We start from the raw sequence: 51,680 nt of genomic DNA, 5'->3' as shown, positions 1-51,680 counted from the left end.
GGTCGAGCGGCGTGAGCATTCGACTGACGGGCGCACGCGGTCCCTCCATCTTACAGAGGCTGGCAAGGTCGCGAGCGATGCGGTCTTGGCCTCGCGCGACAAGGTGATCGCTGAGGGACTATCGATCCTCACCCCTACCGAGTTGGACGCCCTTTACAGCATTGCTGAACGCGTGCTGCGCGACCGCTTGGAAAACCTCGAGCATTCCTACCGCATCTGCCGTTTGTGCTGTTACGAGGGCTGCACGAATTGCCCGATCGATGCCGAATTGCACGAGCGCGGGGTAGATCGCGAGAACGGCGGCGAGGCTTAGGGCGTCGGAATTCGCAGGTTTCAGTGTTGAGCGATGAGATACGCCGCCAGGAACCCCACGACCGTGATCAGACCTATGAACGGCGGCGCCTTCTCGAAAGCCTCGGGGATCATGGCCTCCGCCAGCATCGCTATGACCGCGCCAGCTGCGAACGACAGAATGGCAGGGGCTTGAGTGGACGCAGAGCCGAGCAGAAGGTTTCCCGTACCGGCGGCGATGCAAACAAGTAGCGGAATACCGATCCAGACCGCGTAGATATAGCTTCGCGATCGGCCCGCGACCTTCATTCCGGAAGTGCTCGATAGACCCTGTGGCACATTAGCCAAAAAGAAGCCTGCCACTACTGCAAGGCTGATCTTGCCTCCGCCAGCCACGGACATCCCAATCACGAGGGCCTCTGGAATGCCGTCGAGAACGCTGCCGAGCGCAATCGCAGCACCGCTGCCGCGGTGCTCCTGTTCAGTGGCCTGCTCGGTGCATTCACCGCATCGCTTTCGATGCTTTGCGCCCCTGCGAGAGAGAAACCAGTTTGTGCCGCTGAGGATTGCGGCCCCTGCGAGCAGCGCAAAGATCGCCAAGGGTCCCAGGCCAGCCGACACGCGATCACCGATGAGTTCGGTAGCGACCACGGCAATCAACACACCACCACCGAAGCCCATCACCGCTGAGATCATGCGGTGAGTGAGTCGCCCGTACAGCACGTCCGCAAGAACCGCCCCCACCAGAAGTCCGCTTCCTGACAAAAGCCCCCACAAGCCGGCGATTACGTATTCGGGTATCATCGCAAGAACCCGGCTGACCTAGCGACGCGGGGCGAGCGCCTTAGCGTACGTATCGTTGATGACCGTCCCTGCGTGCTCATCGTTTCGCTCGGTCCAATCGCCAGGCCGGTCGCTCGAAGTGGCAGCTATAGCCGCCGGGTCGACGCTGGAGGTACTTCTGATGCTCTGGCTCGGCCTCCCAGAACGGCTCTTCCGGGTTGATCTCGGATACGACAGATCCCGGCCAGCGCCCCGACGCTTCGATCTCGGCGATTGTCTCCAGAGCAACGTCCATCTGCTTCTCAGACGTGTAGAAAATCGCGGACCGATAGCTTGGTCCGACGTCGTTACCTTGTTGCTCGTATGTCGTCGGATCGTGGATTTGGAAGAAGAGTTCCAGGAGAGCACGATATGTCAGTATCGAAGGATCAAACGTGACCTCCACCGCTTCCGCATGACCATGGTGTCTCGTGTAAGTCGGGTCCGGCATTTCGCCGCCGATGTAGCCGACACGCGTCGTCACGACGCCCTTCGCGCGGCGAAGTAAATCTTCGAGGCCCCAGAAACACCCACCCGCAAGTATCGCTCGCTCGGTTCGCGTCGGCGTCTGGTCAGTAGTGGGCAGACTCTGCATCCGATCAACCTCCGCTCTGTGCACCACATCAGTTTGCCGGCGCCGCACCTGCAGGCCGCGCATCGCTCGAAAGTTCGGTCTGCACATCCGAGCCTCGGACGAGTGTCAGGTCGACCGGACACCGATCCGCGATTTCCAGAATGCGCGCCCGCTGTTCATCGCTGAGCGGCCCATCGAGAGAGACGGTGCGCGTGAAGCGGTCGGGAGGCATCATGTCCGCCACTTTCTCGTGTCGCACGGTCGTCGTCGCTCGCTCCAGCGGGAAGCCTTTGCGGTTCGCGTAAAGACGCATTGTCATCACCGTGCAGGCGGCCAGTCCGGCCGACACCAGTTCGTAAGGAGACAGGCCGCTGCCGAGACCTCCGACCGATTCTGGTTCATCGGCGAACAGCGTGTGCTCGCCACTACGGACCGTGAGTTGGAACTTCCCCGCCAACGTTTCCGACGCCACGACTCCATTCGCTAACTCGACTTGTGGAAGGTCCGCCGCGAGCGGCGGCAGGAAGCGGCTTGCCCACGCTGCGACCATAGCTGAGGCGTAATTCGCATCTTCGACATCGGTGAGAAGGTGATCGGCCGTGTCGAGCGAAACAAAGCTCTTGGGATGGCGCGACGCGACGAAGATGCGCGAGGCGTGCTCGATACCCACGACTTGATCCACCGGTGAATGCATCACAAGCACCGGACGTCGAAGGGCAGCGATAGACCTCTCGATGTCCACTTCGTCGACCGTTTCAAGGAAACTGCGGCGGATCAGGAAGGGCCTGCCAGCAATCTCCACCGATGCCTCGCCCTCGCTCGCTATCGCGTCTAGGTCGGCAGGTTGAAAGACGCGCAATATATGCTGAAGATCAGCCGGGGCGCCGATCGTCACTACCGCTGCGATATCCGGCAAGTCGGCGGCGGCTACGATCGCAGCCGTGCCGCCCAGGCTGTGTCCGACAAGGAGGGAGGGGGCCTTACCGGCGACAGCCATGGCCTCCGCGGCCGCCTTAAGATCATCGACGTCGGAAGCGAAGCTTATCGCTTCATCCGCAGAACTCTCGATCCCTGTGCCGGCGAAGTCGAACCGCAAGACGCCGATGCCAGCCCGCGAGAGGGCGCGTGCGATGTACACGGCAGCGCGGCTGTCTTTCCCGCAAGTGAAGCAATGGGCGAAAATAGCCCAGCCGCGAGGCGTACCTTCGGGCGCCTCCAAATACCCGGTTAGATCAGAGCCTCCACCACCGGGAAACGTGAACGGTCTTCCTGTCATAAGCGTCGAGCCTCCCACGGCGACTTAGTGGGTGCACCGGAACCCTTGGGCCCTGGCGGAAGCGCCATCAGGCCCGGACTAGCCGTCCAAGACATTCTTTTTATATGCGTGGCGCATATAGACAAGCCCCTAAAGCGTGATTATATGCGTCGCGCATACTTCTGGTGGCGGTCGAAAAGACCGGTCCTGGAAGCGGCATCATTCACGGCGTGCAGGCCGAAGGGCTATGGAACTCAATCAGGTCAGCTATTTCATCAACTTGGCCGAGACGCTGAATTTTACAGCAGCGGCGCGGTTGAGCGGTGTGTCCCAGCCAAGCCTGACACGCGCGATCCGCCGCTTGGAGGAAGAGCTCGGCGGTCCGCTCATTTATCGCGATGGGAAGAACAGCCGTCTCACCGGCCTTGGCCAGGACGTGGAGGCTGAGTTTCGGCGCATGTTAGTCGCGATGAAAAGTGTTCGGCATCATTCTGAAAACTGGGCCATGGGGAGGCACCGGGTGCTGGACGTAGCCGTCGCCCCGACCGTCGGGCCGAAGCTTTTCACGGCCTTCTTCGAAAGCGCGTTGGCAGAAGTGCCATCGATCGAGATCAAGATGCATTCGCTCGGGGCGAGTGAAGACACATCGGAGGTGCTGTCGGGCAAGTATCACGCATGCATCCTGCCGCGCGAGACGCGGCCGGACCGCAAGCTTGATGTGCGACCTCTGTTCCGTGAGCGCTTCGTACTCGGCTGTTCCGCGAAACACCCGCTCGCGGCGAGCGATATCGTGCGAGGCGAGGACTTGTTGGAGTTCCCGTTCGTTGATCGTCTGAAGTGTGAGTTTCGCGAGCAGATCCTAGACCATTTCGCACGACGGGAGGTGCTGATGCGGCCGCGCTTCCGGTCCGATCGTGACGATTGGGTGCAACGGGTCGTCGCAGACGGCGAGGCCATATGCATCCTTCCGGAGCGGTCGGCTACAGCCCAAGGTCTGGTTACGCGTCCGATCGATGGGTTTGTCCTCGAGCGAGAGGTCGTGATCGCGACGGTCTCTGGCGCCACGGCGCCTGTTGAGATCAGGAAGATCGCGCAGATGGCGGCCAGATACGCGTGGAACTGAACGCCGCTGATCACAGCGGAGCTATCGAAACTATACGCACAGCGTATTGGATAAATATAATTGGCACTGCGATAGTCGAGGTGACCGTCAAGCAAGATAAGATGTCCGTAATGTGCCTTGGCCCTGAAACCAAGTATTGGAGACGATCATGAAGTTTGAAAAGTCTCAGGCAGCGATCGACCGCCTGACCCCCGAGCAACGCCGGATCACTCAGGAAGACGGCACGGAGCGGGCCTTCACCGGTGAATACAACGATAACAAGGAACCGGGCATCTACGTCGATGTCGTGTCCGGAGAGCCGCTTTTCGCATCGACGGACAAGTTCGAGTCGAAATCCGGCTGGCCCAGCTTCACCAAGCCTATCGTCCCCGCGCACGTGAACGAGGTGCGGGACAGTTCTCACGGCATGGTCCGGACGGAAGTTCGATCGGTCCATGGCGACAGCCATCTCGGCCACGTGTTCCCCGACGGTCCGGCCGACCGTGGCGGACTGCGGTATTGCATCAACTCGGCCGCCCTTCGCTTCATCCCGCGCGATGAGATGGAAGCCGAGGGCTACGGCGAATATCTCGATCAGGTGGAGGAGGCGTAACATGCATCAGCGCGCTGTTCTCGCAGGCGGATGTTTTTGGGGCATGCAGGATCTGATCCGCAAGCAGCCCGGCATCGTGTCGACCCGCGTCGGATACACCGGTGGCGACGTCCCGAACGCCACCTATCGCAATCACGGCACTCACGCTGAAGGGATCGAGATCATTTTCGACCCGGCAGCGACAAGCTACCGCAACATCCTGGAATACTTCTTCCAGATCCACGACCCGACGACGAAAGATCGGCAAGGCAACGATCGCGGCCTCTCCTATCGATCAGGCATCTACTATGTCGATGAGGAGCAGAAACGGGTCGCCGAGGAGACGATCGCCGACGTCGACGCCTCCGGACTGTGGGACGGAAAAGTCGTCACCGAAGTCGAGCCCGTCGGCGATTTCTGGGAAGCGGAGCCGGAGCACCAAGACTATCTCGAGAAGCGTCCGGGCGGTTACACGTGCCATTTCCCGCGCGCGAATTGGGTGCTCCCCAAGCGTGACGACGCTGGTGCTACCCAGCCTACCACCGGAGCGGCAGCTGAATAGCTGCAGCGCCTATCGCGACATAGCGCTCTGCATCGCAAGCAATGGGACCGCATCGGCGAACGATGCGGTCCTCGAAAGGCCCCTCAAGCGGTCATGCCGCTTGCCGGCCATCGATTTGGTAGGATTGCCCCAGCATGCCAGACCTTTCGTCATATCCGATCACCGAGCGCTGGCCTGCCTCCAATCCTGATCTCCTGCAACTCTATGCGGCGCCCACGCCCAACGGCGTCAAGGTGTCCATCATGCTTGAGGAGACCGGCCTGCCATACGAGCCGCACTTTATCGACATCAGCACAAACGAGACCAAAGACCCCGCATTCGTGTCGCTGAACCCAAACGGGCGGATCCCTGCGATCATCGATCCGTCAGGCCCCGATGGTGAGCCGCTCGGGGTTTGGGAGTCCGGTGCGATCCTCGTTTACCTCGCCGAGAAGACGGGCCGGCTGATCCCACCGGGACAAGCCAGGCGCTATGAGGTGCTGAGCTGGGTATTCTTCCAGATGTCTGCGATCGGCCCGATGTTTGGTCAGCTGGGCTTCTTCCTGCGCTGGGGCGGAAAGGACGCCTCCAGCACGGCGCGAGCGTGCGGCAGCGAGCGGAACAGCGTCTCGTTCAGCAGCTCGTCACGCAGCCGCCCGTTGAAGCTTTCGTTGAAGCCGTTCTGCTGGGGCTTGCCCGGCGCGATGTAGTGCCAGCCGACGCCGGTGTCGTCGGCCCAGGCCAGGACCGCGTTCGAGGTGTACTCCGTGCCGTTGTCGCTGACGATGGTGTCGGGCCGCCCTCGCTGCCGGATGACGGCGTCCAACTCCCGCACGACCCGCGCGCCCGACAGCGAGGTGTCGGCCACCAGCGCCAGGCACTCGCGCGTGCAGTTATCGATCACCGTCAGGATGCGGAAGCGCCGCCCGTCCGTCATCTGGTCTGCGACGAAGTCCAGCGACCAGCGCTGGTTGGGCGCCAGCGGCAGGTCCAGCGGTCGCCGCGGGCCCATCGCTCGCTTCCGGCCGCCGCGCCGGCGCACCGTCAGTTGCTCCTCGCGATAGATCCGCTGGACCCGCTTCCTGTTGACCGCATGGCCCTCGCGCCGCAGCAGCACGTGCAGGCGACGATAGCCGAACCGTCGACGGTCCTGGGCCAGGGCCTTCAGCCGGTCGCGCAGAGCGCCGTCGTCCGGGCGCGTCGCCTGATAGCGCACGCTCGTCCGATCGACGCCCAGCACACGGCACGCCCGCCTTTCGCTCATCTCGTAGGCGGCCTGCAGATGGCCAGCCGCCTCGCGATAGCCGGCGGGCGTCACCACTTTTTTCCCAGCAGGTCCTTCAGGGCCACGTTGTCCAGCATCGCGTCCGCCAGCATCCGCTTCAGCCGGGCGTTCTCATCCTCGAGCGCCTTGAGCCGCCGAGCCTCCGACACGTTGAGCCCGCCAAACTTGGCCTTCCATTTGTAAAAGGTCGCCGAGCTGACCCCGTGGCGTCGGCACACCTCCGCCGTCGCTACACCGGCCTCCTGCTCCCACAGGATCCCGATGATCTGCTCTTCCGTGAACCTCGATCGCTTCATTCTGTCCGTCCTTCGTTGGGCGGACTCTAGCTATTCCTGGAGGAGTTTCAGGGGGTCACGTCAGCCGCGTTCAGATGCTCGAACGGCAGCTTGGCGTTTCCCTGTTCAAGCGCACGCGATCGGGCGCTGGATTGACGCCGGAAGGAGAGCGATTTCTTCAGCAAGCTGCGGTCGGGGCGAGGTATCTTCGCGAGGCCGCCACTGAGATGCGATCGGTCCGTAAACTTACGACTGGACTAGTCAGGTTCGGGATGCTCGAGGCGTTTCCGGCATGTCCCATAATCGACCTCTTGGCGACCTTTAGACAGCGAAACCCGACGATCGAGGTGAAGCTCGAAGAAGGCACGTCAGAGCAGAACGCCCTCGGCGTGGAGCGCGGGCTGCTAGATGCGGCGATCAGCCTGGGCGCAACGAAGGGCCCTCCGTTTCAGATTCGACGGTTGTGCGAACCCGACCTCTTCGTTGCCCTATCACCCATACACCAACTCGCGTCGCGACCGCGGCTCGCCTGGGAGGACATTTGCGACGAAGTCTTTCTTGTCCGCTCCGATGGTGCCGGGCGCGAACTCGCAGCTATTCTCCGGCGGATGCTGGGCGCTGCCGAAGAGGCGATCCAACTGTCTATCCAGCAGGTCAGCAGGGAAACACTTCTGACCATGGTCGAGCAAGGCTTCGGGCTGACGATAACGAGCGTCGTGCATCGGCCCGATATTGCATTGGTTCCGCTCACACCCGCGCGGGCGCCGACGGCGGCTATGATTTCGTCGAGCGATAACGACAATCCGGCTCTGCCGCTGCTGCTGAAGTGTTTCGATGTCCTGCCAGCCTTCAAGCAGAGCAGCACCAGCTAATCGGAGGCGTTCTGGGTCTTCGTACGCCTAGCCTTCGAGAAACCTCGATCGGTTGCGATGAACCGCTGCAACATCGGTACGATCAATCGCGCGGGCTCGACAGCAGGCAGGCCTTGTTCGCGTCCCAACAAATCCGCGTAATCGGAAAGGTCTTGGTGGAGAGCCGCCGGCAGCTCTACCTGAACCTTGATCGGCTTCTCGTCGGCGATCGGCCCCAGCTTTAGCTTCGACATCATCAGCCCCCATAAGGTTCGAGTACGAGATCACGGGTCACGACGACACGGACAGGAAATCCCGGTCGGATCGTCAATGTCGGAGCCACGTTGAGTTGCCGTCTGACGATCTGCTGACCGGCATCGTTGATCGTGTCTTGACCGCCATTTCGGATCGCCTGGATGAGACGGTCGTCATTGTCGGCGGAGAGCTCGGCGCCGATTCCGAGAAGAGTCGAGAGGCCGGCGGCCTTGGCAAGATCCCACCAGTGGTAATCGACGCCATCCTGCAGGCCGGCATAGCCTTCGACGTCTGCGCCGGGCTGGCGCTCGAGCACTATTGAACGGCCATTTGGGAAGATCAGTCGATTCCAGACTAGCAGGACGCGGCTTTGACCAAATTGCACATTGTTAACCGGCACGCTCTCTCGGGAAAGGATCGCGATCAGCCAGTCGGAGGCCCAGGCGCGCTCGGCGACGTCGTCGATGCGGGCGAGCGGCTGGAGCGACACACTCTCCTCGGAGCCCTCGGTCAAACCGCCGCCGAGATCATGCCAGTCGCCCTGCATGGCGAGCGCCGCGGCGCGGATCGATCCGCCGAAGTCGAAGGCGAAGACCTGAGATTGTGGATAGCGGCGGAACTGAAGCGCCATTAGTGCGAGAAGCACCGATTTACCGGCGCCGGTCGGCCCGACGATCAGCGTATGACCGACATCGCCGACGTGGATGGAAAGCCGGAACGGGGTCGAGCCCTCCGTTCTGCCGTAAAGCAGTGGGGGTGCATCGAAGTGCTCGTCCCGTTCCGGTCCCGCCCACACCGCTGATAGCGGGATCATGTGAGCGAGATTCAATGTGCTGATGGGCGGCTGGCGGACGTTGGCGTAGACATGCCCGGGGAGTGAGCCCAGCCAGGCGTCGACAGCATTGATGGTCTCAGTCATCGCCGTGAAGTCGCGGCCCTGAATGACCTTTTCCACCAGCCGGAGCTTCTCGGCCGCGACGCGGGGATCATCATCCCAGACGGTGATGGTCGCGGTCACGTAGGCTTGGCCGGCATAGTCGGCGCCCAGCTCCTGCAGCGCCATATCAGCGTCAGCAGCCTTGTTCGCCGCGTCGGTGTCAACGAGCGCCGATGCCTCGTTGGTCATCACCTCCTTGAGAATGGCGGCGATCGACTTGCGCTTTGCGAACCACTGCCGCCTGATCTTTGTCAGCAGCTTGGTCGCGTCGGTCTTGTCGAGCAGGATCGCTCGGGTCGACCAGCGATAGGGAAAGGCGAGCCGGTTCAGCTCGTCGAGGATGCCGGGCGTCGTCGCGGTCGGGAAGCCGACGATAGTGAGGATGCGTACGTGCGCATCTCCAAGCCGGGGCTCCAGCCCGCCGGTAAGCGGCTGATCGGCGAGCAAAGCGTCGAGGTACATCGGCGTTTCGGGCACGCGGACGCGATGGCGCTTCGTCGAGATCGTCGAATGCAGGTAGGTGAGCGTTTCGGCGTCATCGAGCCATACGCACTCCGGCATGAAGGCGTCTATCAGGTTGAGGATACGGTCGGTGCGATCGACAAAACTTCGGAGCACTTCGCGCGCATCGACGCCGGCATGGTCCCGACCCTCGTAAAGCCAGGTCTCGGCACGGGCGGCATCCTCGGCCGGCGGTAGATAAAGGAATGTGAGGAAGTAGCTGGATTCGAAATGGGCGCCGGCTTCTTCAAAGTCTGCCTTGCGCTCGGCATCGACAAGCGCCGAAGCGCTGTCGGCAAATGTGCTTGCCGGATATGACACGGCGCCATGGCGCTGCGCTTCGACGAATATGGCCCATCCGGAACCGAGGCGACGGAAGGCGTTGTTCAGCCGGCCAGCGACGGCGACGAGCTCGGCTGGCACTGCGCTGTCGAGGTCAGGACCGCGAAAGCGGGCCGAGCGCTGCAGGCTGCCGTCTTTGTTGAGGACGACGCCTTCGCCGGCGAGCGCCGCCCAGGGTAGGAAGTCGGCGAGCCGGGTATTCCGATTGCGGTATTCGGATAGGTTCATCATTGCCCGGCTCCTCAAGTCGCCAAGTGGCCGGGGATGCGCAGATGCTTGCGCACGACGTCGACAAATTGCGGATCACGTTTGGCCGCCCAGACGGCGGCGAAGTGGCCGACCGCCCATAGCGCCAGCCCGACCAGCCAAAGGCGAAGGCCCAAGCCAAGCGCCGCGGCCAGGGTGCCATTGAGGATCGCGAGCGAGCGCGGCGCACCGCCGAGCAGGATGTGCTCGGTCAGCGCACGATGAACCGGCACGGAAAAGCCCGGCACGTCCGCGCTATGATCCGCTCCAACGGCCATCAGACAAGCGCCCCGCCGCCGAACGAGAAGAACGAAAGGAAGAAGCTCGACGCGGCGAAGGCGATCGACAGGCCGAACACGATCTGGATCAGGCGGCGCGCTCCGCCCGACGTGTCGCCGAAGGCGAGAGTCAGGCCGGTGATGATGATGATCATCACCGCGATGATCTTTGCGACCGGGCCCTCGATCGATTCGAGGATCGACTGCAGAGGAGCTTCCCATGGCATCGACGAACCGGACGCATGAGCGGCAGGTGCGAGGGCTATGGAAATGAAAGTGACGGAAGCTGCCGTGGCTATGTGACGGCGGATGCGCAGGGCATGCTTGATCATTACCTGTCTCCTGAGATGGACGGAATTGTTGGAGTGACGCAGTAGTCACCGTCGGGGCCCAGGCCTTCGACGCGGGCAAGCTCGGCAAGGCGGCGCGAGGAGCCGCGGCCGGAGAGCACCGCAACCAGATCAATGGTCTCGGCGATCAGCGCGCGCGGAACCGTGACGACGGCTTCCTGGATGAGTTGCTCCATCCGGCGAAGAGCGCCAATGGCGGTGCCGGCGTGGATCGTGCCGACGCCGCCGGGATGGCCGGTGCCCCAGGCCTTCAGCAGATCGAGCGCCTCTGCACCGCGCACTTCGCCGATCGGGATGCGGTCGGGACGAAGACGCAGCGAGGAACGGACAAGATCGGAGAGAGAAGCTACGCCGTCCTTCGTGCGCATTGCGACCAGGTTTGGCGCGTCGCATTGCAGTTCACGGGTGTCCTCGATCAACACGACGCGATCGGATGTCTTCGATACCTCCGCTAACAGGGCGTTCGTGAGCGTGGTCTTACCGGTGGAGGTGCCGCCGGCGACGAGGATGTTCCGCCTATGAAGAACGGCCTGACGCAGCGTTTCGGCTTGGTCGGACAGCATGATGCCAGCCGCGACATAGTCATCGAGCGTGAACACGGCGACGGCTGGCTTCCGGATCGCGAAAGCCGGCGCGGACACCACTGGCGGCAGAAGGCCCTCAAACCGCTCCCCTGTTTCAGGCAGTTCGGCGGAGACGCGGGGCGCCCCGGCATGAACCTCGGCCCCGACGTGATGTGCGACAAGTCGAACTATGCGTTCGCCGTCGGCTGGAGATAGGCGTTCACCGGTGTCGGAGAGACCTTCCGACAACCGGTCGACCCAGAGCCGCCCGTCGGGGTTGAGCATCACCTCGACGATCGCGGGGTCTTCCAGAAACGTGGCGATCGCCGGGCCGAGCGCAGTGCGCAGCATCCGAGCACCGCGAAGGATCGCCTCCGATTTCTGGTGAGCTGCCGTCACGTCGTCCCCGTTCTTTTGCGGGACCGCCGCGGGCGGCCCTGGATCGGGGATGAGTAGAAGAGGCAGAAATCATGGCGTGACAACAACCATCATGTGGCCGTCGTACTGTGGCGTACAAAGACAGGGAAACGGCGGAACGGTCGAATACTTGTGATACGTCAAACAGTGATTATTCCGCGTCGCGCGCGGGGATGTCTTCCGCGATTTCCTGCCTGAGCTTCGGACCTTGCGCGAGTCGTCTGCCGAGCGCGGTCACGAAGGCTTCGTAGCGCTCCGACGCTTTGGCGCGAGCCGCGACCTGCGCCGGCTCCGGCAACGGCGGGTTGGAGGTCAGCCAGAAGCGGATGAACACGGCTAGCGTCTCGACCGATATTCCCAGATCGCGCTCCATGCGCGCCATGCGTCGGTCGAGCTGGTCAAGCCGCTTCGTCGTCGCGGCCTCCTGACGCTCGGCAGCGTCCGGCGAGAGGAATGAAGCGATACCGGCCTCGGCTACCAGTGACAGGGACAGATCGCGCCGGGCAGCATGGGCTGCGAGCGCCTTCATGACGTCCGGGTCGAGATAGACCGACAGCCGCTGCTTCTTCAAAGGTTTGGTCACCCCCGCCTCCTACAGATCGATGCCATCGCCGGGATCGAGCGATGCCTGCCGAGCGACCTGGCGCATGGCCTGCGTCATGCGGCTGAGGCGCGCAGCATCCTCATCGACGTCGTCGCGAGGATCGATCTCGAATTCGTTGTCGGCGATCGCCTTGCGTTCGACGGTTTTCATGCGGCTCAGTTCAGGCTGATGCCGTTGCTCGGAGTCCGTCGGGTCGTCGTCGGCTAGGTTATCTGCCGTAGCTGGCGCACTCACCACGGGAGGTTCCGGTATGGCGAGCGCGCTCCAATCGTCGGCTCGAGCGCTTGCGGGCTTCGTGAGTGCGGGAGGCGTAAGGATGCGCTCCTGGAGCCGACGATCCTCGTAATAGCGTGCCTTCTTTGCGCGGATAGGCGGGATGCCGGCGACCATGACGATCTCGTCTGACGGCGGGAGCTGCATGATCTCGCCCGGCGTGAGCAATTGCCGTGCAGTCTCCGAGCGCGACACCATCAGGTGGCCGAGCCAGGGCGATAGCCGGTGGCCGGCATAGTTCTTCATGGCCTTCATTTCGGTCGCGGTGCCAAGCGCGTCCGAAACGCGCTTGGCGGTTCGCTCGTCGTTGGTGGCGAAGCTGACGCGCACATGGCAGTTATCGAGGATCGAGTTGTTCGGGCCGTAGGCTTTCTCGATTTGGTTCAGCGATTGCGCGATGAGGAAAGCTTTCAACCCGTAACCCGCCATGAAGGCGAGCGCGCTCTCGAAGAAGTCTAAGCGTCCAAGTGCGGGAAATTCGTCGAGCATGAGCAGCAGCCGGTGTCGATTGCTCTTCGCCTGCAGATCTTCCGTCAACCGACGTCCGACCTGATTGAGGATCAGGCGGATCAGCGGCTTGGTCCGGTTTATGTCAGATGGCGGCACCACGAGGTAGAGCGTGGTCGGATACTTGCCGCCAACCATGTCGGCGATACGCCAGTCGCAGCGACGGGTGACCTCGGCCACGACGGGATCGCGATACAGACCGAGGAACGACATCGCTGTCGACAGCACCCCGGAGCGCTCGTTATCGGACTTGTTGAGCAGTTCGCGGGCGGCGCTGGCGATCACCGGATGTGGACCGGCCTCGCCGAGATGGGCGGTCTTCATCATCGCCGCGAGGGTCGACTCGATCGGGCGCTTCGGATCGGAGAGAAAGGCGGCGACGCCGGCCAATGTCTTGTCGGCCTCTGCGTACAGGACATGCAGGATCGCGCCGACCAGAAGGGCGTGCGATGTCTTCTCCCAGTGGTTTCGCTTTTCGAGCGAGCCTTCCGGGTCGACGAGAATGTCGGCGATGTTCTGCACGTCGCGGACTTCCCATTCGCCGCGGCGCACTTCGAGCAGCGGGTTGTAGGCCGCCGACTTCGCGTTCGTCGGATCGAAGAGCAGCACGCGGCCATGCCGTGCGCGATAGCCGGCGGTGAGCGTCCAGTTCTCGCCCTTGATGTCGTGGACGATCGCCGACCCCGGCCAGGTCAAGAGCGAAGGCACCACTAGGCCCACGCCCTTGCCTGAACGGGTCGGCGCGAAGCACAGCACATGCTCCGGACCGTCATGGCGGAGATACTCGCGCTCATGCCTGCCGAGTACGACTCCGTCGGGGCCGAGCAGTCCTGCAGCCTTCACCTCTTCCGGTCGCGCCCAGCGGGCCGAGCCATAGGTCTCGACGTTCTTGGCTTCACGCGCCCGCCATACCGACATGCCGATCGCGACGGCGATGGAGATGAAGCCACCCGACGCGGCCATGTAGGCGCCCTCGACGAAGATAGGCGGCGCATAGGCGTCGTAGAAATACCACCACCAGAAGAAGGCCGGGGGATAATAGATCGGCCATCCGGCCAGTTCGAACCAAGGCTGACCGAGCTGGGGCTGGAAGCCGAGACGGTAGGCTGCCCGACCGTCGAGGACGCGCAGCATTTCGCGCGCCCGCTTTTGTCGGGATCGGGTGATACGCGGATCCGGCGGGACGGTTTTTCCAGCGAGAGCCGCCCAAAAACGAGCCAGCGCGCTCAGGCGGTCGGGCGTAAGCTCATCGAGAAGGACCATGGCCGCGAGACTTCCGGCACCGTCGCGGAAAGAAGCGTCGAACTTTTCGCCCCGGATCTGAAGGCGCAGCATCTCGCCATCGATGCCATTTATGGCCTGCGCCCTGATGAAATCGTCAAGTGAGGGAGGCGTGTGAGCCGTCGGGATTTTGCCGAGGACGACGATCGATGGATCGAAGTGGGCGTCCCAATAGACTGGAGAGACGATTGCAGATGCAGAAGGGTCTGCCGGGAAATCGCAACCCCCATCGGGATGTAAACTCCCGGGTTAGTTCTTCGGTGTTGTCGCCTGCCTGGAGGAATTCGTCGTATGATCGCCGGTACTCGGTGTTTCTCCGCAAAAACTCCCAGGCGAGATCTCCGGGAGACAGAGCATCGACATAGTCGTAAGCGGCCTCTGACCGCCATGAATCTTCTTCAGACATCCTCCACAGCCTCCGCAGTTTTAGCGCGCGAATTGAGCTGCGGACACGATTCCAAGTTGTGTGAGGGCTGGGAATAACGAAGGCGGAGCAACGTGATGCGAAACCTGCATCACGTTCAGTTCACGCGGCCGGCCAGTAAACCGCTATAGCCGTTCTTCGTCATCCACTTTGCGCGCGCGAGATGCGAGCGGTAAACGCGCTCGGCACGCTCGGGCTCGGCGTTCACCGAAATCCCGAAAATCGTCTCGACGACGTCTGCCCAGGAAGCGCCTTGCGCTTCGGCATCCAGCAAACGCAGGTAAAGCTTCACATTGGCCGCGTCATACGCGGTCGGCGTCGCGCTGCTTGGCGGTTCATCAAGAAATAAGCTTGTAGTCACGGCGTTCCCCGGCGCGGATATCCATCCATACTGGAGCATTTTGTTAACGATGTTACGAGCGAGCTTCTAGCGCAACCCGATGAGAGGGGCGTTTGCGAGTTCGCTCCTCGCGTGGCGTCAGGCTTGCCCTTTGCGATCAACCACCATCACTCCCACACCACGGTCGGAGCTCAGGAACACGACGCCATTCTGTTCGAAAGCGCGCCTGACCTCATCCCGCGTGCTCTCGTACACCTCGAGGCCACTGGCGGACTCGAGGCGCTTGAGGGCGGTCAGAGATACGCGAGCCTTGTCAGCGAGCGTCTCCTGTGTCCAACCCAGCAACGCGCGCGCGGCCCGTGATTGTCGGGCGGTGATCATGCATGATCACCTCCCACTCGGACCTACGCGCACGCCAGAACTACGACTATAATAGTCGCCCTATGCCAGTTTGGCCACCGCAAAGCCGACCGGGCAAACGTCAGCTGATTCGGTTGCCAGAAAGCTGAAAGGCCCCGACCTTCCGGCCGGGGCCTTGCGCGGAGGCCTCAGTCGCCGCGCCGCCCGCTCGGGCGGGACCAGATCAGCGAGAAGGTATCGCCGTCCTCGTCGTCGAAGAGGTTGGCGTAGATCGGGGCGTTGAAGCTCGGATCGTCGAGCTTGAGGCCGAGATATTCGCGGCCCTCGTTGGAGCGCTTCGACCAGGCGGCGCCGATCTCGGCGCGGCCCACCAGGACGCGGTGGCTGGGAGCGTTCTCGCCGGTGGCGCGGGTGCCGAAGCGGACCGCGTTGCCGAGAAGATCGCCCATGGCTCGCCTCGGCGTGTCGATTGGCGCCTTGTCGCGGCGGCGCGGATCGAGCCAGGTGCGATGCGCCCCGGTGATCTTGCCGTCGAGGTCGGTGACGGCCGCGATCATCGCCGGCCAGGTCTCGGTCGGCGAATGCTCTTCGGGGCGATAATAGCAGCGCGGGTGGAAATGCAGGCTTCCGGTTCCGCGTAAATCCGTAATGCCGCGTTCCCGTAAATACGTTTGTACGAGCGTGCCGTGGATCGGCTGCGACATGCGGACCAGTCGGCGGGCCGCTTCGGGGGAGCCATGCGGCGCTGGGTTCTGCCGTTCGTGCTGACGGGCCTCCGGTGGCGGCGGCATCGAGAGAAAGGTCCGCGCCTCGTCGGCGACATCCTTGAAGTCGATGAGGCCGCAGCTTTCTCGGATGACGTCGAGGAGATCGCCATGCTCGCCGGTGGCCGCGTCGGTCCATTTGCCGGCGGGACCTTTCGGCGTGTCCTTGAGCCGGACATACATCGAGCGGCCGGGTGTGTTGCGCGCATCGCCCACGAGCCAGTAGTTGCCCTCGCGGCGACCGCTGGAAAGATAATGCCGGCACACCGCCTCGGCCTGCCGGCCGAGACTGTGCGCGAGATCGGAAGCGTCCTGACGTGCCATCACGCGGCCTCCCGCTCAGAGATGCGCGCCACGGGATATGTATCGAGCACCTTGGCGAGGACGCTCGGTCCGGCGGCGTCGGCCGGCACGAAAAAGCGGAGCTTCCACGAGATGATCTCGCTGAACAGGCCGTAGGTGCGCAGCCGGTCCCGCATCGCCTCGGTGAAGCCGGTCAGTTCTAGGCGCTGGGCATTCATGACGCGGGCGCGCCGAAGCTGAAGGCCGTCAGCGAGATCGAGGATCGTCGTGCCGTCCATTAGAGCGGTGAAGGCCTGCTCAGGGGTCAGCGATGTTGCGCCCGTGGTGACGGCGTTTGCCGCCCAGGCGGGCGAGACGCGGCGGCCGATGATGCGCTCGCCGCCATCGGTCTGGAGCCGGTAGACCCGCGTCGACTCGTTTGGCAGCCGCTTCCAGATCGGCAACAACAGGCCGGCGACAATGTGGATCGTGCTGTCGGAAAATTCCGGCACGTCATTCAACTCAGCCCACCACGCGGCGGCGAAGGCGGCGCGATCGGCTTCCTCCCAATGGCTCTCACCCATCATGCGCAGCGGCGTATAGTGCTGCTCCATCGGCCGGACCAGGCAGACGCGGCGCTCGATCTCGCCATCGTCGAGCATCATCGATGGTGCGGAAATCTGCACGGCGGCGCGGCCGGAGCGACCATTGACCAGGAGCCGTGCGCGCGGATCGGAGAGATGATCGAGCGCGTCGGCGAGGCTCGTCGGTCGATTGCGCTCCCGGCGGATGATGGTGAGAAGCCGCGTTTCCGCACCGGTGCCCGGGTGCGTATGGATGACCTCGCTGCCGGTGACGATGAAGCTCTCGGCCTGCAGCGTTTCGAGTCCGACGTCATAGACTCCACTACGAACCGCCCCGTCGACCTTCGCCGTCAGGAGTTGCTCAAACGCCGTAAAAAGCACGCCCTGCAGGTCGATGGTCAGCGCGAGAAGACGGTTGAGGAAGGTCGTGATCGGCGGCAGCTCGTCCTTGATGCCGTTGTCATCCGTGAGCTTGAGTCCGGTGGCGGACTCAAAGCGGTCGAGCGAGCAGTTCTCGACCTTGCCACGCACGAGCAGCAGATAGAGCTGGCGTAGCGCATCGCGCGCATAGGGGCTTTCGAGATTGTCCTCTGGCCGGAAGAGACCCTGGCCGCCGGTCTGGCGCTGCCCACGCGTGATCGCGCCGAGTGTATCGAGCCTACGCGCGATCGTGGAGAGGAAGCGCTTCTCAGCCTTCACGTCAGTGGCGATCGGGCGGAAGAGCGGCGGTTGCGCTTGATTGGTCCTGTTAGTCCGACCGAGACCCTGGATCGCCGCATCGGCCTTCCAGCCCGGCTCCAGCAGATAGTGGATACGCAGGCGCTGGTTCTTCGCGCCAAGATCGGCGTGATAGCTGCGCCCCGTACCGCCCGCATCCGAGAAGACCAGGATGCGCTTCTGGTCGTCCATGAAGGCGGCGGCCTCGGCGAGATTGGCCGAGCCCGCTCGATTCTCGACGGCAAGGCGATCGCCTTTGCGCACAACGCGCCGTGAACGGCCGGTGACCTCGGCGACGACATCGGAGCCAAAGCGCTGGACGATCTGGTCGAGGGCGCCGGGAACGGGTTCTAGCGATGCGAGTCGTTCGATCAGCTCGTCACGGCGGGCAACGGCCTCCCTGCTCTCGACGGGGTGACCGTCCCGGAAGACTGGCCGCGACGACAGATTGCCTTCACTGTCGGAGAACGGCTCGTAGAGCTGCACCGGGAAGGAATGGGCGAGATAGTCGAGGACATATTCCCGCGGCGTGATGTCGACATGCACGTCGTTCCATTCCTCGGTCGGGATCTCGGCCAGTCGGCGCTCCATCAGTGCCTCGCCGGTTGAGACGATCTGAATGACGGCGCTGTGCCCGTCGGCCAGGTCCCCCTCGATCGAGCGGATCAGCGTTGGGGTCTTCATGCTGGTCAGCAGATGACCGAAGAACCGCTGCTTGGCGCTTTCGAATGCAGAACGCGCGGCCGACTTCGCCTGACGGTTCAGGGTGCCGCTATCGCCGGTGATGTTGGCGGCCTGCATCGCGGCGTCGAGATGGTTATGGATGATGGCGAAGGCGCCGGCGTACGCATCGTAGATGCGGGTTTGCTCGGGCGTAAGCTGGTGCTCGACCAGTTCGTATTCAACGCCGTCATAGGAGAGCGACCGGGCCGTGTAGAGGCCGAGGGCGCGCAGGTCGCGGGCAAGCACCTCCATGGCCGCGACACCGCCATTCTCTACGGCCTCCACGAACTCGGCGCGATTGGAGAAGGGAAAATCGTCACCGCCCCACAGGCCGAGCCGCTGGGCATAGGCGAGATTGTGGACGGTTGTCGCGCCCGTTGCAGAGATGTAGACAACGCGCGCGTTAGGCAGCGCGTGCTGGAGCCGGAGCCCGGCACGGCCCTGCTGTGAGGGCGCAACATCGCCCCGTTCTCCCTTGCCGCCGCCGGCGTTCTGCATTGCGTGCGACTCGTCGAAAATAATGACTCCATCGAAGTCGGAGCCCAACCATTCGACGATCTGTTTGACCCGCGAAAGCTTCTCGCCACGGTCGTCGGACCGTAGCGTGGAATAGGTGGTGAAAAGGACGCCTTCGTTGAGCCGGATCCGCGTGCCCTGAGGGAAACGCGCTAGCGGCGTGACCAGCAAGCGCTCCATACCGAGCGCCGACCAGTCGCGTTGCGCGTCTTCCAGCAGCTTGTCGGACTTCGAGATCCATACTGCCTTGCGGCGACCCTGCAGCCAGTTGTCGAGGATGATGCCAGCGGACTGACGGCCCTTGCCGGCGCCGGTCCCGTCGCCGAGCATAAAGCCCCGCCGGAAGCGGACGGCGTTTGGCGCGTCGTGCGGCGCGGCGGTGACGAGATCGCCGGTCTCGTCCACGGTCCAGGCGCCTGCAAGGTGTTCGCCATGAGCTTCGCCGGCATAGATCACCGTCTCGAGCTGGGCGTCGGACAGAACGCCCTCGGTGACGATCGCGGCTGGAAGCGTCGGGCGATAGCTCGGCTTCGGCGGCGCGACCGACGCCATGGCGGCCGACTGTACCAATTTCGTGGGATGGGGCAGCGCCTTCGGGATGCGGATCGACTGGAGCGCATAGGCCTCATAGATCGAGTCCGACAGTCGGCATGCTTCTGGAGGCATCCGCTCCACGTTCTCATATTCAAGCGGCATGCCTTTGATCTCAGCCGTCGGCCGGGCGGGCATGGATGCTGCGCCCTTGGCGAGATAGCCGCGAACGGTGCGCAGCGCCGTGTCCGGGGAGATCTTGGGCAGCGCGACCGCCATGCGCGGGGGCAAGTCGCGTTCGATCCAAGCGAGGAGCGTCGCCACGTCGTGCGCGATGCCGGGGGATGCCGGGAAGTGTGCAGCATCCTCGGCCGGCGCCTTGTCGATGACAGTCAGGCGGGTTTCGATGGTCGTGCCGTGCTTGGCATAGACAGAGCCCGCGATCGCCGCACTGAACACGACGCGGCCGCGCTCCTGCAGCCGGGCGAAGTGGTCCCGCCAGGCCGGCAGCTCGGGCGAGAAATTTGCGCCGGTGATCGCGACCAACCGGCCGCCTAGCGCGAGCCGCGCCAGAGCTGAAGCGATATGGCGATAGGCGGCGTCGGCGACGCGTCCTGAGACGGCCGCCATGACCGAGAACGGCGGGTTCATGATGATGACACTGGGAATGGCGGCGCGGTCGAGATGATCATCGATCTGCGCGGCGTCGAAACGCGTGACCGAATGAGCTGGAAAGAGACAGGCAAGAAGATCGGCGCGGGTCTCGGCCAGCTCATTGAGGATGAGATCGCAGCCTTCGATCTCGGCAAGGATCGCAAGCAGGCCCGTGCCGGCCGAGGGCTCCAGCACCCGGTCGGCGGACGTGAGCGCTGCGGCGGTCAAGGCCGCGAGACCGAGCGGAGACGGCGTCGAGAACTGCTGACGCGCCTGGGCCTCCTCAGACCGGCGCGTGTGTGTCGGCAGCAGCTGGGAGATCTTGCCGAGCGCGGCGAGCCGTGCGGCCGGAGACGCGGCTTTGCGGAAAAGCGGCTTTCCGTATTTGCGCATGAAGAGGACGGTTGCCGCTTCGCAGGCGTCATAGGCCGTTTTCCAGTCCCAGGCGCCACTAGCGTCGGACGCGCCGAAGGCCTGTTCCATGGCTGAGCGCATGATCGCGGCATCGATCGCGCGGCCCTGTTCGAGATGAGGAAGGAGATGGCCGGCGGCGGCGAGAATGGCGGCGGCCGGCGGCGCGTTGGGCGCGAGCAGAAGCGAGGCCGCCGGAGTGGCTCTGGAGACGGGAGCGGAAAGCATGGAGGGAACCTCGAGAGAGCAGGAACGGACGAGCCGGCCCGGCGCTCTCTCTCGACCGGACGGGCTCAACCCCGTCCCGGCCGACCTCTCACTCTGACGTGGTCAGCGGCCATCGCTCCGGCTTGCGGGAAGCACGTCTTCGGCAGTTGCGCGTGCCGGCGGGCGATGCGCCGTTCCCGGCGAAGGATCGCACTATTGTCGCGGATCCGTCCGAGCGCCCGCCTCAGGGCGAGGCATCGGGTGGACGGTAGAGCTCGAAGGGGTTGCCGTCGGCCAGATGGCCGAAGGGCGTAAAAACGTAGTCGCCGTCGTCACGTCCAACGGCGCAGATGACGTAGCGAACCTCGCCCGTCGCGATCTCGGTGCATTCAATTAGCGCCAGGTCGCCGCTGGTCGCGGCGTACACCAGCGTCTCGAAATTGGCACGGGCATGGTCGGGAATGCTCATCGCGCGGCTCCCTGAGGAAGTCGATCGGCGAGCCAGCGTCCGGTGCTGATCCATTCGAGCGTCCGGCCGGTCGAAAGATCGAGTAGATGGGCGCCGCCAGAGAAGCCGTCGATTACGGGGGCCGAGGCAATATTCGCCCACTGGAAGCCCCAATGTCCGGTCAGGCCGAAGGCCGCGGCGCAGCGGGTAACGAAGGTGATCACCAGTTGCTGGTCAGCGCTGCCAGGATCGCGCAGCCACAGGCGAGCCGATCCGAATTCGGGCGAAAGGGTGAGCAGGAACGGCTCGGCCGGGGGATCCTCGCGGGAGTTCTCGGCCATCAGCGTGGTGTAGATGTCGAAGGCGCGCGTCGCGTTGGCGGGAGTGCCGACGTCGAGCAGGCAGGAAAAGCGGGTGAGAAAATCGGTCATGGCGGACTCCTGAAACGAAAAAAGCCCGGCGCTGGGCCGGGCTTGGAAGGGATCGAAAGACTGTCCGGCTAGTAGCCGAACCGCCAGGACGGCCAGTCTTGACCGTCGTCGGCGGCCTGCACTGCCTCGCCGAGATAGGCGGGATCGCCTTCGACGATGGTGGGATCGCGGACTGGTGTCTCATCGATAACGGTGACGCAGGCAACGAGCCCGTCCTCGACCTCGACATGCACGGGAACGAGATACTGGAAGACGACGCGCCGGGGCGCCGGGCTGGATTGCGACATGGCGTAGCTCCTCGATTGGGGGAATAGACGGAGCGGCCGAAGCCGCCCCGCCAAAGCGATCACTCGGCCGCGACGAGGTGGCGTTCATCGTCTTCGCCGGCGGCCTCCTCGTCATCGCTCGAGAGAAAGTCGGGCAGCGCCGCGCCATCATCCTCGCCTCCGGTCTGAGTTTCCGCCGTCGACGCCTCACCCTCGGCGACCACGCGCAGCGGCTCCGGCAGCCAGCCGGTGTCCGCCAGCAGGCGCTCGGCCTCCTTCGCCATGTCGCCCTTCTTCAGATGGTCGATAAGTTGTGCGGCCTGCTCGCCGGCGCCCTCGCGGACCGCCTGCAGGATGCGAGGCTTGGTCACCCGGTTGAGGTAATTGCCGAAGGTCGGTCGCCAGCCGGCCTCGACCAGATCGAGGCCTGTCGCCTTCGTCAGGCGGTCGGCCTGCGAAAGCCTCATGTCGAGGGTAGACCAGCACGGATGTCCCGTCAGCGAGGTCGAGCCGGCAACCGACAATCAGGCGAACGCCGGTCGTCTTGGCCGCTTCATGAGCACGGACGACGCCGGCGAGCGAATTCCGATCGACGATGGCGACGGCCTCGATCCCAGCCAAGGCCGCTTGCGCAAACAGTTCCTCGCAGGAGGACGCGCCGCGCAGGAAGCTGAAGTGTGAGGTGACCTGCAGTTCGACGTAGCGAGGTGAGCTCATCCGAAGACCCCGTGGATGAACCAGCGGTGCGACCCCGTCGCCGTGTCTTCGCCGTCACCGGCACGATAAAGCCAGTAGCGTTCGCCGGCGTCGTCCTCGACCCGAAAATAGTCTCGGACGGCGACCAATTCGGCGTCGCGCTTCCACCACTCTCCGAACACGCGCTCCGGTCCATCACCCCGGCGCAGTCGGCGACGCACGCCGCGCCAGGTGAATGAAACGGGCGGATGATCAGGCAAGAGCGCTACAGTCTCGACCTGCTCCGGATGGGCCAGCAGACGCGAGGGCCGCGGCCAATGGCCGGGCCATGCTGCGCCCGTATCGGCGGCCATCGCCGGAATGCGGGCAACGGAGCGTTCCGGGACGTCGCTCGCAACCGGCGCCAGCCGATAGAGCGCCTGCTCGCCCAACCCGCCACCCGGGAGTCGTGAGTCGACGTCGGCAATCCCAAACGGGAGAACCGATTTGGCACGCCGGCTTCTGCCTTCGATCTTCTCGATCTGCGCGCGCAAAGACTCTATGGCGGGCTCGGGCCGCACGCTCCCAGTTTACCTCCGGATAGGGGTTCGTCATCATGTTCCCTATTTGTTCTAGATTTCAGCTGCGAGAGTCAAGGTCGATTCTGCGCCGTCAAAGGACCAGCGGCGCACGCGCCTCAAGCTGTTGATAGCGGCCGTTCAGCCTTGTTTGGGCAAGGCGCCGTTAGCGTCGGCACGCGGCGTCATGGTGATGTTGCGCGGGTCGATGATGAGCTTTAGGTCGGCGGCGGCAGCCTGATCGAGCCCATATTCCTCGAGGTCGTCGACGACCGGGCGAACATCGAAAGCTTCAAACCGCGTTGAGCGATACCGCCATTCGACGTCGTCGGTCTCCTCGAAGAAGACCTTGGCGCTGAAGCTGATGCTCGTACCGGCGAATGACATGCTGTTGAAGTAGAGGCCTGCGGGTGGGGGCCCACTCTCCTCGACGTCGAGGCTTTGGAACTCGAATCGCGCGTCCGGGCGAGGATTGAGCAGGATGTCCACAACCATACGTGCGTCATTGGCCGCCCAGAATGCATCGAATTTGAAGCGCTCGGTCGAGCGCAGGCCGGCGTTGGTTAGCAAGCGCAGCCAACCATCCACGAAGGTCGAGATGAGTGGCACCTCGTCGAGATATGGGCCTGTGAGCGGTTCATTGACTGGGAAGGTAATCGGGGGGATCCGGCTGTTCCCAGAAATGGTTAGCGTCGATCGCTCGGATGCCATGAGCGTCAGGCCGCGCAGTAGTTCCGCCCACTCTTCGAGCGTGTATTCCAAATCGTCGATTGAGCCGACGCTTTCGAACCTGAGCGCGGGAGGGGTGAGCCGAATGATGAAGTCCCGGCTGCGGACGAGCAGTTCGGGTCCATGCGGTTCGAGGATCGGCGGACCGATGAACATCTCGCCATCGAACCGCGCCGCCTGCGCGAACCCGGGGCCTCGGATCGCGATCTCGCATGATCCGAGCGACGGCGGCGTCAGTCGAAGTTCCTCGATGTCGTCAAATAGCGTGCCTTGATACGGAAGGCGGATGCCGAAGCGGCTATCGTAGACACGCAAGCGGTGCGGTTTTAGGGGCGCAAGACCGAGCAGCAGGTTGGCGAAATGCTCCGGCCCCTCGATCTGGAGTAGCGCCTCGGCTTCGAACTGGCCGTTCTCATAGCCGAGTTCATCGAGCTGACGCTGCTTCTTCGCGGTATAGGCGCCTGGATCTTGTCCGCAGGCGGCCGATAAGGCCGACGAGAGGCCGGCGGCGGTCGGCTCGAAACGCTGTCCGACTTTCTCATAGTCATAGCTGATGTCGACATGATTGATGTCGTGCGCTTTTCGAGCCTCCGCCAATCGCAATCGCTTGAGCACCCGGGCGAGTTCGTTGCCGATGAGATGGACGAGGTAAGCCGACTGGATTTCACCATCGGCCCGCATTCGGAAGACGATGACCAGCGCCGGCCGAGGATCCTTGGCGAGGCGATCAATGGCGGACAGGCTGAGTCGGATGCGGTTTCCGGTGCGGCCGAGCGTCGACTTCAGTTGGACCCGGGCGGCATTGGTCTGGCGCCGATCGAGCGGTAGCGACGATTGTCCGCCTGATCCCATTGGGAACTCCACGATGAAGTCCCAGCCCATAATGTCGACGGTACTCTTGTTGCAGAAGAGCCCGGCGCGTTCGCAGAGCAGCTCAAAATGGCGCTCGCCGATGCGGCCGATCCGATCGGATTCCAGCTCGGGGTCATCGTCTTGTCCGCCGTCGGCGCCCTTCGTGGTCATGTGCGCGCCGGCATATGGGCGGCATCGAGCCGGCGGTGGATGAGCGACACGATGGTGAGCAGGTCTTCGGCATCTTCTTTGGACATAGCCCAATGGATGCGCGCCTCATGTGCAGTGGGGTTGCGGAACATGCCGAAGGTGCCACGGACCAGATTTGCGAACCCGCTTTGCTCACTCCGCTCGCTTGCGGTGGATAGCGGGTTGATCGCAAGCATCGGCGGACTCCCGGCAAGTGTCCGATCGACGAGCGTAGCGCCGTCATCGGAGAGCCCTGTCCGCGATCGCATCTTATCAGCGACGCTTTTGACCGCTTCTTGCACCGCATGAAAGTAATTGTCGGCGAGAAGCTCGGCGCGGCAGAATTTCAGGACGTCCGGGTGCACACCGCGACCTTCAAGGTCTGCTCGCAAGTCGCGCGCGCGCCGCTGAGCCTCAGGTAGGGTCTGGGCGACATCCGCCGATTTCAGCTCGCCGGACTCATCGACCACAAGTCCTGCGAATGCCAACGCTAGGTTTAGGCGAGCCCGCATAGGCTCATAGCGGTGCGGCTCGCGGCTGTAACGCGCCGGCTTCATGGCGAGCCGGATGAACTCAAGGATATTGGTGCGGTTGCGTTTGGTATTCTGGCATCCTGCGAAGGCGTTATAGATACGGACGCGCTTCGTCATAGGTCCCGGATCGGCAATCTTGCACGACCCAAGCAGGTGCTCGATCTCCGGCCCGGTCAGGCCTTCTGCAGTGTCGCCAAGCGCGCCGGCGATCGCTTCCAACTGATCTTGTGAAAAGAACGCCATATCGGGCTCACTGACCATAGGCGAGTCGCCGCAGGAAGGTCCTGGCGGTGACAAGAACGACATGCAGGCGGAAGGTGCTGTGGTCTTCATCCGAGAGGCCCGGATGCGAACCCTCCGTGTGGAGCATTTTGAAGAGGCCGTTGACGTAGTTCTTGCCGTCTTGGGTCCACTCGTTGCGATCCGTGGCAAGGAAGCCAATCTCAGCGAGCAAAGCGCGCCGGTTTTCTGAGCTGGGCCGTTGACCCGCTTCCTGTGGTCGCACGTTGCGCGCGATGTCGTCGAACAGACTTTCCAGGAAGGTCCGGAGCTGGCTGTTGCAAGCCGCCCAATCGCCGCGGGTATGCGCTTCGATCGCCTGTTCGAGATGACCGAGAGGAGTTGTGAAGCCGAATGACTTGAGAAGCTGATGCACCTCGTCGTCCGTTTGGGGGAGGTGGATGTCGCCGGGCAGCGCCGCGCGGATGGACGCGTTCGGCCCGTAGTCGTCCCACGTCAAAACATATCCATCACGCGCAAGGCCACGTGCGAAGGCCGTTTGCAGAGCGTGCGTAGCGTGTTGTTGCGCTAGCTGCGCGGCTTGCCGGATTACCGCCTCGCCAAGGGTCATGCTACCTTCGAGCGTGTCGAGCACGGCCTCGGCTCGTTGCACAACGATCCGGCCTAGCAAGGCGCACTTGTTGGCGACGCTGAGGGAGGTGCTGGTGGAAATCTCGTCCTCCAGGCCGAGGCGGAGGACCATCTGGTTGAACCGTGCCTGGCTGTGTTGCTCCAGCAACTCAACGGCGGCGATCAGCGTGGGTCGGGTGAACGGCACAGATCTCATGCTGGGGACGCCCTATGGGCACGATCGTGCTGCATGTCGCCCCTCGCTCAATAACGGAACCCAAGGAGGCTTCCGGTCGGATCAGTATCGGTGAGCCGGAGGCGGACGAGGCTCTCGTAGTCAAAGCCTGACGTAAAGTCGCCCACAGGAACCATGTCGGTGTTGAGTGTGCAGATGTACTGGAAGCCGTGTTTTGCAGCCATTGCGGCGGCAAGTTCCAAAGCATGGGCGCGCTGCCGCGGGTCAACACCGTCGAAAATTGTGCTGTCGTGGATCAGGAAGTCGATCCCGAGACCACGCTGGCGCGCGAACGAGATCAGCATGAGATCGTAGCAGAAGATTTTCATCTTGCTAATGCCCTCGCTTGGGCTGCCCGCGATCTCGACGTCGAATTTGTAGCCCGTGTCGTCGATATCGATGACCAGGCGGCCGGGCGACTTGTAGAGGCTCTCCGAGAATTCCGAGAAGAGGCTGAGCGCCCGGGACCACAGCGCACGCCGCTCTTCATAGTCGAGGGTTGTCGCGCGTTTCAGCTCGACGGTCTCGACCTTGATCGTGTCCGCCTTGGTGGTCATCTGACGAAGCTGAGTGATCCTGTTGGTCAATTCGTCGACCTTCAGCCGGGTGGCTGCATGCAACTCCTGTAACTGCGTCAGTTCCTCCAGCGCGCCTTGTCCCGCAAGCGCGCTGAGGTAGTTGGCACGGCGATCCGTCAGGTTCGCGATATCGGTCTCACGCTCGCTGACGGCAGCTTCCAGCGCGGCAATCTCGCCGGCGATGAACTCACGGCGATTGGCGATGATCTGGGCGTTGAATGCCCGCGCATCCGCCAGCGTCTTCTTGACGGCGCCAGGTAGGGCGATGCCCGCTTCGCCGTAAAGGGCTTCCAGACGGTCCTCGGTCGGAGCGTCTTCGCTCACCAACGAGTCACGGTAGCGATCGAGCCGGCGCTTATCCACGATATTGGCGTTGACCAGGCCATGGATTTCGCTGGTCAGAAGGTTCGCCTGAGTCTCGATTTCACGGTACTGCGGAAGAACGCGAAAATTCGACAGCGCCTCGCGTTCACGCTCAAGCTGGGTTGAAAGGCGCAGGCGCTCGGCTTCGAGCTCACCGAGCGAGGCCAGTTCGCCGTCGACGGCTCCGGTCTTGATCGCCTGTTTGAGCGCATCGAGCGCGTTCTTTTGATCTTTGAGCTGCTGCCAAGTCGCGGCCTTCTCCCAATTCAGGCCGAGAAGGAAAGCATTGTGGACCTGAATGTCCCAAGTCTTCTGATTGTCGAAATGCTTGAAGGGGATGTTGTAGGCGGCTGTCTGGTTGCGCACGAAGTAGGAAAGCAGCGACCGCGCCGAGGGCTTGTATCCGGATTCCGCCGACAGATCGCTAATACCGAATAGGGCCCAGGCAAGAACGGCTCGCCATTTCTTAGCGTCGAGACCCGGAACGCCTTCCTTGTTCGGCGTTGGCCGGACAGGCCAGTCGTCGGTGGCTCCTTCGATGGCGAAGAATCCGGGTGTATCGGTCGCTCGCGTCACGGCGACATCGCGGCCGGACAGGGAGAGTTCCAGCGTGAACGCCCAACCCTGCAAAGCCTCGATGCGAAGCCCTTTTCCGGGTGAGGTATTGCTGGCGAGGCAGAAATCGATGATCTCGATGAGCGTCGATTTGCCGAGAGCGTTCGTCGTGTCCTTATCACCGGCCGAGGTGGATCGGTCGGCCAGGATAAGATTGACACCCGGCTGAAGGAACGCGGTGTGAAAGCCTTTCTGGTTGGCGCGAACGGCTCTGATCATGAGGCGGTCCTGACGATAAGGCCGTCCCGGATCTCGATCGCACCGATCAGATAGAGGAGGTTCGATGCCAGCACGAACCGCTCGAAGTTCCCGACGTTCGGTTCCGTGCGCAGACGCTCCCACAGGCCCGAAACGGTCATGGGCATGCTGAGATGCGCGAGCAGCGTGGCGCCGACGCCGATCAGCGCCTCGTTCTGCGGGATATGTTTGGTCGGAAGAATCATTTCTCAAACACGTCGCAGATTTCGAAGAGATAGATGAGAACAGCGATGCCTGCGGTCTTATCGGCTTGTCGTCGCAGACCGCGCTGGGCAAAGGCGCACATCAACTCGAAAAGCTCGTCGCCCTTATGGCCCTCTTTCCGGCGAGCATAATATTCTTCAAGGAAGCCGGCCTTCAGCCGCTCAGGAAAGTCAGGATCGAGTTGAGCTTCCGCTTCAACATACTCGGCAACGGTGGCGCGCGAGGTCAGTCCCGCGGCGATGATGTGACGAGATCCATTCGAGAGCGCGTTCTTTTTGATCTTCTCCTCCGGAGCGAGGAGATCGAAAGAGCCATTTGGGGCCGGCGCTTGGCTCGCAACCCAAGAGACGGCGTTCTGCAATTCGGGGAAGGCGACGTCAGCAAAGGCCTCTTCCATGGCTTGCCGGACCTGCTTTTCGTGGCTCTCCTTCAGTTGCAGAAGGGTCGCGGTCGGCCAATCGGCCTCGACCTTGTCGATGATCGTGTGGTGATCGGTGCATAGATAGATGAGGTTCCGGACGTTATCGCGCTCGTCATCGGTCATCGACGCGTCATAACGGGCAGCGGTCGGCTTCTCACCACGGATGTGCGCGGCCTCGCCGACATAGGTATCGTCTCCCACCTGGGCGTCGTAGGTGAGGTGCTTGCCGCAATTCGGAAATGCGCACACTCCGCCGCTCCGAAAGGCCAGAATAATTCTGGTCGGGTAACTAGCGCTCATAGCCTACGCCTGTCCGCGCGCGAACGTTGCCATGGTCTCGGTCAAAGGATCGAAGGGCGTTGATGAGCATTCCCCCGGGGCGAGTGCCTACTTAGCTGTTAATGACGTCTTGGAGTGCAGCAATTTTTTCTAGTATATCGTCAAATGACGGCGGTGTTTGGTCAAACATCATCGGCGCCATCGCCCGATAATCTGCTTTCAGGTCTTTCACGCGCGCGTCGGTCGGCGTCAGCCGGAGTGTGCCTGGCCGAGCCTTATCGTAGTTGGCCCAGTTCGAACGAAAGAAGGTGGTTTTGTGATGCGCGACCTGCGCCAGTAGATTGAAGTCGGCAACGGCGGCTTGGCCCTCATCCGTGTCGAGGAGCATGGCGAGGTCGTAGTAGTGCCGAGAGAAATACTGCGGCGTCGGTGACGCGGCGGGGCGATGCGCTTCCGCATGGAGAGCGGTTGCCTTTTCCCAGAAAGTCCGCCGCGCTGACAGCACCGTTACGCTGGTGTCGGCATCGGTGAAGAAGTCCGGATAGTCGTCGGCCGCGTAGGGGCGTATGACTTTTTCCTCGGTCGGCCAGGGATCGCCGCGCGCGCCGAGCTCGAATTTTACGCGCGGCGTGATGTAGGCCATGCCTTCGTATTCGGCGGCAGGGAGCGCGGTCGGATAGTGGAAGTTGACGGTCTGCGCGTCACCGGCGTCTATCTCTAGCGACCACTCGCTTTCGGTCGGCTCGCCGAGTTGGCCGACGATCGCGGCGCGAAGCGCTGGGAGAAGTTTCTCGGCGATGTGCTGCTCGACATCGCTGACCAGGTCGTCGATCAGCCGACCCGCCTGCTTCTTGCTGATCCCCTCCTTATCGGGGTCGCGCTCGCCGGTGTATCCGAGTTCGGCACGGTCGAACGACAAGTCGATGTCCTCGGAGAACCGGCGAATACCGTTGAATGCCTTGGAGAGCGACGTGCCGCCCTTAAAAACGAGGGTTGCAGTGGTGCCCTTCGGTAGACCGAACAGGCGCTTCAGGCTCCAACATACCCAGAAGTCCTTTTCGATGATCGTATTGGCGACGCCCCGCCGGGCGCCGGTCTCCCCGAAGAGAGCTGCGCGATCGTCGGTGGGAAGGCGAGCGACATCATCCATCGATATCGGCCACCGCTGCGTGGGCAATCGAGACGAGCGTGGGCCGCATCCAGGCGGGCGCTTGAAGGGCGGTTGAGGCCAACGTCTTCTTGTCGTTGGCCGAAAGCCGGTGCGCCGCGACCTGCGCGACGTCAGCCGCCCGAACGGGGCCGACATGACGAAGCGCCTGAACCACCGTCCCGGCGGGGCTGCCCGGTGCGATCAGATGCTTGGGCGAGGCGTGGCGAAGGTCGACGATGCGCTTTCCCAGCACGACGCGCCGCGACGGGCCGTCGGTCAGATAAGTGCTTTGTGCCGGAACCTGGGTCGAAAGGCCGAGCGCGTTCGCTGCGCGCGCTCCGGCGATCTGCACCTGCGAGCCGGTCTCCCGCGCAAGAGCGTGGGCGACATCGTCCGGCGCGGGTGACAACGCCCCAAGTTTCGGGTGCAGCTTGGGAAAGTCGTAGAGCCCACGTGCAAGCCGCCGGAGCTGTCCGCCCTTCACCAATCGAGAAAGTGCCTGATCGACAGAGGAGCGGGCGGCAACTGTGAGGAAGTCGCTAGGCGTGAAAACGCTGCCACGTCCGCTAGCGCGGACGCGTTTCATGACCCGGTCGGGGACTGAGGCGTTTACCGTTTTCATGTGTCAGAAAATAAGGCAGGTTTTTCTGACATGCAAGGGGCGGCATTCCCCGTTCTAGAGTACGACCGCCACTTGCTACGCATTATGCCGCGGCGCGTTGCTCGTCATTTGCCGCGCCGGCGGCGTCCGGTGCAGCAGCCTGTTGCAAGAAGCGAGCGAGTGCTGCGCGGCGAGAATCCCGATCCACGGCATAGGCCGTCTGCTTGAATTCAATGCCGTCCAGGAGGCCCTGGATGTAGCCGGAGATGGTATCGGCGGCCATGATCAGTGCCGTGTCGAGCGTGTGAATGTAGTTGCTGGTGACGGAGCCCTTCGAATGACCAACCAAAGCAGCGATGGTGACCTCCGTGAAACCAAGATCATTTGCGATGCTGGCGAAGCTATGTCGCAGGACATGAGGCGTGATGTCGGCGAGCGGCGTATCGTCGAATATCTGCTCCCAATGGTTCGGCAAGCTTCCGAAAGCGTTATCATCTCCTTGTCCCGGGAAGACGTAGGTGCCTGCTCTCACTTTCCGGCGCTTCTCAAGATATTCCACGGCGGGCAGGCCGATTGGGCGGATCGACCTTCCCTCTTTGCTGTCCGTCAGTCGCAAGCAGCTTGAATCGGTATCAGCTTCTGCCCAAGTCAGAGTGACCATTTCGGTTCGGCGGCAGCCGGTCAGCGCAAGCTGGCGGATCAATTCGACCGAAACCTCATATTTCTCGTTCTCGGCCGCTTTAGCGAGCAACTGGCCAAGCACGCGATATTCGGCCTCGCTGAGCCTCCGAGCGCGGACGCTGTCCTTCGGTCGCCGCACACCGTGGGCAGGGTTCACTTCGATAATGCCAGCATCCACGGCGTAGGTGAGAATTCCGCCGAACAGGCCGATCGTACGGGTAGCCGTCCCGGCTCCGCCCTTGACGATCGATTTTCCTCGCAGCTTCTTCGTCTTGGCAACGAGGCGCGTCTTGCCCGCCATGATGTCCTTCATGGCCTTGTTGACTTCGGCCTTGGTCAGATCCTTCACCCGTCGGGAACCGAGCAAGGGGACGATGTGCCGGTGGATTCGGCCAATGTCCGAGGCGATCGTGCCTGGCTTCTTGGGGCGCCCGCCTTTTCCGAGAATGAGGCCGGCGTTCAGGTCGGCGAGGTAGAGGTCGCACAGCTCTTTGACCGTGATCGCCCTATTGTCGAGCTGCTTCTCTTCTGCAGGGTCTTCGCCTTTAGCGATACGCCCCAGTTGCACCTTCGCTTCCTGGCGGGCCCGCTCGGGAGTCCAGACGCCGTGCAGGCCAATCGTAAAGCGTCTCGATCGCTTACCGAGCCGATACTGAATGACGTAGCTGCGCTTGCCGGAGGCGAACACTCTGAGGCCGAAACCGGGCAGCTCGTCGTCCCAAATGACGTAATCTTTTTCGCGACTGTCTGCGGCGTCGACGACCCGTTTAGTGAGCTTAGGCATGGGCTTCCTCCGACCCTACCGTTTCCTCTCGCGTAAGCACCACGTAAGCACGCGGGCGAAAACTGTGGCGGGGAGAAGAGTAGCTTCGGCGGAGAAGGAATTCAAATTGTTTAGCGTTTACAGAGAGATAGGCGGGCATTGGCGGCTCCTTGCGCTTTTTGGCGGAGCTAGCCATATTCCCTCCGAAGGCAGGGGTCAGAGGTTCGAATCCTCTCGGGTGCGCCATTCTTTCCAAAGGGTTAGGCCTTTATCTGCGAGCCCCGCCGCCGATCTGGTCATCACATGGTCACCACCGGCACCGTGCGATCAAGACGGTGCACGATTGGACACCGCTGCAAGAACCCAGTCGATCTCACACGGCAGCGGCCGGACGCTGATGAGGTCGCACTGGTGGAACAGCTCATCGAGCGCCGCTTCCTGCTCCGGCGTCAGCTTGTCGGGGATCATTCGAAGCCCTCCGGCTCGCGTCCGTCGTGCTCGGCGCCTTCGTCCTCGCATGCATCTTCAAGGTCCAGCCACTCAAGGCCGCCGGTCGGTTCAGTGCGGATCGCCACGTCCTGGTTGACGTAGCCGGTGAACGAAAGGCTGGGCTCGTTGTCCGCGCCGTCCTCAAGATCCGGGTCGCTATCAAGTTCATCGAGCGTGACGATGAGGCGATCTATCAGTTTGGCCAGGCGCTGCCTCAGGCGATGGCGAGAGGCGGCTGGATGCTCGATCAGGTGGAAGGCGGCGGCGGTCATTTCCACCGCCTCCGCACGTAGGCCGCGACTTGGCCCAGGACATGCCGCGAACAATACTCGTAATCCCAATCCCGCTCGCCGGCCGTTTCCAGCAGCCAGAGCTTCACGAGCAAATCGCGAACGCTGCCGACCGGCTCACGGATCAGACGGTGCAGGAGTTGGTCGCAGATTGCGTCTAGGGCGTCATCCGACGCGGTGCTCTGGATTATCAGCCGAGCTGAGTCAGCGAAGCAGAACAGGTCGCGAAGGTCCCCGAGCGAGGGGGGTGAACTGCGGGGCGCAGCTATGCTATTGGCGTGCGAAGCCATGATCTCGATCCTCCTACGGTCGAGGTTGCGGTTAGGGCCGTGAGCGAGGTTGCACCCTTGCTCCGGCCTGCCTTTTCTCGTATCGGTTAATTATGAACGACGCAATACCTGATACGAGAAAATCTCGCGGGCGACCTCGCGTCGATGCGACCCAGATAGGTCTCCGGCTTCCTCCAGAGATGCTCGCAGCCCTCGACCGGTGGATTTCCGAGAACGATGCTACCTTGACGCGTCCCGCTGCGATTCGGGCGATCATGGAGGAGAAGCTGAATGCGTGAGGGCGCCTATAAGGGTCACGGCCGGATCACCTTCAGCGATCAGGATCACCCCGTCCGCTACATGCTCCAAGTCTATCGGAGCGGCCAACTTCTCGACAGCGATGGAGGGCTAGAGGCCGATCACTGGCACGTCTGGCGCGAGGCTTTCGATGCGCAGCGCGTGATGCTGACGCTGGACGACGGCAAGGTCGGACCTGTGATTATCACCCAATGGCGCCCAGGCGATGCGGTGGCGTCGTTCAAAGGCGCGGGGGCGTTTCAGTGATCGTTCGCGTAGTCTCAGGCAATCACTTGACCGGCCATGAGTTCATCGGGGAGTTTGAGACAGTCCACGAGCTACCGGTGAAGGGGGACACCTTCTGGTACGGGAAGCACGGACCCTACACCGTGATCGAGCGCGCCTTTGTGTACAAGAAGGACCCCGATCAGGCATCGGCCGCCGATGCGATCCTCAGCGTTGAGCTGGTATCCAAGCACCTTGATTTCGCACCGCGCAATCTTGGCTGAGGGGTCTGCGCACTTTTGCGCACACCCTCAGTTCCGCTCCTCCACGGTGAAGGCCAGGCCGACATGGCGGGCGGTGTCCATGGACCATCCCGAGCCCGCCGGCGTGGCGAAGCCCTCGATCTCCGGGGCAGCGATCAGGACCTGGTCGCCATCGGCAGGCGGGCGGCGCAGCATGGGCGCGAACCGTAGCGTGGCCTTCCCGTTCCCGTCCGCCGTGACGGGCTCGGTGGCGATGTAGTTGTAGCGCCCATCGGCCCCACCAGCGTGAACATCTGCCCGGTGACGATGGGTGTGGCGTCAGCCCTCGTCGGGCAGCATGTTCCCGCCATCCCGAGGCATTCGCCACCGGCGCGCGATTGGGCCGCATCGAATAGACCTTGCGGCAAGGCAAGGATTCCCAGAACGATGGTACCCTGAAGCCGTCCGGCAGCGATTCGGCTTCTGCTTGAAGGGTGTTTCCGTGGTGACGATGACGTGACCCCCTGAAACTCCTCCAGGAATAGCTAGAGTCCGCCCAACGAAGGACGGACAGAATGAAGCGATCGAGGTTCACGGAAGAGCAGATCATCGGGATCCTGTGGGAGCAGGAGGCCGGTGTAGCGACGGCGGAGGTGTGCCGACGCCACGGGGTCAGCTCGGCGACCTTTTACAAATGGAAGGCCAAGTTTGGCGGGCTCAACGTGTCGGAGGCTCGGCGGCTCAAGGCGCTCGAGGATGAGAACGCCCGGCTGAAGCGGATGCTGGCGGACGCGATGCTGGACAACGTGGCCCTGAAGGACCTGCTGGGAAAAAAGTGGTGACGCCCGCCGGCTATCGCGAGGCGGCTGGCCATCTGCAGGCCGCCTACGAGATGAGCGAAAGGCGGGCGTGCCGTGTGCTGGGCGTCGATCGGACGAGCGTGCGCTATCAGGCGACGCGCCCGGACGACGGCGCTCTGCGCGACCGGCTGAAGGCCCTGGCCCAGGACCGTCGACGGTTCGGCTATCGTCGCCTGCACGTGCTGCTGCGGCGCGAGGGCCATGCGGTCAACAGGAAGCGGGTCCAGCGGATCTATCGCGAGGAGCAACTGACGGTGCGCCGGCGCGGCGGCCGGAAGCGAGCGATGGGCCCGCGGCGACCGCTGGACCTGCCGCTGGCGCCCAACCAGCGCTGGTCGCTGGACTTCGTCGCAGACCAGATGACGGACGGGCGGCGCTTCCGCATCCTGACGGTGATCGATAACTGCACGCGCGAGTGCCTGGCGCTGGTGGCCGACACCTCGCTGTCGGGCGCGCGGGTCGTGCGGGAGTTGGACGCCGTCATCCGGCAGCGAGGGCGGCCCGACACCATCGTCAGCGACAACGGCACGGAGTACACCTCGAACGCGGTCCTGGCCTGGGCCGACGACACCGGCGTCGGCTGGCACTACATCGCGCCGGGCAAGCCCCAGCAGAACGGCTTCAACGAAAGCTTCAACGGGCGGCTGCGTGACGAGCTGCTGAACGAGACGCTGTTCCGCTCGCTGCCGCACGCTCGCGCCGTGCTGGAGGCGTGGCGACGCGATTACAACGAGCAGCGTCCGCACTCGAAGCTCGGGTGGCTGACGCCGCAGGCTTATGCAGAAGCGCTCACCGGACACATCGGCCGGCCTGCTGCGCTGGTTGGAGGCTGCGCTGACCGGCCTCTTGCCAACCCAGCCGATCACAGCTCAGATCAACCTAGGACTCTCGTTATGGCTGGATGAGAAACGGGGGTCACGTCAACGAACCTCAATCGATACGAGGCCGACCTCAAGTCGCTGATTAGCCGCGCCGAGAGATTAATGATCGCGATGCAGCGGTCTATCGATAGTAAAGCGGTAGATGCTCAACTAAAGAAAACCTTAGGCGAGCAAGCGGTCTCCTTCATAGGATCGTTACCAGATTTTAAGGAGGGCTACCAGTCCTGGTATTCAGAGGCTCTGGCAGTAATAAAGCAACTGCTGCCCGATAGGCTGGCAGACTTCAAAAGCCACTATGAGAAGCCGAAATCTGCTCGCAGGGAGTTGACGGCGGCCAACTATGTGATTGATGACTTCTACCAAGGCCTCCAAGTTACCCGTGGTTATGACAACGTCATAGTTAGTCCAAGCGCTGCGGTTCCAAGGTTCAGTGCCCAGATTTCCATCCTGAAAGCGTGCCAGGCGCGGTTCAAGTCTTCTCTGTTCGATATTCGACAGCTCGTTCACGCCGACATCCTCGACAGCGAGTTGGCTGGCGCCCGGGAGCTGCTGAAAAATAACTTCCTTCGACCCGCCGGTGTGGTCGCCGGGATTGTGCTGGAACGGCACCTACAAGAGGTCGTGGCGAGCCACGATGTGAAGGTGAAGACCCGCCCGACGCTGGGTGATTTTATCCAAGTGCTCAAGGACGCAGAGGTGTTGGGCACGCCCGACTGGCGCCGGCTGCAGCACCTCAACGAGCTACGGGTGAAGTGCACGCACAACAAAGGCTCGGAGCCGACCGCGGAGGACGTGGACGACCTGATTACGGGCGTCGATCGGACTATCAAGACGCTGTTCTGACCTGCGACCTGCGACCTGCGACCTGCGACTGACGACATGATCGATTGCATCGTCATGGACGGCGACGCCGACGACGCCGCCCTGTGGGAGATCGATGAGAACTTCGCCCGCGCCGAACTGACGGATGCCCAGCGCGCCGACCACCATGTGCGGCGGGAGGAAATCCTCGTCCGCAAGAACGTTGTCTCCGAGCCGGGCCGTGGCGGCAATCGCCAACTTGGCGATAGGTCGTATGCATCGCACGCCGCTGAGACCCTTGGACAGTCCAAGAGGGCTGTCGAGCGGGACATACAGCGCGGCAAGAAGATCGCCCCAGATGTCCTAGCCGAGGTCGCCGGGACCGAACTGGACAAGGGCGTGGTGCTGGACGAACTGGCCCGCACCCCAGCCGAAGAACAGCGTGCGAAGCTGGCGGAGATCAGCCTTCGAAGGCAGCCGGGCGCGATCGTCAGGTTGACGTTCTAACCACCGCCTGTTGAACTGACAGAGGGGGAGGACGACATGGTGAGCTTTGCTCTGCTGCTGATGCTGGCCGCTCAGGCCGACTGGCCCGATGCGGGAGACTGGGCGATAGATCGGTTCGAAGAGCGCTGCGTAACAAGCCTCGACTTCGAGGGCGCCGGGGCGACCGAGCTGTACGTCACCCTCGAACTCGACGGCTCCAGCACGGTGCTGATCAACAATGCGAACTGGACCACCGTTGATGATCAGCGATACCCAGATGTCGAGGTCGTTCTTGATGACCAGGCGTACACGGGCGGAGGTGCCCGAGGGTATATCAGCGAAGGCTACCGACGCGGCTTAACGATGCGAATGCCGGCCACGTTTGTCGACGACTTCGCGGCAGCGAGGAGTTTCAAGGTCTTCAATGGCGAGCAACTCGTTGACAGCCTGAGCTTGGACGGCAGCGCTGGCGCTGCCTCCGGACTCCGCCGCTGCATCACATCCGTCCGCCGGGCACACGATGCCGCAGAACGTGAGCGGCAGCGCTTGGCTCACATCCCTGAGAACCCTTTCGCAGAGGTGACGCCGCCCGAACCGACGACGTCTGAAGACGGCGTCCAATGGGCACGTCGGCCGCAGGTGACTGCCGATGACTTCCCTGCCCATGCCAGGGAGCGCGATGTGACGGGCTCGGCGACCCTTAGCTGCGAAGCTCGCGCAAACGGCTCTTCGACAAACTGCCGCGTCTTGAGCGAGAACCCCTCTGGAGTAGGATTCGGCCGGGCAGCACTAGCAGTGGTCGGCCGGGCGAGGCTCGCTCCGCAGTATGTTGACCGACTGCCGCCCGATAGCCGGTTCACCGTGACTGTTCCTTTCGAACTCGGGCGCCCGTGAAGGTGAGAAGCCGCGCGGATGATGACGGTCCCACAGTCGAGGATCTGGAGGCGTTCTACGACCGGCTCCAAGGCCCGCTCGGAGAGGTACTGCGCACCACGGGCACCGTGATTGAACGAAAGATGCGCGAGCGCGGGGTAGATTTCGGCGCCCTGACCGATCTGGAGGTCGTGGAACTGTTCAACGCGTCATTCGCAGAAGCAGCAGCGCGTACCTTGCCCCAGATTGACCCGGTCGCTCTGGAGGCGAGCCTTGGCGCTTTTTCCGCAAATGCGATCATGGCGCTGGCGACCAATGCGAACTCCACCAACACCGTGAACTGAAACGCCTCGTTTCGGCGAATCTATTTGCCGAGAGAACCTCGATCGATCAAAGTTCGGGTTGGGAAGAGGGGGCTCATGTCTACTGTAGCAGCGCTTTTGGCGGTCCTGACACAAGCTCCGGGGGATTTGGTCGAGGGACCACCCGGGTACACCCAGTGCCGATCGGTCTTCGTTGGGCGCCAAGGCGAGGGCGGTATGGAGAGAGGCCTCCACTGCATGGGGCCAAACGGTCGCTTGGAGCTGCTTCGCGGAGAGGCCGCGCAGGTTCGGCGGCCTGAGCCGGCACCCGTTCCGACCGCGCTGCCCGGCAACGACCTTGCCGGAGCCGCTAGAGTGCACGTCGCCACAACCTCGCTGCCGACCCGGAGCGAGGTGGAAGCTGGTATGCAGGGGCGGCCCTATACTCAGGTGCTGGCAGAGCAGGCAGCGGCGGAGCGGGCTGCCAAGGAACGCGCGGCTTTGGCATCCGCAGCGCCATCGGCCCAGGGTGCCTCTGTTTCGCCCCCCACGGCGACCCTCGTATCGGCAAACGGCGCCCCGACTGCGGCTGCAATCCGCGACCTGGGCGTCGAATATACGACACGCTACAATCAGGAGTTCCGGCTCACCGGTGCTCCGGGCGAGCTCGCCATCCATCACCCGATGGTCGGCGACATTATGAAGCTTCGGCAGTCGGTGACCGACCTGAGCTGTTCGGCGCGGGCAAGGCGGACCTTCCGCTGCAGCTACACCCTTACCACGCAGATGATGCAGGCGGATCAGCCCGGGCTGTTGGGGATGTTGGGCGCGTTCACGGCGGGACTAAATCAGGCGGCCGGCCAAGACGTCCGATCCTATACCCACACCAACGACTTTACCCGAAGTGGAGCGGGGTGGGTCTCGGAGACGATGCGAAGCAGAGTCCAAGCCGCAGCGGCTGAAACCCCAGCCCGCAATTCCGGATCCTATAATCATCGTGAAGCCCAGCAGGGGATTCGTGAGAACCAGATTGACTTCAACGCGATGCGAGACATGTACGATGCCGCCCAGGGCAAGCTATGGTGAGCGAGTAGCGGTGGGCTACTGAGAGAAGCACGCGCTCCCGTTCGATCGCGGTGAGTATGGGCGGGAGACTTCAGGCGCCTTGGGATTAGTGCCACAGGCGCCGCTGACACCCGTCTTTAGTTCTGGGGAGGGACAATGCAGCGGATCGTACTGGCTGGCTTAATCGCCATGGGAGGATGCGCTTCGACGGCGTCGATGCAGTCGGCTGCAGGTTACGCGGTCGTTGAGTGCGCTGCCTTGCCAGACGGGAGGGTCAGCGGCTGCACCGTCGTGGAAGAGAGTGAGCCGGGCCAGGGGTACGGACGCATGGCTATAGAAGCTGTGGCTCGCGGACGGGTGGTGCCGAAGGATCCCGGTTCAAAAGTCGGGACGTTTCGCACAACCGTTCGGCTCGGACCGGACGGCTGAGGGGCGCATGACACGCGACGCACTGATGCTGGTGGCGCTGGGCGTCGCTGTCGTTGGTCTCTTCGGTTCTCTGGTCGCCGATACCTCTTCGACGCGTCCACCGTGGGCGGTTTCCTGCTGGTCCTGGGCGGGCTCGGCGTGTGCGGCATGATGTGGGCGCGGCCGTCTGACGAGGGCCGAGGCGTCTTTAGTTCTGGGAGGGGGAGGGATCGCGGCGTGCGCGAATCACGTCTAGGATGAATCGACATTCACCGCATCCACAGCATGGAGGCGGCGATGTGGATGAAGGCGAGGTAGTGGCGCGCGAGCCTGTCGAACCGGGTGGCGAAGCGGCGGAAGTGCTTGAGCTTGTTGAAGCAGCGCTCGACCCGATTGCGGAGCCTGTAGACCAGCGGATCGTGCGGGATCGGGACCTTTCGTGAGCGGGTCGAAGGGATGACGGCCTCGGCTCCGATCTGGTCCAGGTGACGGCGAAGGCTGTTGGCGTCATAGGCGCGGTCGGCGAGCACGGCGGCAGGGCGATGGCCTTCCAGAAGGGCCGGCACGGCGAGGATGTCGTGGCTCTGACCGGCTGCGATGAGGAAGCGAACGGGCCGCCCGAGCGTGTCGCAGGCCATGTGGACCTTGGTCGTCAGTCCGCCTCTGGAACGCCCCACAGCCGGATCGAGGCCCCCTTTTTACGGCCGCTGCCCCGACCGGTCGTCGCCTGCTGGTGAGCCCGCACAAGCGTTGAGTCCAGCATCAGATACTGGTTGTCCCGGTCCTTGATCAGATCGTCGAACACCTTCTCCCAGACCCCCGCCGCCGCCCAGCGGCTGAAGCGTTTGTGTGCCGTCTTCCACTTGCCGTAGCGCTCGGGAAGGTCCTGCCAGTGAGCGCCGGACCGCAGCACCCAGAGCACCCCGTTCACAAATAGCCGGTTGTCGGACCCCGTCCGACCGGGATCCGACGCCTTCCCCGGCAGCAGCGGCTCAATACGAGCCCACTGCGCCTCGTCCAGTTCATAACGCTTCACGCCCATCGATGACCTCCGCCAAAGCGGAGACCTATGAATCACGCATCAGGCCGCACGTGAATCCCTGAATGTCGATTGGACCTAGTGGTTAGCTATGACCGTCATCGCTCACCCTCAGCCCGGCACAATCGTTCGCGTCGATCTCAATGAGGGCTTCAGAGAGCCTGAGATGGTAAAGCGGCGCCCCTGCATCGTTCTGTCGCCGCAACTGCGGGATCGCAAGCAGCTCTGCACCATCGTTCCGCTGTCCACGACGCCTCCCCGCCAGATGCACGACCATCATCTGGAGATCGTTCTGGATCCGCCGCTGCCGGCCCCTTACGCATCGCCTCGCATGTGGGTGAAAGCGGACATCGTCCTGACGGTTGCGTTCCATCGACTTCGTCTGCTTTTCTCCCACAAGGAAGGCGGGCAACGAGTGTACGACGTCCGCGTTCTGGACGACGACACTTTCGGTCGTGTGCAGGCCTGCGTGAGGGCGGGGCTCGGCCTTTAAGGTTGTGGTTAGGGGTCGGGCGTATTACGTTTGACCTGTCGCCGGTCGCACCGGCATTTAAGTCCAGCTTCGGCTGGCCACTATGTGTTGGTGATCGCAAACCGCCATGGTGTCAGGAAGGGCCTCGCTTCGGCGGGGCCCTTTTCATTTCGCAACCCGTAGACCAAAAAAAGGCGGCCCTCATGAAGCCGCCGTTGGTCGTTCTGGGCGGCACCTTAGTAAGGCGACCCCAGCCCTGTAAGGCTGCTCATTGAGGAGGATAGGCCCATAGCCTGTTCGTCCTGAGCCGCCACGAAGCCGATCGCGGCTATCACGCAGGCAACGAGCGTTAAGGCTCCCAGGGTGATGATGCCCTTCCTGTTGGAGCGGCTGGAGGCCAGTCCGATCTGCAGGATCTCAATGCCTTTCAATACGAAATAGAAGGCCAGCATGTAGGTGATGATCTGGATCATTCCAGCCATTGGTTGTCTCCCCGTTAGCTCAACAACTGAGCCTTCTTCGCCTGAAACTCCGCCTCGGTCAGGACGCCCTTTTCCTTCAAATCGGCCAACTTGGCGATCTCGTCGGCATGGCTGAACCCCGGTGGCGGAGCGGTAAGACGTCGCGCCGCCTCGCCCTGGGGCTTGAGCATGATCGAATGGACGATCGCGACGATGAAGATCGCGGCACCGTAGAGCCACCAGAGGACGAACGGTCCGTGGCCCTTGTTCTTGGCGACTATTGCCGGGATGAGGCCGATGAATACGACGATGATTAGGATCTCCAACCGCGTCCCCCTCCCGGCCCCGCCGCTGTTGACGTAGCTGCCTAGCACAGCCGGGGCGAGTGTCTAGCGCTCGCATCCGATGCCGTCGCCGTCACGGTCCAAATGGCGGCCATAACCGGGATCGCCTCTTCGCACTGGGGCGGCTCCAGCAGCGCGCGCTTCCGAACAGTTGGCATAGGCTCGACCGGCTGGCGGCTGCGATCGCAGCGCTTGGGGCCGAGATGTCGAGGGCGAGCCGCCACTGCCTCGATGGCAGTGATAGCCGCCATTCTTCCGATCGTTGTGGCAGCCCTCGGAGTTCAGGCCGCCTGGGTGCGCCACTACTGCTGCGGGAATGGCGAGCGCGGCGACGGCGCCGACTACGGTCCAGCGGTTCATTGGACTTTCGAAACGTCCCAACGAAACTGATAGACGTCGTCGTTCCAGGTTACCGTGAGTAGCGCATCAAGCGAACCTTCGGAAGGAATCGCCACCCGGTCAGTGATCACCTGTCCGCCGAAAGAGCTTTCCGGATCGATCGTCGTCGTCTGTAGAACCTGGCCCTGCAGAGCCATCAATGTGCCGTCCAGGTTATCGTTGATCTCTTTCATCGTGAGAGCGGTTCCGGCGACCGCCGCGCCAGCCAGGGCCGCCTGTGCAACATGGTCGGTCGCTTGGTATCGATACACGCCGCGCGGCGTCGAATAGGTGCTGGTGTAGGTCGGGCCTTGGGACGCTGCGTATGCAGTAGCAGCGCCGGCGAGAGCGGCGGCCACTAGCGCGATCGTTGCATCGTTCTTCGCCATTCGCTCGAGCTCAGCATGGGTGAAGATCCGGAGCGGCTCGCCGCCCGCCGCTGCAATCATGTTCTCGACGCCGAAGTTCGTCGGCTCTTTCGCGTTGTTGAAGGCAGCGACACCGAAGACCAGGCGGCCCTTCTCGTTGACGCCGAGCGGGGTGACTTGGACAGACCCATTGCGGCCTTCCGCAAATGTGGTCGCCTGGCCTTGGACATAACGGATCGACTGGTTGGCGTCGGCGACCGGCTTGACGGTGTAGCTGGTGGCGCAAGCGGATATGGCAAGCGCGGCGCAAAGCGCCGGCGCGATCACAAACCTCATAGAATCCCCTCCCCAGGGACAGAAGCACCGCAACCCCCCGTCGCGGCGTTCGCGTGTCCTAGCACAAGTCGGACGAGTGTCTAGGCCGCTCAGGGATATGACTACCTAATCCCGGTCGCGTTTGTCAGAGCGATGAAGGCCAAAACCAAAAGCTGTCGACGCCGTCAAGCCGTGCCCCTTCGGGGGTTGCGGCCGCACGCCGCTGTGTCATGGTCTCAGCGCGTGCCAATCGTGGGAGAGAGGGACGCGGGACGGCCCGGCGTTGGCCCCACCCTGAGGCCGGGCCGTCCTACCGCTCAGCCGACGGTGATCGTCAGCGCGCCGACGGCGAACTTCACCAGATTGCCGGCGACGACCGTCTGAGACGACGCCAGGGCGTTGGAACCCAGCATGTTGCCGCCCGAGGCCGCGTCGAAGATGGCGAAGTGCGAGACGGTCTCGCTGCCGGCCGCCGCCCCGAAATCCACCTCCGCCGAGTTGGCGATCGAGGTGTTGCGCGAGATGGCGCCGTAGGTGGCGGCCAGCCTCCCGGTGCAAAGACCGCAGTTCAGCGAAAAAGGGGCTGGGGAAGGCGGGGCCATGTGATTCAGGCTGGATGGTGAGAAGCCGGGTCCCCGGCCTTCTTCCGCATCGACGTCCGCGACCAACCCTTCGTCCGCAAGATAAGACGGGCCCGGAGACATGCGACCTGTTCGGCTTCCTGGCGACCGAACCCGGCCAGCTCGTCCGCAGCATCCGCCCCGGGATCATGCCGGCAATCCTGACAGAGCGCGAGGGAGGTCGAGACCTGGATGAGCGCGCCGTGGGACGAGGCGAAGGCCCTGCAACGGGCGGTGCTGAATCGAGCGCTGGAGATCTGCCATGAGGGCGTACTGCTGGATCGTCGCCCTCTTCGTGATGGTGATCGGGCTGGGCCTTCTCCCGATCCTCGCGACCATGGCGTCGCTGAACTGCTACCACATGGGCAAGTGCAGCGCCCTGGTGTGGCGCTTCTTCGGCATGGCCACGCTCGTGGCGGCAGGCTTCGCAGCCCTCGGGTGCGGGCTGATGAAGCTGATCAGGAGGCCTCAGGGTGACGCCGCCGGAACGAAACCCATGGATCGGCGCTGAATCCGCCCCTCAGAAAGAGGCGGAAAAGCATGGCGCAGAAGAAGACCCTCATTGCATCAAAGGCCGGCGTCCGCCTGGAGCGAATCGAAGACCTGGCCGAACGCCAGCGAGGTAAGATCACGTTCAAGCTGTCGACCTACCGGCCGCCGCAGCCGCGCTACATCGCCGACCTGGACGAGGCTGAAGACGCGTTTGCACGCGAGGTCACCGCCTCGCTGCAGGACCCGGTGATCGTAGCGCTGATGGAGCGCGGGACGATCTAGCCGGGAACCCTAAGGGCCGCCGAGGACGTTCACCCTCAGAGAGGAGAAGTTGATGAGCGACGACAAATCCCAAACTGGCAACCCCGATCGCCAACGCGTCAGCCTGTCCGAGGACTATGAGGTCCAGGACTGGTCCAAGCGCTTCGGCGTCACGGCCGATCAACTCCGCGCCGCCGTCGACGCCGTCGGCAATCAGGCCGAGGATATCGAGAAGTATCTTAGCCGCAAGTCTGGACCCGCCTAGGAGAGGCATCATGAGCACCCCCCAAGGCTTGAGGACGCCCAAGCGTATCGCCCTACTGATCCCCATCCTGGTGGCTGTGGTCGCCTTCATCGGCCTAGCCGTATTTTCTTGGTCGCATCTCGGAGCCAAGGGGCCGGCGCCGCAGCTGGGTTCATCGCCGGAACAGGTCGCAACCGGCACAACGCCGCCGACCCGCGATGCCTACACAACGAAGGACTTCGTCGAGCCACAGTCCGAGTAGCTGCACGCCGTCCCCTATGCTGCAGTAAAACCCGCCCTCCGAAGTGAGCGGGCCTCGGTAGATAGCGGAGCCTGGGGCTCGACGGTTACCACCGCTCCACGATGGAGGTGGTGACCGCATCCTTGGTGATGGTCGTCATCTGGCAGAAGCCGCCGACAAGCCCGGTCTTCCGCTGGGCGCGCATCACGGCCAGGCTATGCGCCTTCACGTCAGGCGTCCCGCCCCACAGCTTGAGACCGAAGGTCTTGAGGTCGGCTTCCACAGCATCAGGCATGGGCGATGCGAATGTCAGGGCAGGCTGGACCAGTTCGGGCGCGAAACGCATCACAGCCCCACTGGAGGCTGCCGGCCCCTTGATGGGCCTTAGCGCCCAGGCCGGGTGACCCGCGTCGGGATAGCTGCTGACGGCGTAGGCGGCGGCCCGGCCATCCGACCCTACGCCGACCAAAATCGCGTCGACCTTGCCTGGGTCGCCGGGGACCGCGGCGCCACCGCGCATAGCCGTCATCATGTGCTGGTGGGCCGAAACAACTCGGCCTGCAAAGCTGGCGACCAAGTCCTCGAAACCACCCTGCACCTGCGCCATGGCCACGGCGACTAGGGCGGAGAACATGTCTGGGCCGCGGGCGACGAAGGCTGCCGACTGGTGCGCCGCGATCTGTACCTTCTGTTTCAAGGCGACGGTCGAACCATCCGGGGTGATCATCGCCCCATCGGTCAGCAGGCTTACAGACGTCGGGGCCAAATAGACCAAGGCCGCGGTCATTGATCGTCCTCCGGCTCGAAGGCGCGATCCTCGGAGAACGACCCAGCCGAGTAGAGCACGGCATTCACGACGAAGGTCGCCACGGCGGCGGCCGTGCCAGAGAAGCCGAGGACCGTGGTGACGATATACGCCGAAACTGGGTCGGCGTGAGCCACGACCGGGAAGGCAACTAGACACGCCAGCACGCCCAGGAAACGTCTGAGACGGCGGGTCACTTGCTGTCCTCCGATCCGATCATTCGGCGCATGGCTTCGGCGAGGCTGTACTTCGTCTTGGCGGGGCTGGACTGGCGCGTATTCGCGGCCATGGCCTGCGCCAGGCTATAGCGAAGCTGAGGCTTCGGGGTGGTCGGGCCGGTCATTGCGGGCTCCTTTGGTGGTGGGGGAATGGTTGGTCGGGCATCTGGCAACGCAGGGCGCCGCCCTCGCCCTCCCACGAGGAGAGCGCTTCCCGATCCAGCCGGAAGTTTTCGATGACCTGGCGGGACGCGATCCGGCGACGATCGACAAGTCGGGTCGAGAGGTCTCCGGTCTTGGCGAGGCGCTTGGCGGTTCTGGGGGAGACGCCCAGACGGGCAGCGATGTTGGAGAGGCCGACAACCGTCATTCCGCCCCCTCCACCGCCGACCAGTCGATCTTGGCCATCCGGTCGAGATCCCAGATCGGCTGGTCTTCCCAGACGAATCCATCCGGCCGGCCGACGTCGATCTCAGTGAGCATCTCGGTCACCACCCCCATGGCGAGGGTGCGGAACGTCGCGTCGGCCTGCTTCGCCGTCTCCAGCGATGCACCGTGCTCCCATGCGGAGAGTGCCGCAAAGGCGCAGATGCGGTTGAAGTAGGTCACCAGCAGATTGACCGCGAGCGGCATCAGCACCTCGGGCGGAATTCCCGTCTCGGTGTCGTCCGGGCCTCGGCTGATCTGGCCAGACGGGACGGACCTCTGGGTCACAGGCGCTGAGCGGGCCTTCCTGGGCCGATCCGAGAAGCGACCCAGGCCGGCGTGCATCAAGAGCCGATCGGAGGCCTCGACGCTGATCTTGCCATCGACGACCACGACGGCGCCGCGCGCCTCCCACTTCTGGACAGCCGCCTTGCTGACGCCGTGCATCTTTGCGAACGCGGGCCGTGAAGCGAGGGTCACGCTCATCAGCGGCAACCTCGGGCAACCGGAAACCTGTCGGCGGCCCTCAGGCCCCTCCGGTCCGCGCGTCCGACGCAGAGAGGACGGGGCTTCGGGCCGATCCATCCGTGAGCGGGTGAAGCCCCAGAAGGGCAACTGGCAACCGGCAACCGGATTTCGGGGTCATAGCTGGAGGAAGAACATGCCCAAGCTGCCCGTATACGTTGCGACGCCGGGGAAGGACCCGCGACGATCATGCCGGGGAGATCAGTGCCCACGAGACACCCCCAGGCTGTCGCTGTCGGGCATGACGAGGCGGGACGCCCATGCTTCGGCTTCGCCCACGGTCATGGCGGGGGGTGCGTGTCGGAGGACGAGAAGCGCGGCCTCGATCGTCACGGGGCGGTGCGCCGCGAGGGACAGGGCGAGAGAGAAGCGTCCCTGAGCCAATGGGTGCTGCATGATGTGGGCGCGGCGTTCTCCCGCGTCAGATCGGGGCGTGATGCCCACGCTCTGTTCGGCCATCAGCTCGGCAGTGCGGCGGGCCGGGGTCATGCCGCCTCCGAGCGCCCGGCCGTCTCGGGGGAGAGATACTCGGTCTTCTCCGGCGGCGGCTTCGGGGCCTCCAGCTTGAGGGGAGGAAGCGGGGTAGACGCAAGGCGCGGACCGATGGCGGCGGGAGTGGCCGGGACCGAGACGACGACCCGCTTGTCGACGAGTTTGCAGTGATCCGCCGTGAGGTGATGGACCGCGCCCGAGCTGCGGTGCTGGTACTTGCCGTTCACGATCCTGGACGGATCGATCACCCGCGCACCGCCCTGGTGATGCCAGATGCCTTGGATCGTGTCGGAGACGATGCGCCGGGGCTGGGCGGGATGGTCCCGCAGCGGAGCCTCGACCGTGGGCAGCGGGGACGCGTCGGCCGGGAGGTTGCTGTTGGCGGCGTCGACCGCGGCGTCGGCGGCGGTGACCAAGTCCAGCAGCTCGACGTACCGACGCTGGAGGTCGGGATATTCTTTGGCCAGCTTGGCGCGGGCCGCCTTGGCCTGGGCTTCAGCAGCGGCGTACTGGACGTGCCTCTCCGCGTCGGCGATGGCCGCCTCCGCATCGGCCAGGGCGGCTTCCGCGGCCGGGGTCACCCGACGATCGAACGCATCGACCAGGTCACGCGCATCCCGGAGCCGGCGGGTGGCGCTCTCCAAGACGCCGTCGGCGGCCTCACCATCGGCCGTGGCGGCCGCCGTCTGGGCGCGCTCGGCGGACAAGACCTCGGCGACTGCGGCGTCGCGCTTGGCCTTGGCGTTGGCCAGGCCGCGCTGGGCGGCTTCATGGGCTTTGCGGGCGGCGGCGACGGGATCGCGTTTCAGGATATCGGTGACGGCCATGTCGGTCCTCGTGGTGGTGTTGGGAATTCTGCGACTGGACTCGCCCGGGCTCAATGCGACCGGACTAGATCGGACTGAGATTGGGTTTCGGGCGGCTGCCGGCGGCGACGCGGGCGGCTGACCCAGATGTCGACGTCGGCCTGTTCGAGGCGCCACGTGTTGCTGCCGGCTGACCTGGAAGCCGGGAGCTGTCCTCGACGGATCGCCTTGTGGATGGTGTCGGGCTTCTCCCCGGCCAGACGGGCGACGTCGTCGACAGACAGGCTGCGCTGGAGGGAATGCTCGATCTCAACAAGGCGGCCGTCGATCTGGTCACCGGTCAGGGCGGCCCGGTCCCGCCGCAGGGTGCGGACTAGGGCGAGCGATGACGGCTCAGAGGTGGAGCGCAGGCCGGTCACTGGACGGACCTCCCGCAGACCCCGTATTTGCGCCACCACCACTGCGCTCCACCTATAAAGGTGGTGGCGCAGGTGGCGCAGTGGCGCAAAGGGCGATCTGCGACACCATGGAAATGGTGGTGGCGCAAGGTGGCGCAGGTGGCGCAAATCATAGCTCCACCCACCTTCCGACGCCGACCGTTTTGCGTGACTTCCGATGCTCATCGAGGGCGTCAACGACCACCAGGGCACCTGATTTGAACCAGGTCTTCAGCAGCCCCTTCGCCTTCTCGCGTGCCGTCTTCTCGTCGAGATCGAGTTCCAGCACCTCGGCCACGGCATAGCCGACCCACTCCTTGGCCTGGACGTTCTCACGCCAGTGACCACCGTCGATGTGCCGCTGCACGGCCAGCAGATCGGCGGCTGAGACACCATCGAAGGGGTCGGGCCACTTCCATGCGGTGACCACACCAACGTTGTCGCTGGGCTTTATGCCGACGCCGTTACCGAGGTCCACGCCAATCATTCGATACCAGACGGCTCCGTCGGGGGAGCGCGGCGACATGTTGGCTTTGCCGTCCTCGACCCGGAAGTAAGGGTAAGGCGTCTCCAGGCCTGCGCGTTCAGCCTCGTCTTTCGACATGGGGTTGAGGACGCGACCGGAGCGAGCGGCGGCTAGGAGGGAACCTGCCCCACGCCCGTCCTCGACCGTGATCTCAGCGCCGTTGGTCTTGCGGGTATGGTGGACCAGCTCAACGGCGGTGTTTGTCTTGCCAGCGATGCGGCCCCATTCCTTGGCGACCGTGTCGATGGCGCCGTTGTCGTTCTCCGCCACCTTGTGGGAGGAGACGAAGGGGTCGATCACGACCACGTCGATCTTGTGGGTCTGGATCTCCGAGACGACCTTCTCGACGTTCGGCTCAATGATCAGCGCGCCGCTGGCGTCGCTCTTCGCGATGGTGATGCCTGCGTCCCGGCCTGAGCCGAGGAATAGCCAACCCTCCAGATCATCTGGCGTGAGGCCGTAGTGCAGCGCCAGCGCCATGGCCCGGCGCATGGTCTCCTCGAAAGGGTCCTCCCCGTTCCAGTAGGCGACGCGCACCCGCTTCTCGACCGGCTTGATGCCGAGCAGGGGCTTGCCGCTGGCCATCGCCATGGCCTCGGCCAACACGAGGGAGGACTTGCCTACGCCACCCGGAGAGAAGGTGGTAGAGACGAACTGGCGGATGTAGTGCCGGCCGTACAGCCAAGCGCGGAGGGGGATAGCGGCAGGGTCGATCCACTTGAACGGCACCGCCCAACTCGGCGCGGGATGATCGCCTCGCGTGGCGAGTGGCGGCGGTGAAGAGGCCCAGGCGCGTAGCTGATCGACAGGGCCGCCAGCGTCTAGCCAGTCCGAGACGTCCTCACCTTCGGCAAGGCCGGGGATGCGAATGATCCTGGCAGAGGCAGCATAGGCTGAGAGCTGTTTAGCGAGCCTCGCCGCCTTCTTACGGCCGGGCTCGTCATTGTCCTCCAGGATGAGGCAGTCATAACCGGCGAGCTGCCGGGCCATGTCCTCGGTCCATTTTCCGCTGGCCGCCGTCGTGGCCGTCAGGTTCAGGCCAGCGAGCCGATCGGCATCCTTCTCGCCTTCGGTGATCCAGATGGTGCTGTGAGCCACTTTGTTGCGGTCAGCGGCGCGGTAGAGGACACGACGCTCACCCGCGTCGTTGAACCATCCGCCGCGGCCATCTGGCCGGCGCTGGCGGAAGGTCTTGGGCTTGCTGGCGTGCTCGTATCGGAGGACCTGATAGAGCAGATCGCCGTCATCACTGCGGTAGTCGTAGGTGGCGGCAAGCGTGTACCCAGCGCCCGTCAACCCAAGGTCGGAGTAAGGCTTCGGGCTTCGGGCAGCCCGTTCGGACATGCGCTCGATGGCGCCGGGCTTGGGTGTCCAGGAGCTTAGCCCAAGCTTGGCGCGCACGTACTCTCGACATAGCCGCCAGTCGTCCTCCGCCTTGCTGTCGGTTCGGAAGCCCTCCGGGCTGTCGGGATCAAGCCAGACAATGAGGCTGTCGTCGCGCTGCGAGTGTCCCGGCCCCGCCGCGCGCACATGATCACCCTCGATCTTGCCGCCAAGAGCGTGAGCGACGGTGCGGAGATCCAGCGCGGCGTTCATGCAGCGCCCCCAATTCGGCTCGCCATGCGATTGCGGAAGCCGTCGCTGATGAGCCCCGCCCAGTCGTCGACGGTCGTGAACGGCGTGAAGAGGTTGATCGTGGTGCACGCCGCGGCGAGCGTGTCCAACGCGGCGCGGACAGCAGCGGCGGCCTCTTCCTCGGAGCTGAAGGTATGGGTTGGCGGTGCGGTCCGGGCGGTGCGCACGGCGGCGAGGTTAATGATGCGAGGATCATCAGCCACGGACCACCTCCCAGCCCTGGAAATGGCCTTCGTCGCTCACGATCGAGCGGAGCATCGCCCTTGCAGGGCAGAGCGGCCGGGAGTAGGATTGCTGCCGATCTTCCTCGTCAGTTGATCTCCTGCAAACCCCGGTGAGCCCTGCACGGCCGCCGGGGTTTTTCGTGGGCGGGGCCTGGTTGAACCTTCCCATGATCACGCCGCCTCGCTCGTGGAGGAGGCGGAGTTGTCGTTGGCCCAGGCGAGCAGGTCGCCGACCCGGTAGCGGACGGCGCGGCCGAAGCGGCTGAAGCGGCATCCGCCACCGCGAAGGCGGAGCTGCCGCAGATAACTGCGGCTGAGGCCGAGCATTTCGGCCGCCTCCACATCATCGATAAACCGGTCCGTTGCCGGAACTGCGGCGGGCCGTAGCGTGGACTGTGTCGCGAGCATCTGTCGTGTCCCGGACGCTCCCGGTGAAGTCCGGGGTGGGCGTCTAGGAACAGTGGTCTGCCCCCATGGGGTGATCCGGTTTCGATGTTAGTTCATGGGCGG

General features: G+C 63.5%; 70 protein-coding genes and 3 pseudogenes (2 of these 73 only partly in view). 20 read left to right on the top strand and 53 right to left on the bottom strand.

The genetic code is table 11. The annotated features are described in order from the left end of the window. On the top strand, nucleotides 1–313 hold the 3' portion of the coding sequence (locus tag M8231_RS16610) for a MarR family winged helix-turn-helix transcriptional regulator (RefSeq protein WP_230450755.1). Its footprint begins 182 nt before the window's first position; the window shows 313 of its 495 coding nt (coding positions 183–495); the start codon falls outside the window, past its left edge; the stop codon is at nucleotides 311–313. Between the two features lie 20 nt (nucleotides 314–333). Here the strand turns inward: M8231_RS16610 and M8231_RS16605 are convergent, their stop codons facing one another. From M8231_RS16605 to M8231_RS16595, 3 genes are all read right to left on the bottom strand, one after another. After that, nucleotides 334–1,095 (bottom strand): ZIP family metal transporter, encoded by a 762-nt coding sequence (locus M8231_RS16605; protein ID WP_250201975.1) that lies wholly within the window; start codon nucleotides 1,093–1,095, stop codon nucleotides 334–336. 76 nt (nucleotides 1,096–1,171) lie between these two features. Continuing rightward, on the bottom strand, nucleotides 1,172–1,708 hold the full coding sequence (gene msrA / locus M8231_RS16600) for a peptide-methionine (S)-S-oxide reductase MsrA (RefSeq protein WP_250201974.1): 537 nt from the start codon (nucleotides 1,706–1,708) through the stop codon (nucleotides 1,172–1,174). A gap of 28 nt (nucleotides 1,709–1,736) precedes the next feature. Next, nucleotides 1,737–2,825 (bottom strand): bifunctional alpha/beta hydrolase/OsmC family protein, encoded by a 1,089-nt coding sequence (locus M8231_RS16595; RefSeq protein WP_250201973.1) that lies wholly within the window; start codon nucleotides 2,823–2,825, stop codon nucleotides 1,737–1,739. Between the two features lie 364 nt (nucleotides 2,826–3,189). Between M8231_RS16595 and M8231_RS16590 the strand changes: the two genes are divergently transcribed. The 4 genes and pseudogenes from M8231_RS16590 to M8231_RS16575 form a co-directional block, all read left to right on the top strand. Beyond that, a complete protein-coding gene (locus M8231_RS16590) occupies nucleotides 3,190–4,065 on the top strand; it encodes a LysR family transcriptional regulator (protein ID WP_250201972.1) in 876 nt (291 codons plus the stop codon). A gap of 148 nt (nucleotides 4,066–4,213) precedes the next feature. Beyond that, nucleotides 4,214–4,657: a peptide-methionine (R)-S-oxide reductase MsrB gene (msrB, locus tag M8231_RS16585; RefSeq protein ID WP_024350804.1), complete on the top strand. Its 444-nt coding sequence runs from the start codon at nucleotides 4,214–4,216 to the stop codon at nucleotides 4,655–4,657. A 1-nt stretch (nucleotide 4,658) separates the two neighbouring features. After that, on the top strand, nucleotides 4,659–5,198 hold the full coding sequence (gene msrA / locus M8231_RS16580; protein WP_027297090.1) for a peptide-methionine (S)-S-oxide reductase MsrA: 540 nt from the start codon (nucleotides 4,659–4,661) through the stop codon (nucleotides 5,196–5,198). 134 nt (nucleotides 5,199–5,332) lie between these two features. Continuing rightward, nucleotides 5,333–5,761 (top strand): annotated as a pseudogene (locus tag M8231_RS16575) (glutathione S-transferase N-terminal domain-containing protein); the annotation flags it as partial. Nucleotides 5,762–5,766: 5 nt separating this feature from the next. On the opposite strand, the pseudogene M8231_RS16570 reads toward M8231_RS16575, so the two are convergent. Next, nucleotides 5,767–6,758 (bottom strand): annotated as a pseudogene (locus M8231_RS16570) (IS3 family transposase); the annotation flags it as partial. A 74-nt stretch (nucleotides 6,759–6,832) separates the two neighbouring features. Here M8231_RS16570 and M8231_RS16565 point away from each other — a divergent pair. Further along, nucleotides 6,833–7,609: a LysR family transcriptional regulator gene (locus tag M8231_RS16565; RefSeq protein WP_250201971.1), complete on the top strand. Its 777-nt coding sequence runs from the start codon at nucleotides 6,833–6,835 to the stop codon at nucleotides 7,607–7,609. Here M8231_RS16565 and M8231_RS16560 read toward each other — a convergent pair. From M8231_RS16560 to M8231_RS16420, 30 genes and pseudogenes are all read right to left on the bottom strand, one after another. Then, the gene (locus M8231_RS16560) at nucleotides 7,606–7,845 is read right to left on the bottom strand and encodes a DUF2274 domain-containing protein (RefSeq protein WP_082734356.1); all 240 of its coding nucleotides are present in this window, start codon (nucleotides 7,843–7,845) and stop codon (nucleotides 7,606–7,608) included. The genes M8231_RS16565 and M8231_RS16560 overlap by 4 nt on opposite strands. Next, on the bottom strand, nucleotides 7,845–9,854 hold the full coding sequence (trbE, locus tag M8231_RS16555; protein WP_250201970.1) for a conjugal transfer protein TrbE: 2,010 nt from the start codon (nucleotides 9,852–9,854) through the stop codon (nucleotides 7,845–7,847). The genes M8231_RS16560 and trbE overlap by 1 nt, the downstream gene beginning before the upstream one ends. Before the next feature lie 11 nt (nucleotides 9,855–9,865). Next, entirely contained in the window at nucleotides 9,866–10,147 is a 282-nt protein-coding gene (locus M8231_RS16550) for a VirB3 family type IV secretion system protein (RefSeq protein WP_024350825.1), read from the bottom strand. Then, a complete protein-coding gene (locus tag M8231_RS16545; RefSeq protein ID WP_024350826.1) occupies nucleotides 10,147–10,479 on the bottom strand; it encodes a TrbC/VirB2 family type IV secretion system protein in 333 nt (110 codons plus the stop codon). The genes M8231_RS16550 and M8231_RS16545 overlap by 1 nt, the downstream gene beginning before the upstream one ends. Next, nucleotides 10,479–11,411 (bottom strand): P-type conjugative transfer ATPase TrbB, encoded by a 933-nt coding sequence (gene trbB / locus M8231_RS16540; RefSeq protein WP_431307115.1) that lies wholly within the window; start codon nucleotides 11,409–11,411, stop codon nucleotides 10,479–10,481. The genes M8231_RS16545 and trbB overlap by 1 nt, the downstream gene beginning before the upstream one ends. Before the next feature lie 217 nt (nucleotides 11,412–11,628). Beyond that, nucleotides 11,629–12,060 (bottom strand): hypothetical protein, encoded by a 432-nt coding sequence (locus M8231_RS16535; RefSeq protein ID WP_024350828.1) that lies wholly within the window; start codon nucleotides 12,058–12,060, stop codon nucleotides 11,629–11,631. Nucleotides 12,061–12,069: 9 nt separating this feature from the next. After that, the gene (traG, locus tag M8231_RS16530) at nucleotides 12,070–14,196 is read right to left on the bottom strand and encodes an IncP-type conjugal transfer protein TraG (protein WP_250201968.1); all 2,127 of its coding nucleotides are present in this window, start codon (nucleotides 14,194–14,196) and stop codon (nucleotides 12,070–12,072) included. Between the two features lie 43 nt (nucleotides 14,197–14,239). After that, entirely contained in the window at nucleotides 14,240–14,548 is a 309-nt protein-coding gene (locus M8231_RS17125) for a transcriptional regulator domain-containing protein (RefSeq protein WP_072492857.1), read from the bottom strand. A 115-nt stretch (nucleotides 14,549–14,663) separates the two neighbouring features. After that, entirely contained in the window at nucleotides 14,664–14,966 is a 303-nt protein-coding gene (locus M8231_RS16525) for a DNA -binding domain-containing protein (protein ID WP_062347396.1), read from the bottom strand. Between the two features lie 78 nt (nucleotides 14,967–15,044). Continuing rightward, nucleotides 15,045–15,287, bottom strand: a complete 243-nt coding sequence (locus M8231_RS16520) for a helix-turn-helix domain-containing protein (RefSeq protein ID WP_027297061.1) — start codon at nucleotides 15,285–15,287, stop codon at nucleotides 15,045–15,047. Between the two features lie 167 nt (nucleotides 15,288–15,454). Then, nucleotides 15,455–16,354, bottom strand: coding sequence for a DUF736 domain-containing protein (locus M8231_RS17120; RefSeq protein ID WP_431307114.1), 900 nt, complete (start codon nucleotides 16,352–16,354; stop codon nucleotides 15,455–15,457). After that, on the bottom strand, nucleotides 16,354–20,676 hold the full coding sequence (locus M8231_RS16510; protein ID WP_250201967.1) for a strawberry notch family protein: 4,323 nt from the start codon (nucleotides 20,674–20,676) through the stop codon (nucleotides 16,354–16,356). Before M8231_RS16510 ends, M8231_RS17120 begins: the two co-directional genes overlap by 1 nt. 223 nt (nucleotides 20,677–20,899) lie before the next feature. Further along, nucleotides 20,900–21,124, bottom strand: coding sequence for a DUF6117 family protein (locus tag M8231_RS16505; RefSeq protein WP_062347379.1), 225 nt, complete (start codon nucleotides 21,122–21,124; stop codon nucleotides 20,900–20,902). Beyond that, on the bottom strand, nucleotides 21,121–21,534 hold the full coding sequence (locus tag M8231_RS16500) for a hypothetical protein (protein ID WP_062347376.1): 414 nt from the start codon (nucleotides 21,532–21,534) through the stop codon (nucleotides 21,121–21,123). Before M8231_RS16500 ends, M8231_RS16505 begins: the two co-directional genes overlap by 4 nt. 68 nt (nucleotides 21,535–21,602) lie before the next feature. Then, the gene (locus tag M8231_RS16495; protein ID WP_027297051.1) at nucleotides 21,603–21,821 is read right to left on the bottom strand and encodes a hypothetical protein; all 219 of its coding nucleotides are present in this window, start codon (nucleotides 21,819–21,821) and stop codon (nucleotides 21,603–21,605) included. Nucleotides 21,822–21,880: 59 nt separating this feature from the next. After that, nucleotides 21,881–22,267 carry a hypothetical protein gene (locus M8231_RS16490; RefSeq protein ID WP_250202637.1) on the bottom strand — a complete coding sequence of 129 codons (387 nt, stop codon included), beginning with the start codon at nucleotides 22,265–22,267 and terminating at the stop codon, nucleotides 21,881–21,883. 85 nt (nucleotides 22,268–22,352) lie between these two features. Continuing rightward, nucleotides 22,353–22,517, bottom strand: a pseudogene (locus M8231_RS16485) (PHP domain-containing protein); the annotation flags it as partial. Beyond that, nucleotides 22,514–23,029 carry a DUF6504 family protein gene (locus M8231_RS16480; protein WP_250201966.1) on the bottom strand — a complete coding sequence of 172 codons (516 nt, stop codon included), beginning with the start codon at nucleotides 23,027–23,029 and terminating at the stop codon, nucleotides 22,514–22,516. The gene M8231_RS16480 and the pseudogene M8231_RS16485, both read right to left, overlap by 4 nt. A 165-nt stretch (nucleotides 23,030–23,194) precedes the next feature. Continuing rightward, nucleotides 23,195–24,805: a hypothetical protein gene (locus M8231_RS16475; protein ID WP_088582613.1), complete on the bottom strand. Its 1,611-nt coding sequence runs from the start codon at nucleotides 24,803–24,805 to the stop codon at nucleotides 23,195–23,197. Beyond that, nucleotides 24,802–25,599 (bottom strand): TIGR02391 family protein, encoded by a 798-nt coding sequence (locus tag M8231_RS16470; protein ID WP_024350863.1) that lies wholly within the window; start codon nucleotides 25,597–25,599, stop codon nucleotides 24,802–24,804. Before M8231_RS16470 ends, M8231_RS16475 begins: the two co-directional genes overlap by 4 nt. Before the next feature lie 7 nt (nucleotides 25,600–25,606). Then, nucleotides 25,607–26,422: a hypothetical protein gene (locus M8231_RS16465; RefSeq protein WP_024350864.1), complete on the bottom strand. Its 816-nt coding sequence runs from the start codon at nucleotides 26,420–26,422 to the stop codon at nucleotides 25,607–25,609. A gap of 47 nt (nucleotides 26,423–26,469) precedes the next feature. After that, nucleotides 26,470–28,215 (bottom strand): DUF2326 domain-containing protein, encoded by a 1,746-nt coding sequence (locus tag M8231_RS16460; RefSeq protein WP_062344918.1) that lies wholly within the window; start codon nucleotides 28,213–28,215, stop codon nucleotides 26,470–26,472. After that, nucleotides 28,212–28,439: an ABC-three component system middle component 6 gene (locus M8231_RS16455; RefSeq protein WP_024350866.1), complete on the bottom strand. Its 228-nt coding sequence runs from the start codon at nucleotides 28,437–28,439 to the stop codon at nucleotides 28,212–28,214. Before M8231_RS16455 ends, M8231_RS16460 begins: the two co-directional genes overlap by 4 nt. Then, complete coding sequence (locus M8231_RS16450; RefSeq protein WP_024350867.1) at nucleotides 28,436–29,179, bottom strand: HNH endonuclease; 744 nt, start codon at nucleotides 29,177–29,179, stop codon at nucleotides 28,436–28,438. The genes M8231_RS16455 and M8231_RS16450 overlap by 4 nt, the downstream gene beginning before the upstream one ends. Before the next feature lie 91 nt (nucleotides 29,180–29,270). Then, entirely contained in the window at nucleotides 29,271–30,308 is a 1,038-nt protein-coding gene (locus M8231_RS16445) for a nucleotidyl transferase AbiEii/AbiGii toxin family protein (protein WP_062344915.1), read from the bottom strand. Then, the gene (locus tag M8231_RS16440; RefSeq protein ID WP_024350869.1) at nucleotides 30,301–30,894 is read right to left on the bottom strand and encodes a DUF6088 family protein; all 594 of its coding nucleotides are present in this window, start codon (nucleotides 30,892–30,894) and stop codon (nucleotides 30,301–30,303) included. Before M8231_RS16440 ends, M8231_RS16445 begins: the two co-directional genes overlap by 8 nt. 118 nt (nucleotides 30,895–31,012) lie before the next feature. Continuing rightward, the gene (locus M8231_RS16435; RefSeq protein WP_062344913.1) at nucleotides 31,013–32,374 is read right to left on the bottom strand and encodes a tyrosine-type recombinase/integrase; all 1,362 of its coding nucleotides are present in this window, start codon (nucleotides 32,372–32,374) and stop codon (nucleotides 31,013–31,015) included. 306 nt (nucleotides 32,375–32,680) lie between these two features. Further along, the gene (locus M8231_RS16430) at nucleotides 32,681–32,821 is read right to left on the bottom strand and encodes a hypothetical protein (protein WP_249751704.1); all 141 of its coding nucleotides are present in this window, start codon (nucleotides 32,819–32,821) and stop codon (nucleotides 32,681–32,683) included. Then, nucleotides 32,818–33,114, bottom strand: coding sequence for a hypothetical protein (locus M8231_RS16425; RefSeq protein ID WP_249751705.1), 297 nt, complete (start codon nucleotides 33,112–33,114; stop codon nucleotides 32,818–32,820). Before M8231_RS16425 ends, M8231_RS16430 begins: the two co-directional genes overlap by 4 nt. Beyond that, nucleotides 33,111–33,422, bottom strand: coding sequence for a hypothetical protein (locus tag M8231_RS16420; protein ID WP_250201965.1), 312 nt, complete (start codon nucleotides 33,420–33,422; stop codon nucleotides 33,111–33,113). Before M8231_RS16420 ends, M8231_RS16425 begins: the two co-directional genes overlap by 4 nt. A gap of 270 nt (nucleotides 33,423–33,692) precedes the next feature. Between M8231_RS16420 and M8231_RS16415 the strand changes: the two genes are divergently transcribed. Together M8231_RS16415 and M8231_RS16410 are read left to right on the top strand one after the other, a co-directional pair. After that, the gene (locus M8231_RS16415) at nucleotides 33,693–33,965 is read left to right on the top strand and encodes a hypothetical protein (protein ID WP_249751706.1); all 273 of its coding nucleotides are present in this window, start codon (nucleotides 33,693–33,695) and stop codon (nucleotides 33,963–33,965) included. Between the two features lie 26 nt (nucleotides 33,966–33,991). After that, nucleotides 33,992–34,207, top strand: coding sequence for a hypothetical protein (locus M8231_RS16410; RefSeq protein ID WP_249751707.1), 216 nt, complete (start codon nucleotides 33,992–33,994; stop codon nucleotides 34,205–34,207). 27 nt (nucleotides 34,208–34,234) lie between these two features. On the opposite strand, the gene M8231_RS16405 is transcribed toward M8231_RS16410, so the two are convergent. Further along, nucleotides 34,235–34,381, bottom strand: coding sequence for a hypothetical protein (locus M8231_RS16405; RefSeq protein ID WP_249751708.1), 147 nt, complete (start codon nucleotides 34,379–34,381; stop codon nucleotides 34,235–34,237). Nucleotides 34,382–34,740: 359 nt separating this feature from the next. On the opposite strand from M8231_RS16405, the gene M8231_RS16400 reads away from it, so the two are divergent. From M8231_RS16400 to M8231_RS17115, 7 genes are all read left to right on the top strand, one after another. Next, nucleotides 34,741–35,930, top strand: a protein-coding gene (locus tag M8231_RS16400; protein WP_250201334.1) for an IS3 family transposase whose coding sequence is annotated in 2 segments (ribosomal slippage) — nucleotides 34,741–34,993 and nucleotides 34,993–35,930 — 1,191 coding nt in all. Because the reading frame shifts where the segments join, the coding sequence is not laid out codon by codon here. A gap of 78 nt (nucleotides 35,931–36,008) precedes the next feature. Then, nucleotides 36,009–36,749, top strand: coding sequence for a hypothetical protein (locus M8231_RS16395; RefSeq protein ID WP_250201964.1), 741 nt, complete (start codon nucleotides 36,009–36,011; stop codon nucleotides 36,747–36,749). A gap of 36 nt (nucleotides 36,750–36,785) precedes the next feature. Continuing rightward, nucleotides 36,786–37,214: a ParB N-terminal domain-containing protein gene (locus tag M8231_RS16390; RefSeq protein ID WP_249751710.1), complete on the top strand. Its 429-nt coding sequence runs from the start codon at nucleotides 36,786–36,788 to the stop codon at nucleotides 37,212–37,214. A gap of 36 nt (nucleotides 37,215–37,250) precedes the next feature. Further along, nucleotides 37,251–38,087: a TonB family protein gene (locus M8231_RS16385; protein ID WP_249751711.1), complete on the top strand. Its 837-nt coding sequence runs from the start codon at nucleotides 37,251–37,253 to the stop codon at nucleotides 38,085–38,087. Further along, the gene (locus M8231_RS16380; RefSeq protein ID WP_249751712.1) at nucleotides 38,084–38,410 is read left to right on the top strand and encodes a hypothetical protein; all 327 of its coding nucleotides are present in this window, start codon (nucleotides 38,084–38,086) and stop codon (nucleotides 38,408–38,410) included. Before M8231_RS16385 ends, M8231_RS16380 begins: the two co-directional genes overlap by 4 nt. 333 nt (nucleotides 38,411–38,743) lie before the next feature. Further along, nucleotides 38,744–39,454 (top strand): hypothetical protein, encoded by a 711-nt coding sequence (locus M8231_RS16375; protein WP_250201963.1) that lies wholly within the window; start codon nucleotides 38,744–38,746, stop codon nucleotides 39,452–39,454. A 135-nt stretch (nucleotides 39,455–39,589) separates the two neighbouring features. Continuing rightward, complete coding sequence (locus M8231_RS17115) at nucleotides 39,590–39,862, top strand: TonB family protein (RefSeq protein WP_431307113.1); 273 nt, start codon at nucleotides 39,590–39,592, stop codon at nucleotides 39,860–39,862. Between the two features lie 248 nt (nucleotides 39,863–40,110). Here the strand turns inward: M8231_RS17115 and M8231_RS16370 are convergent. Then, nucleotides 40,111–40,877, bottom strand: a protein-coding gene (locus tag M8231_RS16370) for an IS5 family transposase (protein WP_431307130.1) whose coding sequence is annotated in 2 segments (ribosomal slippage) — nucleotides 40,111–40,529 and nucleotides 40,529–40,877 — 768 coding nt in all. Because the reading frame shifts where the segments join, the coding sequence is not laid out codon by codon here. A gap of 94 nt (nucleotides 40,878–40,971) precedes the next feature. On the opposite strand from M8231_RS16370, the gene M8231_RS16365 reads away from it, so the two are divergent. Beyond that, nucleotides 40,972–41,373 (top strand): type II toxin-antitoxin system PemK/MazF family toxin, encoded by a 402-nt coding sequence (locus tag M8231_RS16365; protein ID WP_250201962.1) that lies wholly within the window; start codon nucleotides 40,972–40,974, stop codon nucleotides 41,371–41,373. A 215-nt stretch (nucleotides 41,374–41,588) separates the two neighbouring features. On the opposite strand, the gene M8231_RS16360 is transcribed toward M8231_RS16365, so the two are convergent. The 5 genes from M8231_RS16360 to M8231_RS16345 form a co-directional block, all read right to left on the bottom strand. Next, on the bottom strand, nucleotides 41,589–41,834 hold the full coding sequence (locus M8231_RS16360; protein WP_250201961.1) for a hypothetical protein: 246 nt from the start codon (nucleotides 41,832–41,834) through the stop codon (nucleotides 41,589–41,591). A 14-nt stretch (nucleotides 41,835–41,848) separates the two neighbouring features. Further along, on the bottom strand, nucleotides 41,849–42,139 hold the full coding sequence (locus tag M8231_RS16355) for an SHOCT domain-containing protein (protein WP_249751716.1): 291 nt from the start codon (nucleotides 42,137–42,139) through the stop codon (nucleotides 41,849–41,851). Nucleotides 42,140–42,202: 63 nt separating this feature from the next. Then, entirely contained in the window at nucleotides 42,203–42,517 is a 315-nt protein-coding gene (locus M8231_RS17010; RefSeq protein WP_347342359.1) for an excalibur calcium-binding domain-containing protein, read from the bottom strand. Next, a complete protein-coding gene (locus M8231_RS16350; RefSeq protein ID WP_249751717.1) occupies nucleotides 42,514–43,239 on the bottom strand; it encodes a hypothetical protein in 726 nt (241 codons plus the stop codon). The genes M8231_RS17010 and M8231_RS16350 overlap by 4 nt, the downstream gene beginning before the upstream one ends. A gap of 296 nt (nucleotides 43,240–43,535) precedes the next feature. Further along, nucleotides 43,536–43,820, bottom strand: coding sequence for a phage tail fiber protein (locus M8231_RS16345; protein WP_250201960.1), 285 nt, complete (start codon nucleotides 43,818–43,820; stop codon nucleotides 43,536–43,538). Nucleotides 43,821–44,100: 280 nt separating this feature from the next. Here M8231_RS16345 and M8231_RS16340 point away from each other — a divergent pair, with 280 nt between their 5' ends. The 4 genes from M8231_RS16340 to M8231_RS16325 are packed head-to-tail and all read left to right on the top strand — an operon-like array spanning nucleotide 44,101 to nucleotide 45,097. Further along, on the top strand, nucleotides 44,101–44,349 hold the full coding sequence (locus M8231_RS16340; RefSeq protein ID WP_249751718.1) for a hypothetical protein: 249 nt from the start codon (nucleotides 44,101–44,103) through the stop codon (nucleotides 44,347–44,349). A 29-nt stretch (nucleotides 44,350–44,378) separates the two neighbouring features. Beyond that, on the top strand, nucleotides 44,379–44,612 hold the full coding sequence (locus tag M8231_RS16335; protein ID WP_250201959.1) for a hypothetical protein: 234 nt from the start codon (nucleotides 44,379–44,381) through the stop codon (nucleotides 44,610–44,612). Between the two features lie 52 nt (nucleotides 44,613–44,664). Next, entirely contained in the window at nucleotides 44,665–44,856 is a 192-nt protein-coding gene (locus tag M8231_RS16330; RefSeq protein ID WP_249751720.1) for a DUF3606 domain-containing protein, read from the top strand. 10 nt (nucleotides 44,857–44,866) lie between these two features. Continuing rightward, on the top strand, nucleotides 44,867–45,097 hold the full coding sequence (locus M8231_RS16325; RefSeq protein WP_249751721.1) for a hypothetical protein: 231 nt from the start codon (nucleotides 44,867–44,869) through the stop codon (nucleotides 45,095–45,097). 85 nt (nucleotides 45,098–45,182) lie between these two features. On the opposite strand, the gene M8231_RS16320 is transcribed toward M8231_RS16325, so the two are convergent. From M8231_RS16320 to M8231_RS16265, 12 genes are all read right to left on the bottom strand, one after another. Beyond that, a complete protein-coding gene (locus M8231_RS16320; protein WP_250201958.1) occupies nucleotides 45,183–45,863 on the bottom strand; it encodes a hypothetical protein in 681 nt (226 codons plus the stop codon). After that, nucleotides 45,860–46,078: a hypothetical protein gene (locus tag M8231_RS16315; RefSeq protein WP_250201957.1), complete on the bottom strand. Its 219-nt coding sequence runs from the start codon at nucleotides 46,076–46,078 to the stop codon at nucleotides 45,860–45,862. Before M8231_RS16315 ends, M8231_RS16320 begins: the two co-directional genes overlap by 4 nt. Continuing rightward, nucleotides 46,075–46,224 (bottom strand): hypothetical protein, encoded by a 150-nt coding sequence (locus M8231_RS16310; RefSeq protein WP_250201956.1) that lies wholly within the window; start codon nucleotides 46,222–46,224, stop codon nucleotides 46,075–46,077. The genes M8231_RS16315 and M8231_RS16310 overlap by 4 nt, the downstream gene beginning before the upstream one ends. Then, nucleotides 46,221–46,469: a hypothetical protein gene (locus M8231_RS16305; RefSeq protein WP_249751725.1), complete on the bottom strand. Its 249-nt coding sequence runs from the start codon at nucleotides 46,467–46,469 to the stop codon at nucleotides 46,221–46,223. The genes M8231_RS16310 and M8231_RS16305 overlap by 4 nt, the downstream gene beginning before the upstream one ends. Continuing rightward, complete coding sequence (locus tag M8231_RS16300; protein ID WP_249751726.1) at nucleotides 46,466–47,011, bottom strand: hypothetical protein; 546 nt, start codon at nucleotides 47,009–47,011, stop codon at nucleotides 46,466–46,468. Before M8231_RS16300 ends, M8231_RS16305 begins: the two co-directional genes overlap by 4 nt. Before the next feature lie 240 nt (nucleotides 47,012–47,251). Continuing rightward, nucleotides 47,252–47,539, bottom strand: a complete 288-nt coding sequence (locus tag M8231_RS16295; protein ID WP_249751727.1) for a hypothetical protein — start codon at nucleotides 47,537–47,539, stop codon at nucleotides 47,252–47,254. After that, nucleotides 47,536–48,369 (bottom strand): hypothetical protein, encoded by an 834-nt coding sequence (locus tag M8231_RS16290; protein ID WP_250201955.1) that lies wholly within the window; start codon nucleotides 48,367–48,369, stop codon nucleotides 47,536–47,538. Before M8231_RS16290 ends, M8231_RS16295 begins: the two co-directional genes overlap by 4 nt. Before the next feature lie 50 nt (nucleotides 48,370–48,419). Further along, entirely contained in the window at nucleotides 48,420–48,767 is a 348-nt protein-coding gene (locus M8231_RS16285; RefSeq protein WP_249751729.1) for a helix-turn-helix domain-containing protein, read from the bottom strand. Nucleotides 48,768–48,915: 148 nt separating this feature from the next. After that, entirely contained in the window at nucleotides 48,916–50,907 is a 1,992-nt protein-coding gene (locus M8231_RS16280; protein ID WP_250201954.1) for an AAA family ATPase, read from the bottom strand. Beyond that, nucleotides 50,904–51,149, bottom strand: coding sequence for a hypothetical protein (locus M8231_RS16275; protein ID WP_249751731.1), 246 nt, complete (start codon nucleotides 51,147–51,149; stop codon nucleotides 50,904–50,906). Before M8231_RS16275 ends, M8231_RS16280 begins: the two co-directional genes overlap by 4 nt. A gap of 192 nt (nucleotides 51,150–51,341) precedes the next feature. Then, complete coding sequence (locus M8231_RS16270; protein ID WP_249751732.1) at nucleotides 51,342–51,578, bottom strand: helix-turn-helix transcriptional regulator; 237 nt, start codon at nucleotides 51,576–51,578, stop codon at nucleotides 51,342–51,344. Between the two features lie 87 nt (nucleotides 51,579–51,665). Further along, nucleotides 51,666–51,680, bottom strand: a protein-coding gene (locus M8231_RS16265; RefSeq protein ID WP_250201343.1) for an IS3 family transposase (it continues 1,181 nt past the right edge of the window). Within the gene, nucleotides 51,666–51,680 belong to an annotated coding region that runs on past the window's edge; the region does not span the whole gene.

Source organism: Brevundimonas albigilva, assembly GCF_023573565.1.
Taxonomy (GTDB): Bacteria; Pseudomonadota; Alphaproteobacteria; order Caulobacterales; family Caulobacteraceae; genus Brevundimonas; species Brevundimonas albigilva.
Note: the sequence above shows the minus strand (reverse complement) of the source record. Positions and strands in the feature narration are given on the sequence as shown.

Bases quoted from the DNA above. Each gene is read 5' to 3' on its own strand.
- M8231_RS16305 (WP_249751725.1), bottom strand. From the start codon at position 46,469: ATGACGGTTGTCGGCCTCTCCAACATCGCTGCCCGTCTGGGCGTCTCC.
- msrB (WP_024350804.1), top strand. From the start codon at position 4,214: ATGAAGTTTGAAAAGTCTCAGGCAGCGATCGACCGCCTGACCCCCGAG.
- M8231_RS16320 (WP_250201958.1), bottom strand. From the start codon at position 45,863: ATGACCGCGGCCTTGGTCTATTTGGCCCCGACGTCTGTAAGCCTGCTG.
- M8231_RS16450 (WP_024350867.1), bottom strand. From the start codon at position 29,179: ATGAGCGCTAGTTACCCGACCAGAATTATTCTGGCCTTTCGGAGCGGC.
- M8231_RS17125 (WP_072492857.1), bottom strand. From the start codon at position 14,548: ATGTCTGAAGAAGATTCATGGCGGTCAGAGGCCGCTTACGACTATGTC.
- msrA (WP_250201974.1), bottom strand. From the start codon at position 1,708: ATGCAGAGTCTGCCCACTACTGACCAGACGCCGACGCGAACCGAGCGA.
- M8231_RS16350 (WP_249751717.1), bottom strand. From the start codon at position 43,239: ATGAGGTTTGTGATCGCGCCGGCGCTTTGCGCCGCGCTTGCCATATCC.
- M8231_RS16365 (WP_250201962.1), top strand. From the start codon at position 40,972: ATGACCGTCATCGCTCACCCTCAGCCCGGCACAATCGTTCGCGTCGAT.
- M8231_RS16415 (WP_249751706.1), top strand. From the start codon at position 33,693: ATGCGTGAGGGCGCCTATAAGGGTCACGGCCGGATCACCTTCAGCGAT.
- M8231_RS16360 (WP_250201961.1), bottom strand. From the start codon at position 41,834: ATGGCTGGAATGATCCAGATCATCACCTACATGCTGGCCTTCTATTTC.
- M8231_RS16405 (WP_249751708.1), bottom strand. From the start codon at position 34,381: ATGCTGCGCCGCCCGCCTGCCGATGGCGACCAGGTCCTGATCGCTGCC.
- M8231_RS16445 (WP_062344915.1), bottom strand. From the start codon at position 30,308: ATGGATGATGTCGCTCGCCTTCCCACCGACGATCGCGCAGCTCTCTTC.
- M8231_RS16590 (WP_250201972.1), top strand. From the start codon at position 3,190: ATGGAACTCAATCAGGTCAGCTATTTCATCAACTTGGCCGAGACGCTG.
- M8231_RS16330 (WP_249751720.1), top strand. From the start codon at position 44,665: ATGAGCGACGACAAATCCCAAACTGGCAACCCCGATCGCCAACGCGTC.
- M8231_RS16525 (WP_062347396.1), bottom strand. From the start codon at position 14,966: ATGCTCCAGTATGGATGGATATCCGCGCCGGGGAACGCCGTGACTACA.
- trbB (WP_431307115.1), bottom strand. From the start codon at position 11,411: ATGCTGCGCACTGCGCTCGGCCCGGCGATCGCCACGTTTCTGGAAGAC.
- M8231_RS16495 (WP_027297051.1), bottom strand. From the start codon at position 21,821: ATGTCGCAATCCAGCCCGGCGCCCCGGCGCGTCGTCTTCCAGTATCTC.
- M8231_RS16395 (WP_250201964.1), top strand. From the start codon at position 36,009: ATGATCGCGATGCAGCGGTCTATCGATAGTAAAGCGGTAGATGCTCAA.
- M8231_RS16290 (WP_250201955.1), bottom strand. From the start codon at position 48,369: ATGGCCGTCACCGATATCCTGAAACGCGATCCCGTCGCCGCCGCCCGC.
- M8231_RS16425 (WP_249751705.1), bottom strand. From the start codon at position 33,114: ATGACCGCCGCCGCCTTCCACCTGATCGAGCATCCAGCCGCCTCTCGC.
- M8231_RS16440 (WP_024350869.1), bottom strand. From the start codon at position 30,894: ATGAAACGCGTCCGCGCTAGCGGACGTGGCAGCGTTTTCACGCCTAGC.
- M8231_RS16385 (WP_249751711.1), top strand. From the start codon at position 37,251: ATGGTGAGCTTTGCTCTGCTGCTGATGCTGGCCGCTCAGGCCGACTGG.
- trbE (WP_250201970.1), bottom strand. From the start codon at position 9,854: ATGATGAACCTATCCGAATACCGCAATCGGAATACCCGGCTCGCCGAC.
- M8231_RS17115 (WP_431307113.1), top strand. From the start codon at position 39,590: ATGCAGCGGATCGTACTGGCTGGCTTAATCGCCATGGGAGGATGCGCT.
- M8231_RS16335 (WP_250201959.1), top strand. From the start codon at position 44,379: ATGGCGCAGAAGAAGACCCTCATTGCATCAAAGGCCGGCGTCCGCCTG.
- M8231_RS16505 (WP_062347379.1), bottom strand. From the start codon at position 21,124: ATGAGCATTCCCGACCATGCCCGTGCCAATTTCGAGACGCTGGTGTAC.
- msrA (WP_027297090.1), top strand. From the start codon at position 4,659: ATGCATCAGCGCGCTGTTCTCGCAGGCGGATGTTTTTGGGGCATGCAG.
- M8231_RS16560 (WP_082734356.1), bottom strand. From the start codon at position 7,845: ATGATGTCGAAGCTAAAGCTGGGGCCGATCGCCGACGAGAAGCCGATC.
- M8231_RS16520 (WP_027297061.1), bottom strand. From the start codon at position 15,287: ATGATCACCGCCCGACAATCACGGGCCGCGCGCGCGTTGCTGGGTTGG.
- M8231_RS16435 (WP_062344913.1), bottom strand. From the start codon at position 32,374: ATGCCTAAGCTCACTAAACGGGTCGTCGACGCCGCAGACAGTCGCGAA.
- M8231_RS16475 (WP_088582613.1), bottom strand. From the start codon at position 24,805: ATGACCACGAAGGGCGCCGACGGCGGACAAGACGATGACCCCGAGCTG.
- M8231_RS16565 (WP_250201971.1), top strand. From the start codon at position 6,833: ATGCTCGAACGGCAGCTTGGCGTTTCCCTGTTCAAGCGCACGCGATCG.
- M8231_RS16460 (WP_062344918.1), bottom strand. From the start codon at position 28,215: ATGATCAGAGCCGTTCGCGCCAACCAGAAAGGCTTTCACACCGCGTTC.
- M8231_RS16545 (WP_024350826.1), bottom strand. From the start codon at position 10,479: ATGATCAAGCATGCCCTGCGCATCCGCCGTCACATAGCCACGGCAGCT.
- M8231_RS16390 (WP_249751710.1), top strand. From the start codon at position 36,786: ATGATCGATTGCATCGTCATGGACGGCGACGCCGACGACGCCGCCCTG.
- M8231_RS16470 (WP_024350863.1), bottom strand. From the start codon at position 25,599: ATGGCGTTCTTTTCACAAGATCAGTTGGAAGCGATCGCCGGCGCGCTT.
- M8231_RS16420 (WP_250201965.1), bottom strand. From the start codon at position 33,422: ATGGCTTCGCACGCCAATAGCATAGCTGCGCCCCGCAGTTCACCCCCC.
- M8231_RS17010 (WP_347342359.1), bottom strand. From the start codon at position 42,517: ATGAACCGCTGGACCGTAGTCGGCGCCGTCGCCGCGCTCGCCATTCCC.
- M8231_RS16340 (WP_249751718.1), top strand. From the start codon at position 44,101: ATGAGGGCGTACTGCTGGATCGTCGCCCTCTTCGTGATGGTGATCGGG.
- M8231_RS16325 (WP_249751721.1), top strand. From the start codon at position 44,867: ATGAGCACCCCCCAAGGCTTGAGGACGCCCAAGCGTATCGCCCTACTG.
- M8231_RS16510 (WP_250201967.1), bottom strand. From the start codon at position 20,676: ATGCTTTCCGCTCCCGTCTCCAGAGCCACTCCGGCGGCCTCGCTTCTG.
- M8231_RS16455 (WP_024350866.1), bottom strand. From the start codon at position 28,439: ATGATTCTTCCGACCAAACATATCCCGCAGAACGAGGCGCTGATCGGC.
- M8231_RS16300 (WP_249751726.1), bottom strand. From the start codon at position 47,011: ATGAGCGTGACCCTCGCTTCACGGCCCGCGTTCGCAAAGATGCACGGC.
- M8231_RS16310 (WP_250201956.1), bottom strand. From the start codon at position 46,224: ATGACCGGCCCGACCACCCCGAAGCCTCAGCTTCGCTATAGCCTGGCG.
- M8231_RS16345 (WP_250201960.1), bottom strand. From the start codon at position 43,820: ATGGCCCCGCCTTCCCCAGCCCCTTTTTCGCTGAACTGCGGTCTTTGC.
- M8231_RS16490 (WP_250202637.1), bottom strand. From the start codon at position 22,267: ATGAGGCTTTCGCAGGCCGACCGCCTGACGAAGGCGACAGGCCTCGAT.
- M8231_RS16550 (WP_024350825.1), bottom strand. From the start codon at position 10,147: ATGGCCGTTGGAGCGGATCATAGCGCGGACGTGCCGGGCTTTTCCGTG.
- M8231_RS16270 (WP_249751732.1), bottom strand. From the start codon at position 51,578: ATGCTCGCGACACAGTCCACGCTACGGCCCGCCGCAGTTCCGGCAACG.
- traG (WP_250201968.1), bottom strand. From the start codon at position 14,196: ATGCTGCGCCTTCAGATCCGGGGCGAAAAGTTCGACGCTTCTTTCCGC.
- M8231_RS16295 (WP_249751727.1), bottom strand. From the start codon at position 47,539: ATGACCCCGGCCCGCCGCACTGCCGAGCTGATGGCCGAACAGAGCGTG.
- M8231_RS16465 (WP_024350864.1), bottom strand. From the start codon at position 26,422: ATGAGATCTGTGCCGTTCACCCGACCCACGCTGATCGCCGCCGTTGAG.
- M8231_RS16430 (WP_249751704.1), bottom strand. From the start codon at position 32,821: ATGATCCCCGACAAGCTGACGCCGGAGCAGGAAGCGGCGCTCGATGAG.
- M8231_RS16500 (WP_062347376.1), bottom strand. From the start codon at position 21,534: ATGACCGATTTTCTCACCCGCTTTTCCTGCCTGCTCGACGTCGGCACT.
- M8231_RS17120 (WP_431307114.1), bottom strand. From the start codon at position 16,354: ATGGCACGTCAGGACGCTTCCGATCTCGCGCACAGTCTCGGCCGGCAG.
- M8231_RS16605 (WP_250201975.1), bottom strand. From the start codon at position 1,095: ATGATACCCGAATACGTAATCGCCGGCTTGTGGGGGCTTTTGTCAGGA.
- M8231_RS16280 (WP_250201954.1), bottom strand. From the start codon at position 50,907: ATGAACGCCGCGCTGGATCTCCGCACCGTCGCTCACGCTCTTGGCGGC.